General features: G+C 47.5%; 62 protein-coding genes (2 of these 62 cut by a window edge). 38 read left to right on the plus strand and 24 right to left on the minus strand.

All coding sequences use genetic code 11. The features are described 5' to 3' along the window. The 4 genes in view from EYB58_RS15860 to EYB58_RS15875 are tightly spaced (at most 40 nt apart) and all read left to right on the plus strand, a layout consistent with a single transcriptional unit that may run on beyond the window. A protein-coding gene (locus tag EYB58_RS15860) for a branched-chain amino acid ABC transporter permease (protein WP_111954802.1) crosses the window boundary here: on the plus strand, positions 1 to 59 show its 3' end. It extends 877 nt beyond the left edge of the window; 59 of the gene's 936 nt are visible here — the last part of the coding sequence; its start codon lies off the left edge, out of view; its stop codon occupies positions 57 to 59. A gap of 40 nt (positions 60 to 99) precedes the next feature. Further along, positions 100 to 1,362: a branched-chain amino acid ABC transporter permease gene (locus EYB58_RS15865; protein WP_111954800.1), complete on the plus strand. Its 1,263-nt coding sequence runs from the start codon at positions 100 to 102 to the stop codon at positions 1,360 to 1,362. A 10-nt stretch (positions 1,363 to 1,372) separates the two neighbouring features. Beyond that, complete coding sequence (locus EYB58_RS15870; RefSeq protein ID WP_111954798.1) at positions 1,373 to 2,146, plus strand: ABC transporter ATP-binding protein; 774 nt, start codon at positions 1,373 to 1,375, stop codon at positions 2,144 to 2,146. Then, entirely contained in the window at positions 2,146 to 2,859 is a 714-nt protein-coding gene (locus EYB58_RS15875; RefSeq protein ID WP_111954796.1) for an ABC transporter ATP-binding protein, read from the plus strand. Before EYB58_RS15870 ends, EYB58_RS15875 begins: the two co-directional genes overlap by 1 nt. Positions 2,860 to 2,866: 7 nt before the next feature. Here EYB58_RS15875 and EYB58_RS15880 read toward each other — a convergent pair whose 3' ends face one another. Together EYB58_RS15880 and EYB58_RS23275 are read right to left on the minus strand one after the other, a co-directional pair. Next, positions 2,867 to 4,996: a Tex family protein gene (locus EYB58_RS15880; RefSeq protein ID WP_111954794.1), complete on the minus strand. Its 2,130-nt coding sequence runs from the start codon at positions 4,994 to 4,996 to the stop codon at positions 2,867 to 2,869. A gap of 81 nt (positions 4,997 to 5,077) precedes the next feature. After that, positions 5,078 to 5,248 carry a hypothetical protein gene (locus tag EYB58_RS23275; protein ID WP_163354323.1) on the minus strand — a complete coding sequence of 57 codons (171 nt, stop codon included), beginning with the start codon at positions 5,246 to 5,248 and terminating at the stop codon, positions 5,078 to 5,080. A 169-nt stretch (positions 5,249 to 5,417) separates the two neighbouring features. Here EYB58_RS23275 and EYB58_RS15885 point away from each other — a divergent pair, with 169 nt between their 5' ends. The 6 genes from EYB58_RS15885 (at position 5,418) to EYB58_RS15910 (ending at position 12,907) form a co-directional block, all read left to right on the plus strand. After that, a complete protein-coding gene (locus EYB58_RS15885; protein ID WP_111954792.1) occupies positions 5,418 to 7,388 on the plus strand; it encodes a proton-conducting transporter transmembrane domain-containing protein in 1,971 nt (656 codons plus the stop codon). A 13-nt stretch (positions 7,389 to 7,401) separates the two neighbouring features. Continuing rightward, the gene (locus tag EYB58_RS15890; protein WP_111954790.1) at positions 7,402 to 8,292 is read left to right on the plus strand and encodes a respiratory chain complex I subunit 1 family protein; all 891 of its coding nucleotides are present in this window, start codon (positions 7,402 to 7,404) and stop codon (positions 8,290 to 8,292) included. 4 nt (positions 8,293 to 8,296) lie between these two features. Continuing rightward, on the plus strand, positions 8,297 to 8,944 hold the full coding sequence (locus tag EYB58_RS15895) for an NADH-quinone oxidoreductase subunit K (protein WP_111954788.1): 648 nt from the start codon (positions 8,297 to 8,299) through the stop codon (positions 8,942 to 8,944). Beyond that, positions 8,944 to 10,449 carry a proton-conducting transporter transmembrane domain-containing protein gene (locus EYB58_RS15900; protein ID WP_111954786.1) on the plus strand — a complete coding sequence of 502 codons (1,506 nt, stop codon included), beginning with the start codon at positions 8,944 to 8,946 and terminating at the stop codon, positions 10,447 to 10,449. The genes EYB58_RS15895 and EYB58_RS15900 overlap by 1 nt, the downstream gene beginning before the upstream one ends. Continuing rightward, the gene (locus EYB58_RS15905) at positions 10,449 to 11,957 is read left to right on the plus strand and encodes a hydrogenase large subunit (RefSeq protein ID WP_111954784.1); all 1,509 of its coding nucleotides are present in this window, start codon (positions 10,449 to 10,451) and stop codon (positions 11,955 to 11,957) included. Before EYB58_RS15900 ends, EYB58_RS15905 begins: the two co-directional genes overlap by 1 nt. A gap of 176 nt (positions 11,958 to 12,133) precedes the next feature. Beyond that, positions 12,134 to 12,907: an NADH-quinone oxidoreductase subunit B family protein gene (locus tag EYB58_RS15910; RefSeq protein ID WP_111954782.1), complete on the plus strand. Its 774-nt coding sequence runs from the start codon at positions 12,134 to 12,136 to the stop codon at positions 12,905 to 12,907. A gap of 125 nt (positions 12,908 to 13,032) precedes the next feature. Here EYB58_RS15910 and EYB58_RS15915 read toward each other — a convergent pair whose 3' ends face one another. The 3 genes from EYB58_RS15915 to EYB58_RS15925 form a co-directional block, all read right to left on the minus strand. Then, positions 13,033 to 14,712, minus strand: coding sequence for an ABC1 kinase family protein (locus EYB58_RS15915; protein WP_111954920.1), 1,680 nt, complete (start codon positions 14,710 to 14,712; stop codon positions 13,033 to 13,035). Between the two features lie 23 nt (positions 14,713 to 14,735). Beyond that, positions 14,736 to 15,038 (minus strand): phasin family protein, encoded by a 303-nt coding sequence (locus EYB58_RS15920; RefSeq protein ID WP_111954780.1) that lies wholly within the window; start codon positions 15,036 to 15,038, stop codon positions 14,736 to 14,738. A gap of 112 nt (positions 15,039 to 15,150) precedes the next feature. Then, complete coding sequence (locus EYB58_RS15925) at positions 15,151 to 16,998, minus strand: acyl-CoA dehydrogenase family protein (RefSeq protein ID WP_111954778.1); 1,848 nt, start codon at positions 16,996 to 16,998, stop codon at positions 15,151 to 15,153. A gap of 400 nt (positions 16,999 to 17,398) precedes the next feature. Between EYB58_RS15925 and EYB58_RS15930 the strand changes: the two genes are divergently transcribed. Together EYB58_RS15930 and EYB58_RS15935 are read left to right on the plus strand one after the other, a co-directional pair. After that, positions 17,399 to 18,238, plus strand: a complete 840-nt coding sequence (locus tag EYB58_RS15930; RefSeq protein WP_111954776.1) for an MBL fold metallo-hydrolase — start codon at positions 17,399 to 17,401, stop codon at positions 18,236 to 18,238. Positions 18,239 to 18,277: 39 nt separating this feature from the next. Further along, a complete protein-coding gene (locus tag EYB58_RS15935) occupies positions 18,278 to 19,876 on the plus strand; it encodes an AmpG family muropeptide MFS transporter (protein ID WP_111954774.1) in 1,599 nt (532 codons plus the stop codon). Positions 19,877 to 19,917: 41 nt separating this feature from the next. On the opposite strand, the gene EYB58_RS24805 is transcribed toward EYB58_RS15935, so the two are convergent. From EYB58_RS24805 to EYB58_RS15965, 6 genes are all read right to left on the minus strand, one after another. Further along, positions 19,918 to 20,439, minus strand: coding sequence for an IS1595 family transposase (locus EYB58_RS24805; protein WP_207309066.1), 522 nt, complete (start codon positions 20,437 to 20,439; stop codon positions 19,918 to 19,920). 65 nt (positions 20,440 to 20,504) lie between these two features. Further along, positions 20,505 to 20,858 carry an IS1/IS1595 family N-terminal zinc-binding domain-containing protein gene (locus EYB58_RS23550; protein WP_207309067.1) on the minus strand — a complete coding sequence of 118 codons (354 nt, stop codon included), beginning with the start codon at positions 20,856 to 20,858 and terminating at the stop codon, positions 20,505 to 20,507. 315 nt (positions 20,859 to 21,173) lie between these two features. After that, positions 21,174 to 23,450: a 5-methyltetrahydropteroyltriglutamate--homocysteine S-methyltransferase gene (gene metE / locus EYB58_RS15945; RefSeq protein ID WP_111954772.1), complete on the minus strand. Its 2,277-nt coding sequence runs from the start codon at positions 23,448 to 23,450 to the stop codon at positions 21,174 to 21,176. A gap of 204 nt (positions 23,451 to 23,654) precedes the next feature. Further along, positions 23,655 to 24,530 (minus strand): LysR family transcriptional regulator, encoded by an 876-nt coding sequence (locus tag EYB58_RS15950; protein ID WP_111954770.1) that lies wholly within the window; start codon positions 24,528 to 24,530, stop codon positions 23,655 to 23,657. A 1,628-nt stretch (positions 24,531 to 26,158) separates the two neighbouring features. Beyond that, the gene (locus EYB58_RS15960; RefSeq protein WP_111960835.1) at positions 26,159 to 27,775 is read right to left on the minus strand and encodes an integrase catalytic domain-containing protein; all 1,617 of its coding nucleotides are present in this window, start codon (positions 27,773 to 27,775) and stop codon (positions 26,159 to 26,161) included. Positions 27,776 to 28,558: 783 nt separating this feature from the next. After that, on the minus strand, positions 28,559 to 29,113 hold the full coding sequence (locus EYB58_RS15965; protein ID WP_111960853.1) for a hypothetical protein: 555 nt from the start codon (positions 29,111 to 29,113) through the stop codon (positions 28,559 to 28,561). A gap of 707 nt (positions 29,114 to 29,820) precedes the next feature. Between EYB58_RS15965 and ltrA the strand changes: the two genes are divergently transcribed. Next, positions 29,821 to 31,107: a group II intron reverse transcriptase/maturase gene (gene ltrA / locus EYB58_RS15970; RefSeq protein ID WP_242637401.1), complete on the plus strand. Its 1,287-nt coding sequence runs from the start codon at positions 29,821 to 29,823 to the stop codon at positions 31,105 to 31,107. Between the two features lie 178 nt (positions 31,108 to 31,285). On the opposite strand, the gene EYB58_RS15975 is transcribed toward ltrA, so the two are convergent. Both EYB58_RS15975 and EYB58_RS15980 read right to left on the minus strand, forming a co-directional pair. Further along, entirely contained in the window at positions 31,286 to 32,584 is a 1,299-nt protein-coding gene (locus tag EYB58_RS15975) for a type II toxin-antitoxin system HipA family toxin (RefSeq protein ID WP_111960634.1), read from the minus strand. Further along, positions 32,584 to 32,904 carry a helix-turn-helix domain-containing protein gene (locus EYB58_RS15980; protein WP_015906226.1) on the minus strand — a complete coding sequence of 107 codons (321 nt, stop codon included), beginning with the start codon at positions 32,902 to 32,904 and terminating at the stop codon, positions 32,584 to 32,586. Before EYB58_RS15980 ends, EYB58_RS15975 begins: the two co-directional genes overlap by 1 nt. A 339-nt stretch (positions 32,905 to 33,243) precedes the next feature. On the opposite strand from EYB58_RS15980, the gene EYB58_RS15985 reads away from it, so the two are divergent. Further along, positions 33,244 to 34,248, plus strand: a complete 1,005-nt coding sequence (locus tag EYB58_RS15985) for an integrase core domain-containing protein (protein ID WP_163354676.1) — start codon at positions 33,244 to 33,246, stop codon at positions 34,246 to 34,248. A 358-nt stretch (positions 34,249 to 34,606) separates the two neighbouring features. On the opposite strand, the gene EYB58_RS15990 is transcribed toward EYB58_RS15985, so the two are convergent. From EYB58_RS15990 to EYB58_RS16000, 3 genes are all read right to left on the minus strand, one after another. Further along, the gene (locus EYB58_RS15990; protein ID WP_131072089.1) at positions 34,607 to 35,623 is read right to left on the minus strand and encodes a hypothetical protein; all 1,017 of its coding nucleotides are present in this window, start codon (positions 35,621 to 35,623) and stop codon (positions 34,607 to 34,609) included. Between the two features lie 22 nt (positions 35,624 to 35,645). Further along, positions 35,646 to 36,563 carry a hypothetical protein gene (locus EYB58_RS15995; RefSeq protein WP_111960628.1) on the minus strand — a complete coding sequence of 306 codons (918 nt, stop codon included), beginning with the start codon at positions 36,561 to 36,563 and terminating at the stop codon, positions 35,646 to 35,648. A gap of 746 nt (positions 36,564 to 37,309) precedes the next feature. Beyond that, the gene (locus tag EYB58_RS16000) at positions 37,310 to 38,137 is read right to left on the minus strand and encodes a hypothetical protein (RefSeq protein WP_111960626.1); all 828 of its coding nucleotides are present in this window, start codon (positions 38,135 to 38,137) and stop codon (positions 37,310 to 37,312) included. 171 nt (positions 38,138 to 38,308) lie between these two features. On the opposite strand from EYB58_RS16000, the gene EYB58_RS16005 reads away from it, so the two are divergent. After that, positions 38,309 to 38,554 carry a hypothetical protein gene (locus tag EYB58_RS16005; RefSeq protein WP_131072090.1) on the plus strand — a complete coding sequence of 82 codons (246 nt, stop codon included), beginning with the start codon at positions 38,309 to 38,311 and terminating at the stop codon, positions 38,552 to 38,554. Here EYB58_RS16005 and EYB58_RS24810 read toward each other — a convergent pair. Continuing rightward, positions 38,502 to 38,705, minus strand: coding sequence for a KTSC domain-containing protein (locus EYB58_RS24810; protein ID WP_111960624.1), 204 nt, complete (start codon positions 38,703 to 38,705; stop codon positions 38,502 to 38,504). The two genes, EYB58_RS16005 and EYB58_RS24810, sit on opposite strands and share 53 nt — an antisense overlap. 56 nt (positions 38,706 to 38,761) lie before the next feature. On the opposite strand from EYB58_RS24810, the gene EYB58_RS16015 reads away from it, so the two are divergent. Both EYB58_RS16015 and EYB58_RS16020 read left to right on the plus strand, forming a co-directional pair. Beyond that, complete coding sequence (locus EYB58_RS16015; protein ID WP_111960622.1) at positions 38,762 to 39,466, plus strand: BRO-N domain-containing protein; 705 nt, start codon at positions 38,762 to 38,764, stop codon at positions 39,464 to 39,466. Positions 39,467 to 39,603: 137 nt separating this feature from the next. Next, positions 39,604 to 39,957, plus strand: a complete 354-nt coding sequence (locus EYB58_RS16020; protein ID WP_131072091.1) for a hypothetical protein — start codon at positions 39,604 to 39,606, stop codon at positions 39,955 to 39,957. Here EYB58_RS16020 and EYB58_RS16025 read toward each other — a convergent pair. Then, a complete protein-coding gene (locus EYB58_RS16025) occupies positions 39,907 to 40,164 on the minus strand; it encodes a hypothetical protein (protein WP_111960620.1) in 258 nt (85 codons plus the stop codon). The two genes, EYB58_RS16020 and EYB58_RS16025, sit on opposite strands and share 51 nt — an antisense overlap. Positions 40,165 to 40,294: 130 nt before the next feature. Between EYB58_RS16025 and EYB58_RS16030 the strand changes: the two genes are divergently transcribed. Then, positions 40,295 to 40,675, plus strand: a complete 381-nt coding sequence (locus EYB58_RS16030; protein ID WP_131072092.1) for a hypothetical protein — start codon at positions 40,295 to 40,297, stop codon at positions 40,673 to 40,675. On the opposite strand, the gene EYB58_RS16035 is transcribed toward EYB58_RS16030, so the two are convergent. Together EYB58_RS16035 and EYB58_RS16040 are read right to left on the minus strand one after the other, a co-directional pair. Beyond that, positions 40,659 to 41,285 carry a hypothetical protein gene (locus EYB58_RS16035; protein WP_111960536.1) on the minus strand — a complete coding sequence of 209 codons (627 nt, stop codon included), beginning with the start codon at positions 41,283 to 41,285 and terminating at the stop codon, positions 40,659 to 40,661. The two genes, EYB58_RS16030 and EYB58_RS16035, sit on opposite strands and share 17 nt — an antisense overlap. 15 nt (positions 41,286 to 41,300) lie before the next feature. Beyond that, positions 41,301 to 41,723, minus strand: coding sequence for a helix-turn-helix domain-containing protein (locus tag EYB58_RS16040; RefSeq protein ID WP_111960534.1), 423 nt, complete (start codon positions 41,721 to 41,723; stop codon positions 41,301 to 41,303). Between the two features lie 166 nt (positions 41,724 to 41,889). On the opposite strand from EYB58_RS16040, the gene EYB58_RS16045 reads away from it, so the two are divergent. Further along, the gene (locus EYB58_RS16045; protein WP_111960532.1) at positions 41,890 to 42,174 is read left to right on the plus strand and encodes a helix-turn-helix domain-containing protein; all 285 of its coding nucleotides are present in this window, start codon (positions 41,890 to 41,892) and stop codon (positions 42,172 to 42,174) included. A gap of 128 nt (positions 42,175 to 42,302) precedes the next feature. Continuing rightward, the gene (locus EYB58_RS16050; RefSeq protein ID WP_111960530.1) at positions 42,303 to 42,839 is read left to right on the plus strand and encodes a hypothetical protein; all 537 of its coding nucleotides are present in this window, start codon (positions 42,303 to 42,305) and stop codon (positions 42,837 to 42,839) included. Positions 42,840 to 42,880: 41 nt separating this feature from the next. Here the strand turns inward: EYB58_RS16050 and EYB58_RS16055 are convergent, their stop codons facing one another. The 3 genes from EYB58_RS16055 to EYB58_RS16065 form a co-directional block, all read right to left on the minus strand. Beyond that, positions 42,881 to 43,375, minus strand: a complete 495-nt coding sequence (locus tag EYB58_RS16055; protein WP_131072093.1) for a hypothetical protein — start codon at positions 43,373 to 43,375, stop codon at positions 42,881 to 42,883. A gap of 102 nt (positions 43,376 to 43,477) precedes the next feature. Beyond that, the gene (locus EYB58_RS16060; protein ID WP_111960526.1) at positions 43,478 to 43,963 is read right to left on the minus strand and encodes a hypothetical protein; all 486 of its coding nucleotides are present in this window, start codon (positions 43,961 to 43,963) and stop codon (positions 43,478 to 43,480) included. An 81-nt stretch (positions 43,964 to 44,044) separates the two neighbouring features. Beyond that, on the minus strand, positions 44,045 to 44,455 hold the full coding sequence (locus tag EYB58_RS16065; RefSeq protein WP_131072094.1) for a hypothetical protein: 411 nt from the start codon (positions 44,453 to 44,455) through the stop codon (positions 44,045 to 44,047). 168 nt (positions 44,456 to 44,623) lie between these two features. Here EYB58_RS16065 and EYB58_RS16070 point away from each other — a divergent pair, with 168 nt between their 5' ends. The 12 genes from EYB58_RS16070 to EYB58_RS16120 all read left to right on the plus strand — a co-directional run bounded on the left by EYB58_RS16070 (position 44,624) and on the right by EYB58_RS16120 (position 51,679). Next, positions 44,624 to 44,854 carry a hypothetical protein gene (locus EYB58_RS16070; RefSeq protein ID WP_131072095.1) on the plus strand — a complete coding sequence of 77 codons (231 nt, stop codon included), beginning with the start codon at positions 44,624 to 44,626 and terminating at the stop codon, positions 44,852 to 44,854. Beyond that, entirely contained in the window at positions 44,855 to 45,154 is a 300-nt protein-coding gene (locus EYB58_RS16075) for a helix-turn-helix domain-containing protein (RefSeq protein ID WP_207309068.1), read from the plus strand. Positions 45,155 to 45,156: 2 nt separating this feature from the next. Beyond that, positions 45,157 to 46,080, plus strand: coding sequence for a hypothetical protein (locus EYB58_RS16080; RefSeq protein WP_111960520.1), 924 nt, complete (start codon positions 45,157 to 45,159; stop codon positions 46,078 to 46,080). Positions 46,081 to 46,150: 70 nt separating this feature from the next. Then, on the plus strand, positions 46,151 to 47,839 hold the full coding sequence (locus EYB58_RS16085) for a hypothetical protein (protein WP_111960518.1): 1,689 nt from the start codon (positions 46,151 to 46,153) through the stop codon (positions 47,837 to 47,839). Next, on the plus strand, positions 47,811 to 48,977 hold the full coding sequence (locus tag EYB58_RS16090; RefSeq protein ID WP_111960516.1) for an AAA family ATPase: 1,167 nt from the start codon (positions 47,811 to 47,813) through the stop codon (positions 48,975 to 48,977). Before EYB58_RS16085 ends, EYB58_RS16090 begins: the two co-directional genes overlap by 29 nt. A gap of 53 nt (positions 48,978 to 49,030) precedes the next feature. Next, the gene (locus tag EYB58_RS16095) at positions 49,031 to 49,525 is read left to right on the plus strand and encodes a hypothetical protein (protein ID WP_111960514.1); all 495 of its coding nucleotides are present in this window, start codon (positions 49,031 to 49,033) and stop codon (positions 49,523 to 49,525) included. Between the two features lie 18 nt (positions 49,526 to 49,543). Beyond that, positions 49,544 to 49,753: a hypothetical protein gene (locus EYB58_RS16100; RefSeq protein ID WP_111960512.1), complete on the plus strand. Its 210-nt coding sequence runs from the start codon at positions 49,544 to 49,546 to the stop codon at positions 49,751 to 49,753. Then, the gene (locus EYB58_RS16105) at positions 49,750 to 50,445 is read left to right on the plus strand and encodes a DUF3164 family protein (protein WP_111960510.1); all 696 of its coding nucleotides are present in this window, start codon (positions 49,750 to 49,752) and stop codon (positions 50,443 to 50,445) included. Before EYB58_RS16100 ends, EYB58_RS16105 begins: the two co-directional genes overlap by 4 nt. Continuing rightward, complete coding sequence (locus tag EYB58_RS16110) at positions 50,442 to 50,675, plus strand: hypothetical protein (RefSeq protein WP_111960508.1); 234 nt, start codon at positions 50,442 to 50,444, stop codon at positions 50,673 to 50,675. Before EYB58_RS16105 ends, EYB58_RS16110 begins: the two co-directional genes overlap by 4 nt. Next, positions 50,662 to 50,829 carry a hypothetical protein gene (locus tag EYB58_RS23280; protein WP_163354658.1) on the plus strand — a complete coding sequence of 56 codons (168 nt, stop codon included), beginning with the start codon at positions 50,662 to 50,664 and terminating at the stop codon, positions 50,827 to 50,829. The genes EYB58_RS16110 and EYB58_RS23280 overlap by 14 nt, the downstream gene beginning before the upstream one ends. Next, entirely contained in the window at positions 50,822 to 51,391 is a 570-nt protein-coding gene (locus EYB58_RS16115; protein ID WP_111960506.1) for a regulatory protein GemA, read from the plus strand. The genes EYB58_RS23280 and EYB58_RS16115 overlap by 8 nt, the downstream gene beginning before the upstream one ends. 21 nt (positions 51,392 to 51,412) lie before the next feature. Further along, positions 51,413 to 51,679: a Mor transcription activator family protein gene (locus EYB58_RS16120; RefSeq protein WP_111960504.1), complete on the plus strand. Its 267-nt coding sequence runs from the start codon at positions 51,413 to 51,415 to the stop codon at positions 51,677 to 51,679. Here the strand turns inward: EYB58_RS16120 and EYB58_RS16125 are convergent. After that, positions 51,651 to 52,988, minus strand: a complete 1,338-nt coding sequence (locus EYB58_RS16125; protein WP_111960851.1) for an IS701 family transposase — start codon at positions 52,986 to 52,988, stop codon at positions 51,651 to 51,653. The two genes, EYB58_RS16120 and EYB58_RS16125, sit on opposite strands and share 29 nt — an antisense overlap. A gap of 313 nt (positions 52,989 to 53,301) precedes the next feature. Between EYB58_RS16125 and EYB58_RS16130 the strand changes: the two genes are divergently transcribed. The 6 genes from EYB58_RS16130 to EYB58_RS16150 form a co-directional block, all read left to right on the plus strand. Beyond that, the gene (locus EYB58_RS16130; protein ID WP_111959803.1) at positions 53,302 to 53,493 is read left to right on the plus strand and encodes a hypothetical protein; all 192 of its coding nucleotides are present in this window, start codon (positions 53,302 to 53,304) and stop codon (positions 53,491 to 53,493) included. Next, the gene (locus EYB58_RS23285) at positions 53,493 to 53,666 is read left to right on the plus strand and encodes a hypothetical protein (RefSeq protein WP_163354579.1); all 174 of its coding nucleotides are present in this window, start codon (positions 53,493 to 53,495) and stop codon (positions 53,664 to 53,666) included. The genes EYB58_RS16130 and EYB58_RS23285 overlap by 1 nt, the downstream gene beginning before the upstream one ends. Positions 53,667 to 53,713: 47 nt before the next feature. Next, positions 53,714 to 53,908, plus strand: a complete 195-nt coding sequence (locus tag EYB58_RS16135) for a hypothetical protein (RefSeq protein WP_131072096.1) — start codon at positions 53,714 to 53,716, stop codon at positions 53,906 to 53,908. A 42-nt stretch (positions 53,909 to 53,950) separates the two neighbouring features. Further along, positions 53,951 to 54,718, plus strand: coding sequence for an antA/AntB antirepressor family protein (locus EYB58_RS16140; RefSeq protein WP_207309069.1), 768 nt, complete (start codon positions 53,951 to 53,953; stop codon positions 54,716 to 54,718). Further along, entirely contained in the window at positions 54,711 to 54,908 is a 198-nt protein-coding gene (locus tag EYB58_RS16145) for a hypothetical protein (RefSeq protein WP_131072097.1), read from the plus strand. The genes EYB58_RS16140 and EYB58_RS16145 overlap by 8 nt, the downstream gene beginning before the upstream one ends. A gap of 245 nt (positions 54,909 to 55,153) precedes the next feature. Further along, positions 55,154 to 55,527: the 5' portion of a hypothetical protein gene (locus EYB58_RS16150; RefSeq protein ID WP_111959873.1), read on the plus strand. 97 nt of this gene lie beyond the right edge of the window; 374 of the gene's 471 nt are visible here — the first part of the coding sequence; its start codon is at positions 55,154 to 55,156; the stop codon falls past the right edge of the window.

Raw genomic sequence — 55,527 nt, forward strand, 5'->3', positions numbered from 1 at the left:
TGACCTTCAGGCCAAGGGGATTTTTCGGCATGGAGCACAGCACCAAACTTCGGCTGTGATTATTTATCTCTTTACCCGTTTTCAGAAAGAAACGTTGCCATGAAGATTGTACAATCAATAAAAAAATTCCTATCGAACATACCCATGGCAGGCTGGCTTTTAGGGATGCTGGTCGCTGTGTTGATTGAGTATTTCTGGGGATACGACTATATTTCCTACTACCTGGGCCTGCCCAAGATTCCGGTGCTGTTCGGCGCCATTATCATGCTCAAAGATCCGACTATGATCCCCGGCGCCCTGGCCTATGACCTGGTTGTTTATGTCCTGCCGGTCTGCATTGTGGGAAAAGCGTCTGCTTTTTTTACCAACCCGCTGGCAGCTGCCATGGAGAAGCTGCCATTATGGATCTCCGTGCTGATCCATTTATGTTGTTTTTACGGTATTTTGTCTCTTTGGGCAGGAATAAACGACTATCGCGTGCTTGTGGTGAAACTGACGCTGATATCCATTATTTTGACCATCAGCATCAACGTCATCAACGGCTACCAGGGTGAATTTTCCTGTTCCCATCCAGGGTTTATGGCCGTGGGGGCCTATGTCTCGTCCGTGATTACCCTGTTTTTATTTGCCAATGACAAAATTTTTGGCGCTGCCGTGCTGCCGCCTTCCCTGGGGCCGTGGCTTTTCCCCTTTGCTTTGATCATGGGCGGGATCGCCGCTTCCGTTGCATCGCTTTTAGTGGCCATACCCTCATTCAGGACCCGGGGGGATTACCTGGCCATCATCTCTCTGGCCTTCATGTTCATCGTCAAAAGTGCGGTGGAAAATATCAATGTCATCGGCGGTGCCCGGGGCATGGGCGGCCAGCCCGATCTTGCCCCGCTTTATGTGATCTTTATCTGGACCATGCTGTGCATCTGGGTGATTCATAATTTTGTCACCTCTATCATGGGAAAGGCCCTTAATGCCGTGCGCGATGACGAGGCCGCTTCCGAGTCCATGACCGTGAAAACCCGGAAAACCAAGATGACAGCCTTCATGTTCGGCGCATTCTGGGCAGGTATAGCCGGTGGACTTTTTGCCCATGTGCTGACCTATATAAACCCGGGCATGTTCAGCATCAACCGGCTGGCAGAAATTCTTGCCATGGTCTATTTTGGCGGCCTGAACTCCATTGTGGGCTCCATTGTGGGCGCCGTCTCCATCAATATTTTGGGCGAAGCCCTGCGGCCCCTGGAGCTGTTCAAGTGGATCATTATTCCGCTGATACTGATTTTTGTTATGATTTTCAGGCCATACGGCTTGATCTCTTTTAGGGAAATCAACGCCGGAAAACTTCTTGCGGCCAGAAAGAACAAATAAGGAAAATACCATGACGCCTTTACTCCATGTAGATAAAATGACCCACTATTTCGGTGGGTTGCGGGCGGTTCACAATTATAACCTTTCGGTTGGACCAAATCAGATTGTCGGATTGATCGGCCCCAACGGGGCTGGCAAAACAACCGTTTTCAACCTGATTACAGGGGTCTATACCCCCACCGAAGGCCGTATTACCCTTGAAAATGAAAATATTGTGGGGTTGGAAACCAATGAAATTGCAGCCAAGGGACTTGGTAGAACATTTCAGAACCTGGCCCTGTGGCGGCACATGAATGTACTCGACCATATTAAAATGGCCCATTATTCCCAGTTGTCCTATAGCCTTTTCGATTCGTTTTTTAATACCGGCAGATGCCGAAGACAGGAAGCCAAAGTCGAAGAGAATGCTTACCGGCTTCTGGAACTTTTTGATATTAAGCAACACGCCGATCAGTTGGTGACAAGCCTTCCCTACGGAGCCCAGCGGCGGGTGGAGATGGCCCGGGCCATGGCCACCAATCCCAAGGTTCTTTTCCTGGATGAACCCACCGCAGGCATGACCCCTGACGAGCTGATCCAGATGATCAAAATTATCAGGCAGGTACACCAGGATTTCGGGGTGGCTATTTTTCTGATTGAACATCGCATGAAATTTGTGATGGAGCTTTGTCAGCATATCCAGACCCTGGTGTTTGGCGAAGTGATTGCCCAAGGCCCCCCCGAAGAGATCCAGAACAACCCTAAAGTGATTGAAGCCTATCTGGGCAAGGAGGATTTGACCTGATGCAGCTGAATGTTAAAAATCTTAAGGTGTCCTACGGCAATATCAAGGCGCTTCACGGGCTGGACTTCAGCATTGATGCCGGTGAAATCGTCACAATTATCGGGGCCAACGGGGCGGGCAAAAGCACCACCCTTCGCGCCATCTCCCGGATGGTTCCCAGTGAGTCGGGCTCCGTCATTGAATTTGAGGGAAAAGATGTCCTGTCCTATACCACAGACAAGGTGGTCACCCGGCTTGGCATCTCCCATGTGCCCGAAGGCCGAAGAATTTTCGGCAACCTTACAGTAACGGAAAACTTGACGCTGGCCTGTTTTGCCAGAAAAGATACCGAGCAGATTGAAACGGATAAAAAGTGGGTGTTTGATCTTTTCCCCCGCCTTGAAGAGCGAAAGAATCAGATTTCCGGCACCCTGTCCGGCGGAGAGCAGCAGATGCTTGCCGTGGGCAGGGGGTACCTGAGCGGCAGAAAAATCATGATTCTGGATGAGCCCTCCATGGGGCTTGCGCCTTTGCTTATGCTTGAGATGTTTGATGCATTAAAAGAGATCAACAGGCATGGCACCACCATCCTTTTGGTTGAACAGAACGCCCGATTAGCCCTCAAGTTTGCCCAGAGAGGTTATGTAATTGAACATGGCAAACTTGTGCTTGAAGGCCCGGCTGATAAGCTGCTTGACGATCCGGAGGTGAAAAAAGCGTACCTGGGGGCGTAAGTTTTAATCAGCCTGTTTTCATGGATAACGAGATCCGTTTTCTGGGGATATCTACCTCAAGAACGCGCACCTGTACCTGCTGACGTACTTTGACAACCTCATTGGGATCCTTGACAAATCGGTCCGCAAGCTGGCTGATGTGAACAAGACCGTCCTGGTGTACCCCGATATCCACAAAAGCGCCAAATGCGGTGACATTAGTCACAATGCCGGGAACAACCATGTCAGGCACCAGGTCTTTCATTTCATGGATATCTTTGTCAAAGGAAAAGGCCTGGAAGGGCTGTCTCGGGTCCCGTCCCGGGGCTGCCAGCTCGGCAACGATGTCCTTGAGCGTGGGAAGGCCTGTGGTCGCCGTTACATAGGGCGTAAGGTCTATACTTTGCACCGGCGCTTTTGCCGTCATCATCTCTTCCACTCGACAGCCGATATCGTTGGCCATCTGTTTGACCACGGGATAGGATTCGGGATGAATACCGCTGCGGTCCAGGGGATTTTTTCCGTTTTGGATTCTTAAAAATCCTGCGGCCTGTTCAAATGCTTTTTTGCCCAGGCGGGGCACCTTGAGAAAATCGGTTCGGGATGCAAATGCGCCATTTTCATCCCGATATTTGACCATGTTGGCGGCAATGCCGGCGTTCAGGCCGGATACCCGGGACAAAAGCTGCTTTGATGCGGTGTTGGCCTCCACGCCCACCTGGTTGACGCAGGAAACCACCACATCGTCCAGGGCGGCTTGAAGCATGGTCTGGTCCACATCGTGCTGGTATTGTCCCACTCCGATGGATTTAGGTTCCACCTTGACAAGCTCTGCCAAGGGGTCCATGAGGCGTCTGCCGATTGATACCGCGCCCCTGACCGTGATGTCGTGGTCCGGGAATTCTTCCCTGGCTGTTTGGGAGGCTGAGTAAATGGATGCCCCGCTTTCGTCTACCATGATCACATCCACATCTTCGGGCAGTGTCAGTTCCTTGATAAAGCTTTCGGTCTCCCTGCCTGCCGTGCCGTTGCCCACGGCGATGGCGCGGATTTCGTATCGAGAGACAAGTTTGGGGATGAGCTGTGCAGCGGATGATTTTCCGTTTGGGGTATGGGGATGGATGACATCATGGTGAACCAGCTTTCCCGTGGCATCCAGGCAAGCGATTTTGCATCCGGTGCGGAACCCCGGATCAACCGCCAGCACAGGCCTGCCACCAAGGGGAGGGGAGAGGAGCACCTGGCGTAAATTGTCTGAGAAAACCGCCACTGCCTTTTCATCGGCCTTTTGTTTGAGAATTCGCAAGGCCTCATTTTCAATGGATTTGGACAACAGGCGTTTGTATGCGTCTTCGGCGGCGGCAAGGATCTGCTCCCGGCTTTGGGGGTTAACCGTTCTATTACCCGGGTAAATTCTCTGGATGATATCCAACGCTTTTTTTTCATCGGGCAGGACATGAACACGCAAAACTTTTTCGGCGGCTCCCCTGAGCATGGCAAGTATGCGGTGGGACGGCGCTTTAAATGCCGGCTCCTCCCAGTCAAAATAGTCCTTGAACTTGGCTCCGTCGTTTACTTTGCCCTTGATTACCGTTGTATTGATCATGGCTGTTTTGATGAACAGATCCCTGACCCCTGATCGGATGGATGCATCGTCGTTAATAATTTCGGCAATGATATCCCTGGCTCCGGCCAACGCATCTTCGAGGCTTGCCACATCGGGGCCGATGAATCCGGTTGCCTCCTTTTGAAGGTCGATACCGGTTTTAGGGTCCAGAATCATCAGGGCCAGGGGCTCCAGACCCTTTTCCCGGGCAATTGTGGCGCGGGTCCGCCTTTTGGGGCGATACTTTTCATACACATCCTCCAGTCGGGTCATGGAGTCTGCATTTTCAATGAGTTGGCTCAGCTCTTTGGTATAAAGCTGCCTTTCTTCTAAAGATTTGATAATAGCCTGTTTCCTGGCTGCCAGCTCTTTTAAAGCCTTTGCCCTGTCCCGGATATCGGATATCGCCACCTCGTCCAGGCTGCCTGTGCGCTCTTTTCGGTATCTTGCGATAAAAGGCACTGTGGAACCCTGGTCCAGTAGATCCAGAACTGCTGTCACCTGGTTTTCTTTCAGGCCGGTGTTCCGGCTGATCATCATTTTAATATTCATGCCGTTTTATTACAGCGGGCCAGGGCAAAAAGTCAATGGTTTCGACACCTGGTGAGTGCCCGGGTATTACTTTTCTTACGTTTAAGACCTTAAGGAAGGCTCCCTGATATTTTCAAAGAATGCAAGAAGTGCTTTGTCGGTTATCTGGCTGGATGTTGAGCTGGCAAGGGTCGGTTTGTCGGCAGCAGAATATTTTTTTAGCCGGATGGCGCCGGTGGGCAAGGTCCGTGAGGCGCTTCTTCTTTTTTGCAACAGCCCCCCCCTGTTCAATTCCCTATTGGCTCAGTTTTAAATGACCATTTTGGACTCAATTTAACATGACCATCAACACCTTGACGACCATTGGTTCCAGGCGTATATTTGCCCGCGCGTAGATGTTTGAATAGAATTTGATCGTATTCAAAAAAGGCCGGAACAGACAATGTTTTTTTTTACCGCTGCCATGATAATTTTATTGACAGGATCGCTTCTTTTGCCGTTCAGCGGCAGGGGCCACCTGGCTAATATCGCAGGCCCCCTGTTTGCCCTCACCGGTGCCGTTCTGGCACTCGCCGCAGGCGTTGATGCCATCTGCACCGGTGGCTTTGATTTCATATCTCCCTGGAACTACCAACTGGGCGGGTTTCATCTAAAACTGGACCCCCTGTCCGGCTACTTTACCATGGTCATTGCCATGGTTTGCGGACTGTCCGCCCTTTATGGCAGAGATTACCTCAAGCCCTATGCCAATGAAAAACACCTGGGCGTTTCCTGGTCCATGTTTTTGCTGCTGTTTGCCAGCATGTTGCTGGTCATCACCGCATGGAACGGGGTACTCTTTCTGGTGGCATGGGAAATCATGTCCCTCTCTTCTTTTTTCCTGGTAATTTTTGAATCCCATCGCCCCGGGGTATTGGCTGCCGGATGGACCTATCTTGTGGCCACGCATCTGGGAACCGCCTTTCTAATGGTGATGTTCCTACTGCTGGGACAAAACCACTCCTATGATTTCAATGTCATTCAAGCCTCCGGCCCCATGGCTACCTTTTTATTTGTCTTGGCCGTCGTCGGATTTGGCACCAAAGCAGGTTTTCTACCCTTTCATGTCTGGCTGCCAGAAGCCCATCCGGCGGCCCCGTCCCATGTATCTGCGGTGATGAGCGCCGCCATGATTAAAACCGGGATCTACGGTATTCTTCGCATTTCCATACTCATGGGACCCTTCCAGGCTTCCTGGGGATGGATATTGATTATAGTGGGAGCGCTCACCGGCATTTTCGGTGTGCTGTCAGCCTTGTCCCAACAGGATTTAAAACGTCTTCTGGCTTACTCCAGTGTGGAAAACATCGGTATCATCGCCATTGGACTGGGCTTAGGATTCCTGGGATTTGCCACACAACATCCGGTCATTGGTCTTCTGGGAATCGCCGGGGGCATGCTCCATGTCCTGAATCATGCCCTGTTCAAAAGCCTGCTGTTTTTCGGAGCCGGCGCTGTCAGACATGCCACCCACACCCTGGAAATGGAAAAGATGGGGGGGCTCATGAAAGGGATGCCCATAACAGGCACCACCTTTGTCATTGGCGCTGCCGCCATTTGTGCCCTGCCCCCCTTAAACGGGTTTATCAGTGAATTTTTGATTTATTTCGGCTCGTTTTCTTCCCTTTACGGCAGCAAAGGCACCTTCAGTGTGCTGGCCGCAGTGACCGTGATCATTGCCCTGGCCCTCATCGGCGGACTGGCCCTGGCCTGTTTCACCAAAGCGGCCGGGATTGTCTTTTCAGGGGAGCCCCGGACCCGGGAAGCGGCAAAGGCAAAGGAATCCGGTGTGTTCATGCCAATATCCATGGGAATACTGGTGGCCCTTTGCGTATATATCGGCCTTTTCAGTCCCCAGGTCATTGGTTTTCTGGGGCCGGTGTTTGATACCACCGTTGCCGGTCACCCCCTGGGTGATGCAAGTCTTGCCCCGGCAGTTGTGTCCCTTACCATGGTCAGCCGGGTGGGGGCGGGACTTATTGCGCTGATAGTTTTTCTGGGCCTTGTGAAACGCAGATGGATGCAGCATAAAATTGTGGAGAAAAGCACCACCTGGGGCTGCGGGTATGCCACACCCACGGCAAAAATTCAGTACACGGCCTCGTCCTTTGCCGATCCCATTGTATCGATGTTTGATACAACCCTTTATCCAGTGAAAAATCTCAAAACGGACCCAGGCCTTTTTCCCACAGCCTTTTCTTATGAATCCCGGTCAAAGGATATTTTCATGCACCATGTCTACCGTCCGCTGTTTTCCGTTATTAAATCGGCGGCACTGGGACTGCACTGGCTACAGCGGGGATACAACCAACTTTATGTCCTCTACATTGTTTTAACACTTCTGGCATTATTGTTCTGGATACTCTGGATTTAAGAAAGAGGATGTGATGAGATTCACCATTTTTTTCCATGTGATTGCAGCGTTTATTTTATCTCCCATGATTCCGGGCATTATTAATAAAGTTAAAGCCTTTTTTGCCGGAAGAAAAGGCAAACCCGTTCTGCAGATGTATTATGATTTGGCAAAACTTGTGCAAAAGGGGGCCGTTTACAGCCGAACCACCACATGGATTTTTCAGATATCCCCCCTGGTCACTGCCGCTGTGGGCATCATCGGGGTCATGCTGGTACCCTTGGGAAACACACCGGGACTGCTGGCTTTTTCCGGGGATTATATCCTTCTGGTGTATCTGTTTGGTGTGTCCAGATTTTTTACGGTACTTGCGGCTCTGGACACAGGATCGCCCTTTGAGGGCATGGGGGCCAGCCGGGAAGTCCAATTTGCATTGCTGGCGGAACCCGCCCTGCTCCTGGGGCTGTGCGCATTGAGCGCCCTGAGCGGAGAAACCTCCATGAACACCATGGTCATCTCGCTCCAGGCGGGTACCCGACCGGTGCTGGCCTGTGCCATCTTTATTGTCCTTCTGGCTGAAAATGCAAGAATCCCCTTTGATGATCCCACCACCCATCTGGAACTGACCATGGTCCATGAAGTGATGATTTTAGACCACAGCGGACCGGACCTTGCCCTCATCGAATATGGATCAGCCCTGAAATTATGGGCATATGGCTCACTGACGGCCAGCCTGATTGTCCCCCAGGGGATTTTGAGTCCCTGGGCTTCCCTGGGTGCCGGATTTGTGGCCCTGCTATTCGTCACCGTGACGGTGGGAGTCATCGAATCCATCATGGCCCGTCTGAGACTGATCCGGATTCCCCAGCTTTTGGTGGGTGCCACCATTCTGTCACTCATCAGCTTGATTCTCATCATAAGGTAAAAAAATGAACAGCATTTTTAACTTCCTGGTTATTCTTCTGATTTTGCTTAATTTCCGGCTCATCAGCTCAAGCCGCCTGATGCCCTGCATTCACGTACTGGTGATACAGGCGCTGATACTTTCCGGTGTGGCCTGGATGACCCATCAGGGTCACATGTCTTTACATCTTTATTTCATGCTGGTCGTGAATGTATTTCTAAAAGCCGCCGTGCTGCCCTGGATGCTCACCCGGGTGGTTCAAAAAAACATCATTTCAAGGGAGCTGGACCCCTTGGTGGGGTACTCCCCCTCCCTGATTATCGGAGTGGTGCTGCTGGGTATCAGCGTGATGATTTCCCGGCCCCTTTCCCTTTCCCACACCCTGATTGAAGATCTTTTCCTGCCGGTATCCCTGTTCACCCTGTTTTCCGGACTGTTCATGATCATTGCCCGCAAAAAGGCCATTACCCAGGTGTTGGGATATATGGTCATGGAAAACGGGATTTATACTTTTGGGGTGGCCATGGCCATTCATGAACCCCTTATTGTGGAATTAAGTGTGCTGCTGGATGTATTTGTGGCCGTGCTCATCATGGGGGTGGCCATCTTTCATATCAGCCGGGAATTCAATCACATTGACACGGACCGCCTGAGTGTCCTGAGGGATCTGTAATGATCTGGGCACTTCTAATCCTTCCGGCAAGTCTTGGCCTTTTTTGTCTTTTATCCCGCAGCAGCAACCTGTGCCGGTATCTTCTGGTGATCAGCGCCTTGTGTCATTCGACCATGGTACTTATCCTGGCCTGCCACCGGGAACAGACAATTTCATCACAGTGGATCGGACTCGACGATGCCGGTCTCCTTTTCCTTGCTATTACCAGTCTGTTGTTTTTAGGGGCCGCTGTTTATACCTTTGGATACCTTAAAGCAGAAGGAGACAGCCCCATAAAGGACATAGAGGAGCATTTTTTCTTTAAAAACAGCCACAACGCTGTGTTTGTGGGCTGCATGCTCTTTTTTCTTGCCACCATGACCCTTGTGACGGTGAGCCGTCATCTGGGCCTGATGTGGGTGGCCATCGAAGCCACCACTCTGTCCAGTGCGCCGCTGATCTATTACCACCGCCATCACAGAAGCCTTGAAGCCGTATGGAAATATATCCTGATCTGTTCCGTGGGTATTGCCCTTGCCATGCTGGGAAACTTCTTTATTGTGGTGGCCGGAACCCACATTGAAGGGGCTGGGCCCCTCTTGGCCCTGGACGATTTAATCGGCCATGCCTCAAGTCTTAATCCCACCTGGATGAAGGCCGCCTTTGTTTTGTGCCTTGTGGGATATGGTACAAAAATGGGCCTGGCCCCCATGCACAACTGGCTGCCCGATGCCCACAGCGAAGCCCCCTCTTCCATATCCGCCCTGTTATCCGGAGCCCTTTTAAACTGCGCGTTCCTGGTGCTTTTGAGAATTCATACGGTGATGATCACCGCCGGACTGGGGGACACCAGTCGCATGCTTTTTGTCCTGCTGGGCCTTATTTCCCTTGGCTTTGCCGCCGTGTTCATCATCGGCCAAAAAGACTTCAAGCGCATGCTGGCCTACTCCAGTGTGGAGCACATGGGCATCATTGCCCTGGGGCTTGGCATCGGGGGCATGGGCATCACCGGCAGCTTGTTCCATGCCGTCAATCATTCTCTGATCAAGGGCATGCTGTTCATGACTGCGGGCAATATCATGGCGGCCTATCAGACAAAAACTATTGCAGACGTCAAAGGCCTTATGTACACCCGTCCCTTCACCGCCATGCTGTGGCTTGCCGGTGCCATGGCCATTGTGGGCATGCCCCCCTTTGGCATATTTTTAAGTGAACTGACCATTCTTGGTGCCATGTTGGACACTGGACGTTTTTTCGTGGCCGGGGCCTATCTGCTGGCATTGGGGATTATTTTTGCGGCCCTCACCGCCAAGGTGCTGCCCATGATATTTTCCCCGCCCACCGACCCGTTGCAGACTACGCCTGATGAAAATAATGCAAAAAAATTATCGCTTAAAAAGGAACCGGTGTGGTCCATTGCTCCCCTGGCCTTTTTTGGTTTCCTTTCTTTTGTGCTGGGCATCTACATGCCGCCGTGGCTTTCCGGACTTCTGGACGGGGTCTCCCGGTCCCTTGGAGGACAATAATGATTTCTGAAGAAAAAAACGGGGAACGCCTGTCAGGGGACGTCGTCAAGTTGCAGGATCTTCCGCTTCTGGGTATTGAAGACTTTCGCTCCCGGGTCCTGGATGGGGTGAAGCAAGGGGGGCGAATCAGCTCTTTTTCCGGCATTTCATCCGATGATGCAGGTACAAAAATACTGGTGGTCCTGGCCCATGATGAAACCGGCACCCTGGAAACCTTCACCACCCGGGTGACAAAGGCCTATGAGAACCTGACCACAGCCTGTCCCCAGGCCCATCTGTTTGAACGTGAACTCCATGAACAATGGGGAATCATGCCCACGGGCCACCCCTGGCTTAAACCGGTGCGCTTCCCCCTGGACAAAAAAAAATCTATTAAAAACCAACCCGTGATGGGGTTGACAGACTTTTTTACCATGCAGGGAAACCAGGTCCATGAAGTGGCCGTAGGACCGGTGCATGCTGGCATCATAGAGCCCGGACATTTCAGATTTCAATGCCATGGCGAAACGGTTTATCACCTGGAAATCAGCCTGGGATATCAGCACCGGGGGGTTGAACAGGCCCTTAAGAGGGGGCCGGATTTACGCACGATTCATTATTTTGAAACCCTTGCCGGAGACACCACAATCGGTCATACCACGGCCGGCTGCACTGTTATTGAAGCCCTGGCCGGTATTGATGTCCCCCAAAGGGGCCAGATGATCCGGGGAATTGCAGCAGAGCTGGAACGTATGGCCAACCACATCGGGGACTTGGGTGCCATTGCAGGGGATGCGGGCTTTCTACCCACTATGAGTTATTGCGGCCGCATCCGGGGGGACGTCCTGAACCTCACGGCCCTGATCTGCGGCAACCGGTTTGGCAGGGGGCTTGTCATTCCCGGGGGAACCTTCTGGGATATAACCATGGATCTGATACCGGTAATACAAACACGCCTGAATGACATAGAAAAGGATGCCACAGGTGCCATGGATCTGATGTTCAACACCCCGTCGGTGCTGGCCCGGCTTGAACAAACCGGAAAAATTGAGGAAGAGATGGCCCGCACCATCGGATTTGTGGGGCCTGCGGCCCGGGCATCGGGTCTGTCCCGGGATGTGCGCGCCTGCCACCCCTATGGCATCTACCACACACTGCCAATTAACGTCATGGTGGAAACCTTTGGGGACTGTTTTGCAAGGGCCCATGTCCGGTGGCGGGAAATCCAGGAAAGTCTGGCATTGATCCGCACCTGGCTTGAATCCCTTCCTCCGGGACCCGTTTCCCACCCCTGGGAGGGAGGGCTTTGCCCTGGAACAACCACCACCGTTCTGACAGAAGGTTGGCGGGGTGAAATATGTCATACGGCGGCTACGGACAGCCAGGGGAAATTCTTATTTTACAAGATTGTAGATCCGTCATTCCATAACTGGTTGGGAGTTGCCATGGCCCTGCGGAACCAGCAGATTAGTGATTTTCCCTTGTGCAACAAGAGTTTTAACCTTTCCTACTGCGGTCATGACCTGTAAATCAATGGCCCCGTTTGGGGACTTGTTTTTAATTTTGGCCACATAGGACGCTTCATGGGGGTGTCAAATCTGCCCGCACACGGTGACTGAAAACGGGATCACGCCATTGGCCCACCAATTATGATGGCTGGCCGATGTTATGAGCAAGCCCAAAAAGGATAAAGGAACCCACACACATGTTAGAGATACTCAAAACCCGACTCCAGCAAAAATACCGTACCATATCCTGGCCCCAGGGCCCGGCCCCGGCTCTTCCGGAACGATTTGCCGGTGTGCCGGTGATCCGGGGAAACTGCGCAAAGGACTGTACTGCATGCACAGCGGTATGTCCCACAGGCGCCATCGTAATGCCGGATCGGAAAGATCAGTCCCTGGTGCCACCTGTTCTTGATCTTGGAAAATGTCTATTCTGCCGAAAATGTGAAACCGTCTGCCCCAGGGGAGTCATCTTTTTTTCCAACGCATACCACATGGCTGCGGTGAACAGGACAGATCTCCTGATTCACGAAAACATGCCCCAGCCCCGTGATATCCCAGTGCCCGGACATCATCGGATGTTCAAACGCTCTTTCAAGCTGCGCCAGGTGTGTGCCGGTGGATGCAATGCCTGTGAGGCAGATACCAATGTGCTTACCACCATCGGCTGGGACCTGTCCCGGTTCGGCATTGACTTTGTGGCCTCCCCCCGGCATGCCGACGGCCTTCTGATAACCGGTCCGGTGACCCGGAACATGAAATTGGCCCTGGAAAAAACTTATGCGGCCGTACCCCATCCCAAAGTGGTCATTGTCACCGGGGCCTGTGCCATTTCTGGCGGCCCTTATATGGATCACGACGAGCAGTACAACGGGGTTGATGACATCCTGCCCGTGGATCTTTATATTCCGGGCTGCCCACCCCATCCCATGACCATACTGGATGCTTTGCTTTTTTTTACCGGTAACCTCTGATAGGGTATCCTTGATTTATCCCAAAAATTTTCGATCTGTACGAGTGGCACTAAATGGGGTTTGGGCAGTAACGGAACAGAAAACCGGGTTAAGCAATAAAACTCATATTTTTGCGTCCCTTGCTCTCACAGTCGCCCCCTGCGAATAATGGCCACCAACAGCCAGACACCCAAAACAGCAGCAGCAAGGAATCCGGCAATGCCGATGACCGAGACCCCGAGAATCATAGGAGGGATCCGGGAGTTGAGTACAATGGCCGAGCCCAGGATCAGGGAAGCAATAATAATGGCAAAGGAGATTCGATTGGATGTCTGATCCTGGACCCTCATCAACCGTTCCAGGCCTTCTATTTTGATGGAAACCTTTATTTTGCCCTGTTTTATCTGTGTGATAATCTGGCTTGTATCCGATGGCAGGGTCTGCAAAAGGGCAAAGATATCCATGGCTATGCTGGTGAACTCCCTGGAAAGGCGCGGTATTGAATACTTGCGCAAGCCAGCCGCCCTGATATAGGGCCGGGCATGGCCAAGCATGTCAAACTGTGGATCCAACGTGCGTGCCACCCCCTCAATACTGATAAACGCCTTTATCATTAAAAACAGGTCCGGCGGGATTCTCAACCCGTGCCGGGCACAAAGCTCAAGAAACTGGTGGATCATACGGCTGGCATTGATTTCTTCAAGCTTTCTGGACAAGTATATGGCACAAAATTGTGAAATATCCTTTTCCAGGGCTGCCATATTGACCGATTCTTCAGGCTCGGTCAGACGGCATAGCAAACGGGCTGTCTTCTGGGTATTTTTTGAGGCAAGCCCCTGGAGTAAATCAATGAATAACTCCCGGGTGGTCGAATTCACAAATCCGGTCATTCCGAAATCAATCATGCAGATGTGTTGGTTTTCCAGGATAAAAATATTGCCCGGATGGGGATCAGCATGGAAGAAGCCAAACTCAAATACCTGGCGCATGACAAAATCAGCACCTGTGCGGGTAATCTTTTTTCGGTCAAGGCCTGCCCGGTCAATGGCCTCAACATCATCGGCCTTGATCCCCCGGATAAATTCCATACACAGCACCCGTTGTGTGGAATGAGTCCAGTATACTTCGGGGATATGGATGGCCGGCTCTTTGGCAAACTGCTCTGCCATCTGTTCCATATTGGCCGCCTCCACCATGTAATCCAGTTCCTTTTCCAGGGACTGGGCAAATTCTTCAACGATTTTCACGGGTCGGAATATGTCCATATCTTCCAGGTTTTTTTCCATGACCTGGGCCAGATAGTGGATGATTTCCAGATCGACCTCAATTATTTTGCGGATACCGGGGCGCTGAACTTTCACAGCCACCGGTTCGTCCGGCGACAGTTCTGCCCGGTGAACCTGTCCGATGGAAGCCGAAGCAAAAGGGGATTCCTCAAAGGAATGGAACACCTCACTGATGGGTTTGCCGAACTCTGCAAGGATAATTTGTCCAACCTGTTCAAACGAAAAGGAGGGCACCTTGTCCTGGAGTTTGGCAAGCTCCCGGGTCAGATCCAGGGGGATCAGGTCGGGGCGAGAGGATAATACCTGGCCCATTTTAATGAAGGTGGGCCCAAGTTCCTCCAACACCATCCTGATCCGTTGATTCCTGGACAGTTTTTGATGGGGTTTTGAAAATGGAATTTTATTGAGATAATGATCAATATTCATGGCCTCAATACTATTCTCAAATCCGTATTTGAAAATGATGCCGATGATTTGTTGGTAACGGACCAGATGCCGGTACCGTTTGGTGACCTTGGAAACGGTCTTAAAACTGAGCATGGTCAGGGCCAAAGGCCTGGATTTCAGGCATCCTTTTCAAGTTTTTTAGACAACTCATCAATCCGGGCATTCAGTGTATCAACATCTTTACGGGTGGGCAGATCCAGGCGTTTGAGCACCGATTCCACAACCTCTTCCACTTTTTTATCAAGGCTGGATTTTGCGTCATCGTACCGCTTTTTACACTCTTCTAAAAAGTCCTTTGCTTCTTTTTGGTTCATCTCAGACTGTTCGGCAAACTCCTTGGCAAAGGTCTCAATTTCTTTTTTGGAACGTAGCGCCATACCCACCCCGGTGAGCAGACTATTTTTTAGGGTTTCAAGCATGTTCTTTTCCTCCATTTTATTTTTTAAAACAAATAAACAGGTCCCGGAAAAAAAGTTCCGGGACCTTCATGGACCTTTTGGATGATCCCGCTACTATATACAGAAAACGAAATTATTTTGAGCCAAAGGATACATCCAGTATATCTTCCACACACGTATCCCCTTCAAGAATGGCATCCATCTTACCATAAGATCCGGGTAAAAGTGTATTAATAAAAAATCTGGCCGAGGCTATCTGTCCTGCATAAAAAGCGGCATCTTTATTTTTGCCCGCCTTGGCAGCCACAGCTTCGGGATCAAGGGAACCCGCTTTTTTAGCCAGTTTAGGCGCGGCAATGCAGGCACGCCACAGATGCATCCAGGCAAAGGAAATATCGCCTGTGATTTCCAGGAAAGGATGGGCAAAGGCATAGGCGTTGAGCGCCTTTTCAGACCTTGACCTTGCACCGAGCTCACCGGCAAGGATTTCAAACCGGGACAAGGCAAATTCCATCTTTTCGGCAAGCACCGTGACGCCTTCAATCCCTTTAGCCTCATCTATAGTTTTTTTAATTTGATCCAGGAAATAGGCAAAACTTTGGCCTTTGTTCATAGAGAGCTTGCGGCCCAGAAGATCCATGGCCTGAATGCCGTTGGTGCCTTCATAAATCATAAAAATTCTGGAATCACGCATGAGCTGCTCTGCGGGAAATTCCTTGCAGTATCCATACCCACCGTAAACCTGGACACCGTGGGAGCAGACTTCCAGGGCCTTATCCGTGATATAGCCTTTTACAATGGGGGTTAGCACCTCAATTAAAGCCGCGGTATCGGCCTTTAATGTCTCATCATCGGTGGTGTGAACAATGTCCTCGCATTTGGCATAGTAATAGTGCAGGGAGCGCATACCTTCGGTGTATACTTTCATGTTTAACAACTGGCGTTTAACATCCGGGTGGTTGATGATGGTTACGTTTTTGGCCGTGGCATCCTTGCCCGCTGTAAGATGCCGGCCCTGTACCCGGGTCCTGGCGTAATCCAGGGCGTTCATATAAGCAGCGGACGCCACGGCAAAGCCTTGCATACCCACAAACGCCCTGGATTCGTTCATCATTTTAAACATTTCGGGCATGCCCTTGTTTTCTTCGCCGAGAAGGGTGCCGATACAAGCTCCTTTGTCTCCCAAAGCCAGGGTGCAGGTGGCATTACCGTGAATGCCCATCTTTTCTTCGAGGCCCGTGCATACCACATTGTTGAATTCACCTAGGGAGCCGTCTTCATTGACCAGGTATTTGGGTACCAGGAACAATGAGATTCCCCGGGTACCGGCAGGTGCACCCTCAATACGGGCAAGGACCGGATGGATGATGTTATCGCAAAGATCGTGTTCGCCTGCAGAGATGAAAATCTTTGTGCCCTGGATTGTATAGGTGCCGTCATCATTTCGGGTAGCTGTGGTGGTCAAGGCCCCCACGTCGGAACCGGCTTCGGGTTCCGTCAGAAGCATGGTGCCGCCCCACTGGCCTGCAAACATTTTTTTCATGTACAGTTTTTTCTGGGTCTCATCACCAAAGGCTTCCACCAGCTTGGCTGCGCCGTGGGTCATGCCGTAATACAGCATAAAGGCCGAGTTGGCGCCCACCATATATTCCAGGGCTGCACACCCCACGGTTCTGGGCATGCCCTGGCCGCCCACATCCGGATCATCGCACATGGCCAGCCATTCACCTTCGCAAAACAGCTTCCACGCCCGCTTAAAGGATGCAGGCGTGGTCACTTTACCGTTCTCAAGGGTGCAGCCGATTTCATCCCCGTCCTTGAATGTGGGCAGGATTTCCTTAATGGCAAGGGTCCTTGCCTCCGAGACGATCAGGTCAATGGTCTTTTTATTAAATTCTTCAAATAACTCATGGTCAACCGTTCCAATTTGTTCATGCAATACAAAATCGACGTCGCGTCTGTCTGAGATTGCCTGTGCCATATTATCATTTCCTTTTTCAAACTATGTTTTATAAGAAAGTCTGTGTAATCTACACGGATCTTTCAACTTTTATTGTCGGCTGAACCTGGACGTTGATAAGGCCAGGTAAGCCCGGGACAGTTATATGGGTATGTGTTGCGCACAACAACATGCCAGCTTACGAAAAGCATGGTATATGTAGTATAAAAAATTTGATATTTCCAAATCTTTTTATAAAATAATTTACCTAAAATTCAAAAATTATTTTCTTATGCCGGCATTTATTAATACAACAAGGTTTTAATATGGTTGTTTTTTTGCTAAATTTGCTAAAATAATATTGGGTTTTGGCCCGATTTCATATGAGTCTAAAATATTAATTCTATAAACTAAATGTCTAATCAATGGATACAAAAGACGCATGCGAATAAAATGTTGGGGATCCAGGGGATCAATCTGTGTATCAGGGCAACAATATGTTAGATACGGCGGCGATACCACCTGTTTTGAAATCCAGGCGAATTCCGGTGAAATTGTGATCATTGACGCGGGTACCGGTATCCGCAGGCTTGGTAAGCGTCTGGTCCAAAAAAAAATTAAGACATGCTATCTGATTTTGACCCATACTCACTGGGATCACATTATTGGTCTGCCCTTTTTTCATCCTTTGCTTTATGCGGACACAACGGTTCACATCCAGAACCGTACCTTTGCCGGACTGACCACACGAAAGGTTATTGAACAGGTAATGTGTATGCCTTTTTTCCCCGTAGAATTAACTGCTTACAACGCCGACATCCGGTTTGATTCATCCTTGAACAATCGTTTTTCCATCGGCAGCCTGGATATTGAAACCATTCCCACCTCCCATTCCCAAAACAGCATGGGGTACAGGTTTACGGAAAATGGGAAAACATTTGTGTTTCTTACGGACAATGAACTGGGATATACCCATTCCCAGGGCAGAAGCGTCGAAGAATACATTGACTTCTCAAAGGATGCAGATGTACTGTTCCATGACACCGAATACACGGATGATGAATACTTGAAGAGGACCGGTTGGGGTCACTCCCGCCTGTCCGATGTTCTGGCGTTAAGCCGGAGAGCATCTGTGGGGCAGCTCGGCTTGATCCATATCAACCAGGACAGGACCGATGACCAGGTGGATGCCATGGTTGACCAGTGCCGTCGTTTTTTCAATGATAATCACCTTTCCACCTCCTGTTATGCCGTTTCGACGGATTTTGAAATCTTTTTATAGTACTCATGTAAAATTTGACGACACTTTTGGTTCTTAATTATGTTACGGAATATATTGTTTTTTTTACGTTTTCTGGATTCAAGCCTTCAACGTTTTTTCCCAAAAACATGGGAGACTGCCAAGAGTTTTGCCCACCCACGGGTGGTCACCATGCTTTTTTTCGGGTTCAGTGCAGGGCTGCCAATTCTGCTGATTTTTTCCTCCCTCTCCCTTTGGCTTCGTGAGGCAGGGGTAGAGCGCTCGGCTGTCACCTTTTTTTCTTGGGCTGCCCTGGGGTATTCCTTTAAATTTATCTGGGCGCCTTTGGTGGATCAGATGCCCATTCCTATGATGACACGGGTGCTTGGCCGGCGAAGGGCCTGGATACTTCTGGCCCAGATCTGCATTGCCGGATCAATTTTTGCCATGTCCATGATTGATCCGGCAAAAGGGCAAAATTATATGGTTCTTATGGCCCTGGCAGCTGTGGGCTTAGGCTTTTCTTCGGCTACCCAGGACATTGCCATTGATGCCTACCGCATTGAATCGGCCGGCGAAAGGCTCCAGGCCCTGATGGCTTCTATGTATATTGCCGGATATCGGATCGGGATGCTGGCCGCAGGTGCAGGTGCTTTGTTCCTGGCCCAAATTAAAGGCTCCTCACCGGGCGCGTATGATTACACGGCCTGGCGCACGGCCTACCAGATGATGGCTGGACTGATGATCATTGGTATGATCACGGTATTTGTGATTAAAGAACCTGAAGTAACGGCCAAAGACGTAAATCGAGGTCGAATCACGGATCATGCCCGGTTTTTTATTCTTTTTTTAGTCTCCGCCGTGGCTTTTGTGGGATGGTTCTATTTTTCATCCGAAATTGCAGCAACATTAAAAGAACAGGTGGTCTTTATCGTAAAAAGCCCATCAGCCGCCGGATTTATAATTGCGACAGCGCGGCTTTGCGCGGGTATCGGCGTTGCGCTTATAGCTGCAAGGGTAATGGTGGCCTTAAAGGTGGCGGACATGGAGATGATTCGATCCGCCTATATTGAGCCTGTGTCGGATTTTTTTTCCCGATACGGTGCAAGTTTAGCCTGGCTGCTTCTTGCGCTTATCGGGCTGTACCGAATTTCGGATATTGTTTTAGGTGTTATTTCCAATGTCTTTTACCAGGATATGGGATTTTCAAAAATTCATATCGCAAGTATCGTAAAAACATTTGGGCTGTTCATGACTATTGCCGGCGGTTTTTTAGGGGGCACCCTGTCCATCCAGTTTGGGGTGATGCGCATTCTTTTTGCCGGGGCATTACTGTCGGCGCTTACAAACCTTTTGTTTGTTCTAATGGCCTGGACCGGTCCGGCCCTGCCCATGCTTTATCTTGTCATTTCTGCGGATAACCTGGCAGGTGGTTTAGCAGGCGCTGCATTTGTGGCCTTTCTATCCAGCCTGACCAATGTTAGGTTTACCGCCATTCAATATGCCGTATTTTCGTCATTAATGACCCTTGTGCCAAAGGTATTTTCTGGATATTCCGGGACCATGGTAGACCAACTGGGATACCCTGTATTTTTTACCGTAACCGCCGTGATGGGTATCCCGGTTCTAATCTTAATTTTGATCTGCGGGACTCGACTGCAAGTTAAGGACCGCAGATGAAATTCAGCAATTTTAAATGGCTCATGTTGCGTTTCAAGGTCTTATTTGACCAAAAGTTCGACAAGCGAATGGAGCAAGGCCTTTCCTCGCTTGCCAGCGTTATGAACGAACTCAAAAAAACCAAGATAAAAAGGGAGCCTCTCCTGTGAAATTCCTCGGTGTGGACGCAACCAACCTCGTAGCAGAGACCAGAAGCCTTCCATCGTATTTACATGGACTTCATGGAACCCGTCTCCATCCTCGTCTCTGGCGTATTCTCCTCCCCCGTGATTCACGCTCTTATGCTCGTACCCCCATTCGGTTAGTCGAGCATAGATCCCGTATTCATCAGTATAAATCAAAGTCCCTGGCGAAACGACCGACTTTATCAAGGGCTCTATCGTTACCTGGCGAACATTGGTAAGCATCTGAATTACCACCAGGCCGCATCCCTGAATCATTCCGAAAACGGGTGGTTTCTCTTTTTCCAATGTACCCCGACCACGGGCACCCCTTAAACGATTCCGACGACCTTCCCGTCCTTTTTGGGCTACTGCTTCTGGATTTCCTTTATGCCCTGACACAATGTAGACCTCATCGCACTCAACTTCGCCTTCGAGGGTTACTGGTGGTTTTTTTTACCACGCTTTCACGAAGTTGAGTGGTCATCTTTTGCACATCTGTGCGGTCCAGGTCCAGTTCTTGGGCAATCTGCCTGTTGGACAAGTTCAGTCCCATAAAATAGAGGCAACAATATCCATACTTTGAGTGGTTGATGATGTCCGGCAAAAATGGTGCCCGTCAGATCATCGAAGCGTTTGCCACAATCTTTACATTCATAGCGCTGTTTGGCAGGTTCTTTTTCATTGAATCCTCTTTTGATTACTCGCTTGGAATCACAAAACGGACATTGGCATCCTTGGCACCCTTCCGGCCAGCGCAATTCCCGAACAGTTTCATAACATTGTCTATCATCAATCAGCGTCTTTATGTTTACCTGCATCAGTTGGGGTCCTATGGTGAATTGAGTCAAAAAATTTATCCTCTACCATTATACGACCCTGAAACGCAACATGAGCCTATTTTTTATGTAACACAGCATCATCTCCCCCGGAATTTTGGAATTCTTGAGGCTATGTCCCCTTTATTTGTTGAGACTAATGCCAGACAACGACGAAACAACTGTAAGGAAGGCTTCAAAAGCTGCTTTAATAGGCATTGATACTCTAAAGAGGAACCCTTTAACCATCCACTTTAATTGACTTTCAATAGTTAAAGGGAACATAGCCATTCTTGATGATAAGAAGGCCTGCTTTTGTCAGGCCGTTGCAGCAGCGCGCAGCACTTTGGCTGCCTCCACCAAATTTTTCAAAGATTCCTTTGTCTCCGGCCAGGACCGGGTTTTTAGGCCGCAGTCCGGGTTGATCCACAGCCGTTCCCGGGGAATCCGTTTGGCTGCTTCCTTCATGTTGGTCACAATGAAATCTACGGATGGTACGTTGGGAGAGTGGATATCATACACCCCCGGACCGATTTCGTTGGGATAGGCGGTTTCGTCAAAGGCGTTCAATATCTCCATGTTCGAACGTGATGCCTCAATGGTGATGACATCGGCATCCATGCGTGTGATGGCATCAATGATATCGTTGAATTCCGAATAGCACATATGGGTATGAAGCTGGGTCTCGTCTTTGACCCCATTGGCGGCAATCCGGAATGCCTCCACTGCCCAGTTCAGATATTCCTCCCACTGATTTTTACGCAGAGGCAGTCCTTCCCTTAAGGCTGCTTCATCTATCTGGATAATGGAAACACCGGCCTTTTCAAGATCCAGTACCTCGTCACGGATCGCAAGAGCGATCTGGCGGCAGGTGTCGGCCCGGCTTTGGTCGTCCCGGACAAAGGACCAGTTTAAAATGGTTACAGGGCCTGTGAGCATCCCTTTGACCGGTTTTTCTGACAAGGACTGGGCATAGACGATCCACATCACGGTCATAGGTTGGGGCCTGGACACGTCACCAAAAAGAATGGGCGGCTTAACGCAACGGGAGCCGTAGGACTGCACCCAGCCATAGCGGCTGAAGGCAAAGCCGTCCAACCGCTCGCCAAAATACTCCACCATATCGTTACGTTCGGCTTCGCCATGGACCAGCACATCCAGGCCGGTCTCTTCCTGAAATTCAATGGTGCTTTTCATCTGGTCCCGAATGCCGGTAGTGTAGTCATTCAGTCCGATCTGTCCTCGTTTGAATTTAAGGCGCAATGAACGGATCTCTTTGGTTTGGGGAAAGGAACCAATGGTGGTGGTGGGGTAAAGGGGCAGATTGAGTTTCTCTTTATGACGTTTGGCACGTTCCGGGTAGGGCAGATTGCGTTCTCCCCAACTGTCATCCACCTGGGCCAGACGGGCTTGGACCCCCGGATTGTGAATCCGTGGGGATTTTTTGCGGTTTTCCAATGCCTTTGCGTTCTCTTCCAGGGCCGCAGCCACTATTGTTCTACCCTGGTTTAATGCCTTGGCCAGAAGATCCAATTCAACCAGTTTCTGCCGGGCAAAGGCCATCCAGCTTAAAAGTTCGGTATCCAGTCCGGTCTCTATTTCCAGATCCACAGGCACATGGAGCATGGAACAGGAGGGGGCCAGCCACAGCCGGTCGCCAAGCTGGTCGTGGATGGGTGTCAGTTGATCCAAAAGGGTGTTTAAATCCGTTTTCCAGATATTTCTTCCGTCAATCACCCCCAAGGACAAGACCATATGTTCGGGCAAGCGAGAAACCAAATCCGGTACCTGGTCTTTTCCCCGCACCGCGTCAACATGAAGGGCCTGAACCGGCAGTGACAGGGCCAGATCCAGGTTATCGTCAAGGGGACCAAAATAGGTGGCCAGCATGATCTTGACAGATTCGTTCGCCAACGCCTGGTAGGTTTGTTTCAGCATGTGTTTCCAGTCATTATCCAAATCCGTGACCAGCAACGGTTCATCTATCTGCACCCACTCGACATCCCGGGCGGCCAGCCGATTCAACAGGCCAACATACTCCGGCAGCAATTTTTTCAGCAGGGTTTTCTTATCAAAATTTTCTGCCTTGCCTAAAAAAAGATAGGTCACGGGGCCTAACACAACCGGTTTGGGGTTTACACCTGCCTTTTGCGCCTCTTGTACCTGGTCCAATAGAGATCCATCATCCAGGCAAAATTCGGTGGATGGATCAAATTCCGGGACAATGTAGTGATAGTTGGTGTCAAACCACTTGGTCATTTCTCCGGCTGAAATCTGGTTGTCTTCCCCATCGCCTGCGGACTGTCCCCGGGCTGTGCGGAAATACCGGTCCAATGTTGATCCGCCGGTCTTCTGTGCCCGGGCAGGGATATTGCCCAGCATCCAGCTGGTGTCCAAAACATGGTCATAAAATGAAAAATCGCCCACGGGCACATAATCAAGCTCTTTTTGGCACTCCCAATTGTTTTTTCGAAGGTGGGCACCGGTTTCAAGCAGTTCGTTTTGGGACGTTTCGCCCCGCCAGTAAGATTCCAATGCGTGTTTGAGTTCCCGGTTGTCACCGATGCGGGGGAACCCCAGATTGTGGGTTTTCATGCTGTCAATTTTCCTTTTTTCAATGATTGAAAATAATTTTAATGTCCTCTAACTGTTTAAATCCACGGTATAGATCATAACCTTTTGAAATATTGGTCAGATATTATTAGTGGTGTTATAGTTGGCAAGAATATAAAGGAAGTGAACGCATGATGAAAAATGATATATTTTTAGGTAATCATAAAAATATATCATGGGTTTTTGCTATCCGGCAAGGGCGATAAATCCTTGGATATAATCGGTTGTGCTGTCTTGGTCCCGGATTCCCGCACTGATCTCTTTCCAGATGCCGCCTGGACCGATGGGAACTGCTTTTAATCCAAATCTTTCTTGACTGTCTTCCACAAGCCAGCGCGGCAGTGCTGTGATCCCCCGGCCCGAAGCCACCATTTGGAGGATGATATCCGTAGTTTCAATGGTTTTATGGTGTTGGGGACGACATTGGGCCGGAATAAGACACCGGGTGAAAATATCCAGACGTTCCAAGGGGACGGGGTAGGTGATCAGCACCTGATCCAGCAAATCTTCGGCAAGAATGTGATCGCGCTGGGCCAGGGAATGGCTTTGGGGGACAGCTAACACATGTTCATACTCAAAGAGGGGCGTAAAGGACAGGTTTTTTGTTTTTACAGGATCCGGGGTGATGAGCAGGTCAATTTCAAAATCCAGCAGCGCCTGTATCCCGTCAAATTGAAATTCCTGTTTAACATCAAGTTCCACATCCGTCCACTGGGTAAGATATTCGGCAACAATAGTTGAAAACCAGCGGTAGCATGGGTGGCACTCCATTCCGATACAGAGCATCCCCCTTTTGCCCTGTGCATATTGCTCAAGCATCTTCTCGGCCTGGGCAAATTGGGGCAGTATTTTACGGGAAACCTCCAGTAAATATCGGCCTGACCGGGTCAGGCGCAACCCTCGGCCGTCTTTTTGCCAGAGCCGGGTGCTTATACTGGATTCAAGTTTTTTCATGGTGTGGGTCAGGGCCGGCTGGGTCAGGCAAAGGGCTTGGGCTGCGGCTGTCAAGGTTCCCTTTCGGTCAATTTCGTTCAATATGGATAGATGAATCCGATCAATCATAAATATTCCATGGGTAAAATCGTTTAAATAAGAATTATAAAACTAACTTAACTTAAGTTTCGCTTGTTTGAATTTGGGTTTCAGTAGTTTTGGATGCAATTATCCGATTTTTTACTTTGGCCAATTTTGACCAGGTTATGAAGTATCAAACAAGTATTGGTGAGTGTAGCATTTTTCCGGCACATCCAGAATCGATAAAATATCTTTTTGTGTCTCGGTCAGCTTGGAGACAAAATATTGCCGGCTTCCATCATGTGAAATGGGGTCAACCCTAACGTTGCATTAAATAAGCACCATTAAATAGGAAGAAGGCTGCTATCATTATGGGAAACCATTTTTTCAGAATAATTCAGGACCTCACCAAAAGTGAAGTCCTGGAAATTGCTCAAAAAACCTGGAAAAGCTTGATTGGGAAGGGTCATAGTGATGAACGTCAATTATAATTCCCGCCGTATTGCCTCATGAATAAATCATACCATACCTGATTTGTTGCCTCACGAATAATGTTACCGACAAGAGGGTATTATTTCTGGGTTATTATTCAATTTTTAACATACTGACTTCTGTATTAAAATCAAACTTTTTTATTACGTTGCCTTTTTGTATTTTCAGGTTGATATGAAGTGGACCCAATGTCAAGACCGATTTTGACTTTTTTTAAGTTACATTTTTCTATAATCCTTTGTCAAATTTGATGATAACGACCTTCTTTCTTGCCAGATTACCCTTGCTATTTTGATTTCTATCCCGCTATCTCGTGTTTCAGCAGCTTTTTTCCTTCAAATCCCACGCCCCTAAAAAGGGATAAGCGGAGCGAGTCAATGTTTTTTTCGGAGGGTCCGAAAATCTTTTTTTCCTTCCAGGGCTTTTTTCGGTGAAGTATGATTTTGGTTAAACCATGGCATTTGTAAGCGGCCAAGGGAAAAAGATTTTTGGAAACCGAAAAAAACATTGACTCGTGTAGTGCTCCCTTAAAAAAGGGGCTGGTATTTGAAGGTAAAAAGCATATTAAACCAAGCCTTTCTGTTTTGACCTGGGCCTAATCCGGAGCGCAGCGGAGTCCAGTTGCTTTCAGATTCTAAATCTGAAACCCCCGGTAGGGTCCCCCTGAAGGGGTCGCACCATAGTGCGAAACAAATATTCCGTAGGGCTGCCAAGGGTATCAGTCTTTCTTCATTTTTCTGGTTGATACTTAAAACCGGCTTCAATCAATATAGATTCCAAAACTATCCCAACCTCACCTCTTCTTTTGAGCTCATCAAGCATCTACTGCTGAATTCGAGCGTTCACGCGAACTCGCTTTAGATGTGCCGGCAACTTCGGTTTTAGTTTTCCTCTATATCCGCCACGCATATCCTCTCCTTTTTAATATAAATGCTTCAAGAGTGTCGCCAATTCAGCGCTTTAGATAACTGTAATACGCTTTACAAAAAAAATAGGTGATTTTTGCATAAAAAATGACAGTTTATCATCCCTTTGATATTAAAGGGGATTTTCCACTAAGCCGGCCCTGTCATGTGTTACGATGATGCTTTCTGATGGTACAGGATGAATATCATCATCTTTTTTTTTCATTATTTTAGCACCATAGCACTGACATTGTTTATATAGTTCCAAACGTACCGTTATTATACAGTAAGCTTTCCCTTTTCCATTTTTTGGGTATCCACTGTTATAGCTTTGAGGTCCCCGATTCTGGTATCTTCAGCCAAAGGATTACGTTTTAAAAGATTATCATCATATGTAATAATGGCTTTTTCCCTCCAGGCTTTGACCCGCCGCTGTAAAGTCCTCAGCTGCCCCTTTGTGTATTGTCCTGGATATTTTTCCTGAAGTTTTGAAAGCATTGATTTGGCGGTCTTTTCAGGATCATTCTCCAACCATGAACAGACCTCATCCCAAGCATCTTCAAAAGGATCCTTCCTGGTTCGCCACCAGTGCTTGGCACGCGGTTTTTCCGTTTTCCTATACTGCCTCCTTTTTATAATGCCAGGTTCTAAAATCAAATTGTCATTGTTTTTTTCAGTAGGCTCTTCCGTAGTTAATGGTAATTTAAAACCGTATAGAGGCTGCCTATCTTCATTTTTACCGGAGGAAGGTTGTTTCGCCAAAGTTACATGTTTCCACAGCGCATCCTGTAAAAACTGAATTTGCTTTAACAGAAGAACCGGATCCAAAGAATAGTTTACCAATTCCAGCTTTTCATTTGTTTCCTTTTGGATCTGGACGGCTTGTTTCAACCTTTGAAATGGGGTTTGTGCAGCATCATATGTTTTCTTTATTTTGCTGTTATCTCGCCATTTTTTTTTCAGCTTCATTGAAGGTTGGAAGAAATTCACATAAAGGCGTACTGCCCGATATAACTCAGAGAGTTGCATATAAGCATGGTGACCTTCAAAACGATCGTACCCGACTATCTGCCTTACAACTATTCCGTTTTTCTGCTCAACATAACACTGATCGTTTTTCTTATATGCTCTTCCCCTGGTAAAAGTTATCTTTTCTTTTTCGCAATAACGGATCAATTCAGTATTGATGAACTCAGTTCCGTTATCAGTATCAATCCCTAATATTGGAAAAGGTATCAATTCCTGGGCTTTATCCAAAGCATGAATAACAGCAGAACCACTGCGGTATGGTAGAGCAATACACTCGACCCAACCTGTGGCGATATCTGTCAAAACCAATGTATAAAGAAATTCTCCTTCCATGCTCCAGCCACAATGTGCTACCAGGTCAGCCTCAAAAAAACCAGGCTCATCTTCCTCCCAATCAGTAAATGTTCTTATCGGAATCTGATGTTTAAGAAGTTTTCCGGGTTTGGTTGTACTCATATTCAGGCCATTGTTTCTTATTGGTTTTAAAATTCGGTCAATCGTTGCGGGGCTTATTGAAATAAGTTGAGAACGGGTTTCGTCGTTAAGTTCAAGGTGTCCGTAACGTTCCAAAGTCGGCACCAGATCCTTCAAAAACGGGGCAAGCCTTTTTGAGGCGATATAGTTTGAAGCCGCCCAGGCAATTTTCAATGCTTCTTGAACGTCACTGTTATAAATTCTTGGCCGTGGCTTTTTAATTCTTCTCACAACCGGTAACTCTTTTAAAGACAGTAACCGGATTGCATATTTACGCGAGTATCCAGTTGCTAAAATGAATTCGTTCAAAATAACTGATTTGTGCTTCTTATTTTCTTCCCTATATCGGGGAGCAACATTTGCCAACAATTCTCTTTTTGCTTGAAAACTCATTAGTGACCTCACAATCTACCCTCCACATATTTTTATAATCTGTTTTGGGTAACATTATTCGTGAGGCAATAGATACAGTGCGGTTACATTTTGTGCGATTCAATGCGAGGGGAAAAAATAATTGTCGTTGATCAGTTTCAGTAGTTTTGGATGCAATTATCCGATTTTTTACTTTGGCCAATTTTGACCAGGTTATGAAGTATCAAACAAGTATTGGTGAGTGTAGCATTTTTCCGGCACATCCAGAATCGATAAAATATCTTTTTGTGTCTCGGTCAGCTTGGAGACAAAATATTGCCGGCTTCCATCATGTGAAATGGGGTCAACCCTAACGTTGCATTAAATAAGCACCATTAAATAGGAAGAAGGCTGCTATCATTATGGGAAACCATTTTTTCAGAATAATTCAGGACCTCACCAAAAGTGAAGTCCTGGAAATTGCTCAAAAAACCTGGAAAAGCTTGATTGGGAAGGGTCATAGGCTTATTTACTAACTTTTTTATGCAACGTTAGGGTCAAGTCGACTTTTGACTTTTATTGATCAATTCGGTCAATTTATCCAGTTGACGAACAAGATCACGGTCTTTTCTCAATTGTATTCTCATGCAGAAAATCGGGGTCTGTCCCCTATTTTCTTTAATGCCAAGAAATAGTCCCAGTATGTATCTTCCATCTCATTCTCCAACGGTTGAACTGAATTTGCCTGGGATTTGAGCCCTCCAAACACAGTGTTTCTAAGTTTTTTAATGAGGCAGTAACCCCAGATCAGCTCCAGCGAATAGGTTATATTTTTTTGTATTCAAGTTCCCGAGTACCTTCGGGTGTTGTGTTTGTTTTTACGAAACCAGCCCGTAATAAAATTTTACACATACTTTCAGAAGCAAAATAGCATCGTGCGTATAAAGTTGTTTGTTTTTGGCAAAGTGTTTTAAAAAAATTAATAAGGTTTGTTCCGTGCCCAAATCCTTGGCTTTCTTTTTTAATACTTGCCATTAACAATTCAATTTCATCGAACCCGCTGCCTTCATATTTTTCCATTATTAGGAAAAAACCGATATTTCCATCTTTGTTATTCCCATACATCCAGAGTTGTCCCCATTTTGTTTCGACCTCTTTTGCACTTAGGCTTGTTGCGGGATATCCATTAACTAATCCCAATAACATGTTACGATATTTGTTTTGTTCATCAGGAATTAAGATAGCTTCTATAAAATGCCTTTTTTTTGCTCCTTCAACAATTTGTTCAATAACAAAATCAATATCCTTTTCCTCTGCCTTGTGTATTCCACAACGCTTAATCCTTATTTTGTTTTTCCACTTATTTAGACAGTTGATCATAATTTTAAAATATAATCGCGGTACTGGACGAAGTCAGCACCGCGATTCACGGCGGCGGAGCCGCCGTGAACACGAAAATCACCGGTTTATCCGGTGCATTTTTTTGTGTACGCCCGGCACGGGCGTGAACTTATGGGGTGCAAGTCCCCTATACGTGAATCCTGTTGATGCATACAGCATTAACAGAAGTATTAGCCGAAAACAAGGGCGGAACCGCGAGGGACCGTCTGAAGGAAGTTGGAGTGCAAAACTATGAGCCGACGAACAGAAACAGCATATAAGGCCTGGTCTCCGGGTAAGCCAGCACAACATGTCGAAGCCCAGGATTCAGGAGACAGGGTAAATGCTGCGGTTGTGTAGTGACAGTTCACGTTCTTATCCGGGGAGATCTGTCCTGCATGCGGTGGATCCCTTTGCAATAATCCCCGGCACGGACCTTACCGGGATACCAAGGTCCAGGCACCTCCGGCTGTTGTCGACGGAGGTGAGATACGAATAATAGGCAACACATGCAAAGAGGAATCTTTACTGCGCCTTGCCGGGTAACCGGTAGAGTGACGGGACAGAAGTCAGCAGACGTCATAGTAGCCAACGCCGGGAGTAATGTCCCGGACAGGGTGAAGGACCGAACATTAAGAGAAAAGGAGGTGTTCATGAGCTTTGTGCGTACAATGAATCCGAATGGAGGAGTAGTGTACAGGCGCGTCATGAAAGAACCATTTTCAAATGATCAACTACTGGAACGTATTCTTTCGACAGAAAATATCCATCAGGCCTGGAAACAGGTGCGTGCTAACAAAGGTGCTTGCGGAATCGACGGTGTAACTGTCGAACAATTCCCGGGAACCTTCCGTGAGTTATGGCCGCAGATACGTTTAGACTTATTTGAAGGGACATATGTTCCTTCTCCTGTTCTCAGGGTGGAAATACCGAAACCGGACGGCAGTAAACGTCCTCTTGGTATTCCCATAGTGCTGGATCGAATTATCCAGCAAGCGATAGCACAGGTCTTAGGGTTAATATTTGACCCGCTGTTTTCGGAGTCAAGTTGCGGCTTCAGGCCTGGACGGTCAGCCCATAATGGGGTCCGGCAGGTAAAACAATACATAGGACAGGGCTGTACTGTAGCCGTTGATACCGATTTGTCGAAATTTTTCGATAAAGTGAATCACGATGTCCTTATGGTTAGAGTATCCCGCCGGATAAAAGATAAGCGTGTTCTCAAGCTTATCGGTAAATATCTCAGGGCTGGCGTTATGGTCAAAGACCGTCTCCAGGCGACACCAACCGGTGTTCCCCAGGGCGGTCCACTTTCACCGTTGCTCGCTAATATCCTTCTTGATGATCTTGACAAGGAACTGGAAAGGCGCGGTCACCATTTTGTCCGGTATGCAGATGATTTCATCATTATGGTGAAGAGTCTGAGTGCCGGGAATAGGGTGATGGCAAGTATCCGAAGGTTTCTTGAACAGAAGCTTCGGCTCAAAGTCAATGAGAAGAAAAGCAAAGTAGCACCAGTGGAAGAGTGCGGCTTTCTTGGTTTTGTGTTTATAAACGGCAAAATCAGGTGGAGTGATAAATCCTTTCTGGAATTTAAGCGGCGGTTACGCCTGTTTACCGGAAGAAGTTGGTTTGTCTCCATGGAGTACCGATACAAGAAGTTAGCGGAATATATCCGGGGCTGGATGAATTATTACGGGATATCGGAATACTACCGACCTATTCCGGGAATAGATGAATGGCTCCGCCGACGGATGCGGATGTGCTACTGGAAACAATGGCGGTATACCCGTACCAAAATCCGAAATCTTCTCAAATTGGGTACTTACAAAAGAGAGGCCATTTCGACATCACTTAGCCGAAGAGGGCCATGGCATATGTCCAGAACCAGAGCAACACAAGCCGGTATGACCAATAAATGGCTGTCTGAACAAGGATTAATATCTGTCAAAGATCAGTGGGTGAAAATTCATTACCCGGCTACGGCCCGGTAAACTTGGTGAACCGCCCTATGCGGACCCGCTTGTGGGGTGGTGTGGGGGCTGGGGGGGAGAAAAACCCCCGGCTACCCGATTGGGAATCGGCATTGATCCAAGATACTGAAATTTCGTTATATACAGGCAGAATATTATAATTTTATGGTCGTCCCATTAATCACACTCGCCAATGAAATTATGTGCTTTCATCTGCCACTCGGAAAGCGCTTTTCATTACGCTTAATTCACGAGATGGTATACTTAGTCTTTTTGCCATGTTCGGCCAAGATCTTACAACAGTGGTTATTTCCTGAATGATCTCATTTGCACGATCCTTGCCTACACGGAAATAAGGGGCAATGCTTAACACAAGATCAAGGTCCTGGCTGTTATCTTCTTTTGAGATATTAAGAGCTAATCCGCCACCGGTTGCAACAGGGTTGATATCATAAGCAGGTGAGAGTGCCCATCCTCTATCCGTCAGCATAAAGCCATGATTTCGCAAATGATCATCAGTATTGGATACGCATACATAAAAGACGATCCGCCGCCAAAGCTGTCCCAAATCCTCATTGGCTTGTGCACCATTGCGGACAAGAAAATCTGCAAGATCCAAATAGCTGACACCTGTATCCCCTCCATCACCATCTTTTTTGCCAAGAAGCGTCATGGCTGAGGCAAAGTGTAGGCGCTCACCTTTTTCTGTCCGATCAAATCGCTTTGTGAGGAAGGTATCATATTCTCCTGAGAAATGTCGGATATCGGAATGTGCCATTACAATACCTGCTTTTTTCGCCAATTGACAAACAAGGTATTCCCATTTACCAACGTTGATTTCATCGCGGAGAGAAGGGAATTTGGCAATCCATGGATGACTATTCTCGTCTAATACACTCGCTTTGGGGCGTGCCCCACCAAGTGACCCTCCAGGGGCAATAAGCATTTTCAGCCACTTCATATAGTCCTTGTCGTTTTCAGCATCATCCTGCTCTAACTGCAAGCTGGCATATTCCAAATCCCGTAATTTTGTCCATGGCGGTGCAGCCATATCTTCTTGATTGTCTAAAAAAGGCTCATCATCTCCCAGGCGAAAGCGTAGAGCCCCCATGCGATGACCATCATAGACGCCAAGTAAATAATCTGACTCAAGAAGTGGACGCACATTTCTTTCTTCTGCTCTCGCTTGTTGAGCCTCTCTGCGTTGCATTAAAACACGGCCCCAGCGATCTGGAGAAGAATCCAGAAACAAACCAAAATTATCATGCCCGTCGCGAGCATATTGCGGGCCTGAGAATAGCATTAAACCAGGGTCAAGAACTTGTGCATGCGAAGACTTGAGCCAAGCAGGATAGTATTCAAAAGAAAAAATCTCTTTTCCTCTTGAAGGGGCGGCATAAAGTGTTCCCATCAGAATAGGATTTTCCAACCCCTGCCAATGAGCGCAAACTTGAATGGATTTTCTTGCTGAGCCTTTTGTATGTCGTTTTACAGCCATTACTTCTTCCTCTTAGCGACACGCTCAGTTGTATGAGTCAATTCAGCATCTTGTAAGCGCCGCCCCAAAGGATCGTCTCCGGCAAGTCGTAATAAATCCTTTTCAAGGCCGAGACAAAAAAGAACATTAGCATAAATAGCCATTGTGACACTGCTTTCACCATTCTCAACTTTTCTTAAGGTTACACGACTAATACCTGCACGCTCTGCCAGCATGGTCGCAGTAATTTTGCGGCGTAAGCGCGCAAGTTTGATGTTTTCTCCGACCGTCGATAGAAGATCTTCCAGTGTAGGTGAGATTATCACTCTTTTTTTTGCCATCTTTTCCAAACCTCAATGGTTAATATAATATTCAAAAATTGATCTATTGTATATTATATTAACCATTGAGACAAGATGCATTCTTGCGCTCGGTACTCGTTGTTTGGAGTAAAAGGGACGTTGTTGTCCTGTGGTTTGCCAATATAGGATCATACCACAATACCAGCGCATTGCAGGTTTTTCAAATTTTATTGTCAATCGCAAATGAACCTGATATTCAGTTATGTTTCTTGCTGAAGATTAAATAAGGAGCACATAATGTATCGGGCGTTTATCCGGCTGTTGACTTTTCAGTTCACAATAATTCAGATCCTGTTCAAATCAAAAGATAACCTTATTTTGGAAACCATAGAACTGCGGCAGCAATTAATGATTTACCAAACAAAGAAAGAAGACTCAAAAAATATCACAGATCTAACCCGTTCGTTGTTAGTCGCATTAAAAAGGACCTGGCCCAAATGGATGGATGCACTGATAATCGTTAAACCCGAAACTGTTATTGACTGGCAAAGGCGGCGTTTCAGAAAATATTGGACCAAAAAGTCAGCTAAACATAAAAAACTTGGTAGGCCATCAATAAAACTGGAAATCCGTCAGCATATAAAAAAAATGGCAATTGAAAACTTTACCTGGGGTGCTCCCAGAATGTATTCTGAGTTTTTGAAACTTGGCTATACTAAAAATCAGATTTCTCAAAGAACCATATCTCGATATCTTAAAAAGATTAGACCCGATGACCTGGATAAGACCAAGGGGAAAAGACAACAATGGAAAGTGTTTTTAAAAAATCATCGCGAGCACATAATGGGTATGGATTTCTTTACCGTCCCAACCATTAGCTTCAAGACTCTTTATGTGTTTTTCATTATTGATCATGCGAGGAGAAAAATCGTTCATTTCAATGTTACTGAGCATCCTACAGCAGAGTGGGTAGTTCAGCAGTTGAAAAATGCATTTCCTTTTGACAGCGCTCCAAAGTATTTGATCTTTGACCGGGATTTAATCTTTTCTGTCCGGGTAAAACAGTTCATAAAGGATATGGGTATAAAACCAAAAGTCATAAGTTACAAATGTCCTTGGCAAAATGGTGTGTCTGAACGCTTTGTCCTTTCGGTTAGAAATGATATGTTAAATCAAATGATCATCTTTAACGAAGAACATTTGAGGGACTTTATGAACCAATATTTTGAATATTACAACAATGAAAGATGCCATTTGGCAGTAGGGCGGGATTCTCCAAACGGACGAGAAATCCAAAACAAACCATTTAAATCTGCAAAAATAATTTCTTCTCCCAGAATCGGTGGATTACATCATATGTATAGATGGAATAAAGCTGCTTAATCTGATTTTCCGAGAACGAAAATTTGACAATTAAAATTTTTTGTATATTTGCGTCCTGTATTTTAAATTTTGTCGTATCGTCAAGGCTTAATTAAATCCTGTTATTAAAATTTAATCAGATTCAAAAAATTAGAGCTGGCTTAAACAGAAGCTTAAGATCAAATTACCATGCATTTTCTCCCTGATTCATTTTTGGCGAACCACATATTATCGGGTAATTTGCCAGCCCGCCCCCGTGTGTCCAATGTGAACGACCTAAATCACCGGCGTGCCCGGTGGATTTGACTTGTTTGACACCCATTAAAAGGTAGCTTAACTTTTGATTACAGTTTTTTGGGGTCATTTGTTGTGCCAAACTTCATTGTATATATTTTTTTACCCAACGGTAACGTTCAGGGTCATTTTCGTAAAGGAATATGGCCAAATCTTTACGTTTAGATTTATCTAATCTCATAAAGATACTTCGGAGGTCATCATCTACTGATTTTTCAGTAGCACCCCGTTCGATAGCCTTTTTATACCATGACTGGCCTTCATCATAATTGCCTATTTCAATATTAACAGCACCTAATAGAGTACACGGCCGAAAATCTTTTGGTGTAAGAAGATGAGCTTGACTACCAAGAGAAAGCGCCTCGTCTAAATTTCGTAAGTCTCTTTTTACTCCACCAAATGTAGTGTTGAATGCTGACTTTATTTTTTTTGATTTAAATTTATCAGTATTAATCTTGATTAAGATTAAGTTTGCTTTTTTTGATTGATTACATTTTCGAAAATGGCTACTTGCGTTTATTATATCCCAGGGATTTTTTGTTCTTATAAATTTTGATGAATAATATTCCGCTTCATTAGAATGATATTTTTCCCTTAATCTTTGTGTATAATAACCTGCATGAAATCCTTTGCGTGTTACCATAAGCCATGCAATTTCATCTTGATTTAGTCTTGAACCATGATCTAATTTTTCGATCATATGCTTAAGTTTATTAATGTCACCATGATTAATGAAAGAAATAGAAAGGTCATACTTTTTTAAAATTTTGTTAATTATTTTTCGTTTTTTATTTTTTTCAGCATTAATGGCTGCTTGTTTGATCTGTTTCTTCTTGATTTGGTCAGCTTCTAATTTACGTTTGCTCTGTTCCGCAATAGCCGCTTCAGAAAACTCTTTAAGGGATATTTGCTTACAAGCGTATTTTAAAAGACTTCTCAGTTGTTTTTTTTCCAGGCAATCTTTGGTGACTTCAGGTACAAAATCTGGAGCAACTTCCATGCGATTAATAAAATTTGCAAGAAAGGATCCTGGTATTGAAGATTCTGGTATATCGTCGATATAATATTTAACGGCTAATTGTTTTAATTTATTTTGGTTCATTTTTTTATGTTTAACGCCGCATTCAGCGGCTTGTCCGCTGCAATGCTTTGTTAGCCTTTTTGTGCTTTCGGTTTATAAAGTAGAGCCGAATATTGCTCAATATAGTTAGTAATTTCCCAACAACAACATAAAAGAACCAGCTGTAATGTTTTGCTTCAACCACTTTTTCAAAGTCGTGCCCGTAATTTTTCTTTCTTAACTCATCTGCATCAACAACTTCCACATCAACACACTTAATATTTCCATTAATTGCTTGATCTGTTAAAAATTCTTCAAGTTTTTCACGCGAAGAAAGTGACTCTTCAGTAAGTCTAAACTTTTCGAACCGAGGATAGTTATAATCACTGGGGTATACGGGTACTGTTTTTTTATAACCATCTTCGGTCAGCAGCCTCGCCAGATACTTAACCTCTGAACCATAATATCCTGTACTTTCCTTAGGGCGCATAGGTAAGACAGAAGCTGTCATGTGGTTATCAAAAAAGTCAAAAATTGGGTCCCATCTTTTTATCCATTCTTTCACCACATATTTTCCGTGAGAAGTAGATAAAACTAGATGTTTTTTGACTTTGCTTGACCCAAGAAGCTCATTAAGTTTAATACGATTCATATTCACACAGTAGAAATCTACAGGGTCATAATGACTCGAATACGACTCATAAGGCTTTAAAATTTTAGGGTCGTGCTCAAAATCGTCAAGTTCAATATAATAGTTAGCACCGACCCTCAAAAACACCTTAAATATGATTACTGATCTGTCTTTGAAATTCTCTAGGGTGACGCTGTTAACATATTTATCTTCGGCGTAAGCGCTTGAGCTAATAGAAAACTGCCCCTTTATATGCGTTCCCGACTTTCGCCAGTAATTCCTAACCACAAAATACAACGCAATTAGCGGAACAGCTAAGCCAATAAACGGAAGAAAATCTTTAAAATTCAATCCATGCTCCCATGAGGCTAACTAAAAGCGTTTTATCATATAGTCCCGCCCACAGAAAAGGCACGACAATTAGATCCACCAAAATCTTTTGGTAATGCTGAACCGGTTGTTTCAACGAGCGGGATTATTGATAAAACGTTGTTGAACAGAGCCGGTGGTCAGGGCCGGTAACGAGTGTTTTCACTATGGGGTTTATATCGATTGCTGGCAGACTGTGCAAGGATAATTTGGTGTGATTTTGATGGTAAATGCTCAACGATTCGGTTTTGAACTGCTGCATATATTCTGCTCTACGGATATAGGCGGTACTTGTTTGTATTGTGCCGGGTTTTCGACGCACCTCATGGGTATGGCCTGAAGCCATTGCCTTTGCCACAAGTTGTTTTAGATCAAAGATTAGGGTCAAGAAGTATCCCAGGCAGCCACCTTTTTATTTGGGACAATATAGCCAATATATACCGGCAGCAACTCGTAAAGTCTTGTCAGGCGGCCTTTTGAAGGGAGTTGAGATAACTAAGGGGTAAAAGTTGAGATAACTGGGATTGCCCGGGAATATACGGGGTTAAATGGGATCGATTTTGACTTCATTTTCAAAGATTTTTTGAAAATGGTTTTTTACAAGATTTTGTGTGGTGGTATTAGAAATCACCACGACCTTTCACAGGATAATTTGACTCGTGAACACCACACCAAAATACTGTGGATTGACGTCGAAGTTTATAGCTCCCTTATAATAAGGTAAAAGGTCAATCAATTTCAAACCCGATCAGGTGGTATTTTGAGATAGTGGTTTCGCCCAGGGCATTCACTTCCACTTCCTTGTGGGTTCTGGCGGTTACGCGCTGAGATTTGAAATTTTCCAAACATTCATCAAGTATGTCTGGGGTGGCTACAAATGGTTTGGCGATAGATTCGTTATCATAGAAAACATCAATTGAGCCCAGCAGAGATCTTTTATTAAACCTGGTGATATTGCATTCAATGGTTGTTATTTCTGTCTCGATTTCGACTTTTGACGGGAGTGGGTAGGTATTGCAATTGCCGTCATCAAACAAAATATGCTCTTTCGGACTCGATATAGTGATCATATTCGCATAGTTCTCTTTGATAAGCTGAGCCAATGAATAGAAGCCTTTGTGAATAACGGATGCTGCAGTCAGCACGTCGGATGTCGTGGTAACCTGGTCACCCTGAACAATATTTATTATTGCACCAGGGGAATTGTTTATTTCAATGTTCATGGGCTTCTCCGTGCTCTTGAAGTGCTTTGAGGCTATCCCGATTAGATCATATCCAGATTTATAAAGCAACCAGGTGTAATTAAAAATCTGTGGTGCCAGGGGAGCGAAGGCTGTAGCTATTTCCGTAACAAGGCAAATATTTATAGAGCCTGGGGAGACTGCGGTCAACTTGACCCTTGGAGATAAAAGGGTTGTGGATAATTCATACTTTTGGGCTGATATTTTGAGGCATTGAGTGTATGTGGATTCATACTTAGCAAGCATGGTGATTAGGCTTTTGATATCAGATGATTTCTCAAAATGGTTGCCTTCTGCATGGATCTTAATTTCCATTGATCTTAGCTCCCCTATTTTGCGTTAACGGGTTAGAAATATTTATGTTTCCCTGTGCCATCTCGGTATAATTTTAAAGGCGCAGCCTGTTATGGGTTTTTATTGACTTATATGCTATTCTCATGTGGCAGTCATCGCTTGATGAGTTGAATTTTTAAATAGGAGATAAGCATGGTATCGCATCAGCAAATTAATCTTAAAAAAATAAAAAGTTCATTGATCTCAATTGGCATGGCGCTGCATGCAAGCCACGGCCTTCTTGCCACGGACGACCCTTCTGCAAAAGAGGAGGATGCCCAGTGGGAGTCCTGGCGTATTGATCATTCCAAAGAAGTGTCAGCTTTGGAGTTTATAGAGTCTCTTTTCAGTGACACCGATACTTGTCCTTTATGTGGGAATCGTAAAAACGACCTTTAGATAATGCTGAAAGAAAGCTTTCAAACACGTTTTGAGGCACACGGCAGTAATCATAGGTTGCTCCCTGGTTGAACCGTATTTTCATTTTTTGTGAAGAGGGATCATAGCCTATAGCTGATATGGCACTCGAATTTACCCGGGTCATTTCCATGGTGGAACTCCTTTTTTAATAATTTTAAAAAGATTGATTTTTAAAGGGCTGATAATATGATGGATATAGTTCCTTTTCGGTTTCAAGGCATCACGCTCCAGGAGGCCTGCTGGATGGACGGCAAGCCGTTTTTTACCCGCCGGGCTGTCGGAGAGTGGCTGGAGTATTCACAGCCGGACTCAGCGATAAAGCACATTGTAACCCGCAACCCTCATATCGAGGATGACCGGTGGTCAACACTTGTCAAATTGACAAGTGTTGAAGGCGATCGAGATGTGCTCAGGGAACTTCGCGTTTACGACCCCATAGGTTTTCAGCTCATCGTTTTTGAGTCCAGGCAGCCCAGGGCTATCAAGTACAAGATTGCTGTGGCCAATCTTGCCTGGGCTTTTATGAACGGATCGATCAAACCGTCCGAATGGTCCAGTAAGGGAGATCTGATATCTTCCAGTCGTCAGATCCACTCCCTCAAGCCTTGTATAAAGCGTGGTGAGCTGGTGCGGGACCTGGCTCAGCGGGAAGGGATCAGCAAGCAAACGGCTTACCGTATGATTGGACGGGTTACCGGTAAGCGGATGCGGCAAAGTATCCGTTGTGACAGAGGTAAAACCAGATATCCAAAAGAGCAGGCACAGGTCTTTCATTACATCAAAAGGCATCCCAAAGCGGGCGGAACCGAGATCCGCAACGCTTTGGGCCTGACGGTTTCCGCCACCCTGATCAATGCCTGGCTACGGAATAAACATAAAATAAATCCTTAATGCATGGCTTATTATCATTTTACGGCTGAAGTTGTGAAAACGGTTATGACAACCAAATGTGCCGATAACTTGTCAATATTACAAAATATGTGTTAATGAATATGAATAATTTTAACCAAACCTTCCTGGAGGAAAAAATGGACAACTCAACGGCAGAAGAAATTATAGTTCGGCTCAAGGGACTAAGGGCAGATATGGACTACGTTGGGGAACAGCTGGTGTATACCCAAGCCATCCTTGGCTCATTCCATCCGGACCCAGTGCTCAGAGACCACTGTCAGAATTGTTTAAAGATTGCCGTTGAAGCGTGCTACTCAGAGGCAAGCATTAAACGGATTCGAGATCAATACCCCGTGATTGATCGTACCGATTTTTTAAGGAATTTGCTTGCCGAGGCAATACAAAAACTTGATACAGTAGCTATAAAGGAACAGGATCCGTCATTCAAGGAGTTGGTTGACGATTGCGGCGCCATCCCCAGTGAGGCCTAAAAAACCGCCGAGTCCTTTGTTGATATACCCAATTTTTATAAGGTACTCGGCGTTGTTTTTAACCTCATACCTGTCATAGCCGAGCGATTTTGCTATATGCTCGATCCGTGACAGGTGTTTTGTTTTTTCAGATTTTCTTTTTTCGGACACCTCAATTAATATTTCGTTGCACATATCTTCATCAAAAGGTCCATTCGGATCAAACATAAAACCCTCCTTAAGTAATTTACGCTCCCATCTCCAGATAAAAGAATAAAAATTAGCAATTAATCAATAAGTGTTTCGGTTTCATACTTCCTCCATTTTTGCATCTCATTATAAATAAGGTATCGGGTTTGTGTGGTTATGCTGCCTCACGGGCAGCGGTTGCGGGGCGGGCTCAGCCGTAGGGGCGGGGGTGAAAGATGTGCTGGGTGATTTCTACGGCTGCGCCCTGGGCTTTCCATTTGCGGGATGTTGTGGGGGCTATGTGCGCATGGCGGTGGTGGGTCTGGCCGTGGGAGGTGAACTGGTATGTCAGTTCCAGGGGGTGCCGGCAGGAAGCCACCGCCCGGATGTGATACAGCAGGCTCAGGGAGACCGGCCCGATGGCGTAGATACCGTGCCTGTGTTCCGGGTGGGTGGAGTTGATGACCTGCTTGAGCTTGCCGGCACTGTCCACCCAGATAAAGATACCCTTACCTTCCCATTGTTTTGTTATGCTATTCCAATTTCATAATGATGCTATGGAGTTTTTTTAAATTTTGTTCTCCAAGCTGTGTAAGTGAAGAGACTCTTTTGTCTAAATTAGTATAAACGATATTGTAGACATCCCCTTTGGATAAATTTAAATTTTTTGACTTTGCCCAAATAGCACTATATAGCTCGTTCCTCCATTTCGGATTGTTGGTGCGACGGATTTTATGTCGTTTGATGGCTGATTGTTGCTTAATCCAAGAAAGAGCTTCATCTCCTAAGTGAACAGGAATCTCCCTGTAAGAAGCCACACTATATCTTTCTTTTAACTTAGACCACCACTTCTTACATGCTTTATTGCGAGGCATTCCTCCCGCTTCTTCCTTTAATGCAAGATTGTCAATAACGTCTTTTAATTGTTTTGCTTGTTTGGCGGTAATGTGTTGGGGGCCAGGTGTAAATTGAGTGCGGTTTACTTTAGGGGGTGACTTAATATTAAGATCTCCAGCAATATTAATATCTCTACCAGAAACAATATTGTTTTTCCCTGCAACAGAAGCATTAATAATGGGCCTCTCATTTTTGATGTTTGGCCCTGGCTTTTTAACGTTTTCAAAAATACGAAAAATCTTTCCTTTCACTTCATCATCCATTTCTATCCTCCTAAATTACACAGCCAATCTTAAAACCCGTTCCACAACGGATGGGTCAATATTCTTTTTTGTGTCGATAAAATATTGATATAGAATTGAAATTACTTCGCTTTTTGTTTTTGGGGGCACCGTCAAATCTATCTGCTCTAAATTTTCTTCAACCCCGGCTATTACTTCCTCTAGAAGTTTGAGATCAACGGCATTGGGCAGACTTAGCTCTGCTTCTATAGGCTCGGTTCCAATGCCAGAGATAAGCCAATCAAGGTTGATCCACGCTTTATTCGATTTTAAATTTTGATAGAAAGTAGTCCCAGGTGTTTGGCCCCCCTTTAAGTAATTAAAGAGCTGTGCCCTGCTGACTCCACTCATTTTGGCAAACTCCACCCTAGTTAAACCAGATTTTTTAATTATAGTTTTTAACCTGTCTGTGAATTCCATAATAAAATCAAAATGTTCTCCTTAGTCTAAGAAATTAGACTAAAAAAGCTATTTTTTTAGACTAATTTCTTGACGAGTCCAATATTTTAGACTATTGTATGTCTACGCCTAATAAAAGCGCATTAAAAAATTAGTTACAACAAACCTTTAAAAAAAAGGAGCCCTTATGAGCAACTCCAAAACCATGACCCCCGAAGAGATCAAGTTCGCCCTGGATAAAGCGGGTCTGTCCATGTCCGGTCTGGCCAGGGATCTGCGCGTCAGCCCAGGCGTGGTCTGCCAGGTAGTAAACAACAAATCCATCAGCCATAGAATCCGGTGCCACGTTGCCCGGGCCATAGGTCGTCCGGTGGATGAGATCTGGAATATCAAAAAAGATCCCACCCGCACCGGGCGGCCGCTTGGCAGAGGTCTGTATGATCACGAACAATGCCAGGCTGCGGTGGTGTGACCATGCCCGTTATCCGCCTTCTGCCAGGAAAATTGTGTGGACAGGCGTGTTTTAAGCCATATCGGGCAAGGTTGCAAGGACCATTTAGCATCCTGGTTTTACCTTATATCTATCCGGAGGTGAAATCAATGTCTAAAAGAACATCTAAAAATGAGCAGCAAATGGAGTTTGACTGGGATTTTCCCAGCAAACTGGAAAAAGTTGTCCGGGAACGGAGACAAATCCAAAAAAATGTTGCGGCCGGTCCTGCCAAAAAAGTCCAGACCGAGAACGAGTTTGATTTGTGCATCCTGCTGTCTGCAGGGGTAAAAAAAGCCATCACCGAATCGGGCCTTAGCCGGGATCATGTGGTGGACGGGATCAACGTGTACTTTGGTCGAAATCATGACGATGCCGACAAAAATGAGGGCATCTGCCGAAAACCCATCACTATCCATATGCTCAACAATTATTTGAGCAAGCCTGCTGAGTATCCTGTCCCTGCGTATTACCTGTTTGCGCTGCATCATGTGACCCATAGCCTGGAACCGGCCCGGGTGCTGGTGGAGGCGGAAGGGGCCAAGATCGCCACCGGTGCTGATATCCGGCAGATGGCGCTGGGTAAGCTGGAGGAGCATATCGTGGAGATAAACCGGCTGAAAAAGGAGATCAAATGTCAGAGATAGAGACACAAATCATGAAAACCCCATTGGATATCGGCAACAAATCAGTATCCCCTGAATATGGAGCTGGTTTGGGTCGGAGCTCCGACCACGACCGCCCCGCCGGAGTCCTTGTCGGCGTGATCGGTAAATTGGGTTCCGCACTCCGGACAGGCATAGCGTGTACCGCCACCATCCCGCCCGGTGCGATTGAGTATCGAGGCCTTATCCTTGCCAAAGCAGTGTTGACAAAGGTAATGCTGAGTGCCGGCGGCATCAGTATCAGGCTTGGGTCTATACGCAATAAATCCAGGAGCAACTTCAGTTCGCGCGTATTGTTTTGCTATGATTTCCCACTTTTCCTTCTTCACAATCTTTGCTTCCAATTCATTTTTGACCTTAATCAAATGCGAATTTTCTTTTTGGAGAAGGAAAATCTTATCCTGAAGTCCAATAACAATGTTTCTGATCTCAATGAGCCCTGTCTTGACGGCCTCTTCGGTGGCTACATCAAGGGTGTTTTTGACAAGCGAAGATAATTTCTGCAGGGATGAAAACATGGTGTCCGCCTTATCGTTTTTGACAAAACAGGTTAATGGCACGGGGTGACAGTGCATAAATTTAAAGGAGAAAAACACATGATGGCAACGATTACGGAGCGGTTAATACCCCTTAAACATCGAGTCGCTCGTATACGGACCGGCTACAGATACCGTAAATGGCTCTTTGTTCGCATGGTCCACAATGTCGGCTTTACATTTCGGGCAGTGGTAACGTGTGCCGGGCAGTTCCCGCCCGGCGCATTGGAGTATCGATTCGCGCTTGTCCTTGAAGCAGTTTGCGCAAAGGTAATGAAGCGGGTTGCTGCTCTCTTCTTTAGGCTTAAACGCGTACACGAAAACACCGGGAGCCAATTCGGCAAGCATGTAGTTTGGTTCTACCTTGTTTTCCCAGTCTTTGGTCTGCTGGTATTTTTCCTTGATCTCTCGATACGAATCATAAAGCTCAAAGGCCAGCGTATACGCCTCGAAACTCGCCTTCTGGAGAGAGGTGATCTCAGTTACGAGTTCATCAAACGCTTTAGCCTTCGCGTATTTCTCGACTAACTCAACGGAGGTTTTTATGGATTTTAATGATTTAAAAAGCATGGAATCAACTCCTTGGTAGATAAATTTAAGGGAAAACACATGGGATCTGAAATATTGAAGTCAATAAAATCAAATCGCAGTTCATTCAATAAACGCAATCATCGCCCAGAGGCTTTGGCCAGCAGTGATATAATTCTTATATCCGAATGTGGTAACACAGTCGTCGCTCTCCTGGTGAAGATTTTTCTTATCTATCTGGTCCTTGTACCCCTTATAAGCCTTATCGAATATGCTCCGCCTGCGCCGGGTGATGAGAAGATCTCTGTACCTGTCAATGACTTGAACCAGGTCCCGGATGGCATCGGCGTTGGTGACACCCACCGAGCGTTGCCCGCTGCCGATCGTCAGAATCTCAACATGCAGAAGCCCGACGAGGTCAGCTCCGACGTCCAGTCGCAACCTGAATTTGTCGCTCAGGATGTGGGAAAAGAAACCTGCGATAAAACCGATAACGCCGAAGCAGGTGCGGATGAGGATTTCATTTTCTGGCATGAGGCCTCCATTTATTTTTTGATATTCGGTGTGTCCTTTCTTTTCGGGCATTCACGATGGCAATCCCGTAACGATGCAGATTGACGGTACATGAATTTAAGGGAAAAGACAATGACGTCGTCATGGATGAAAGCGGATTTACAACCTGAACTTACACATGAGGTGACTATGAAAAACTCAATTATGGACAGATTAATAGACGAGCTGGACATGTTTATAGACCCTGTGGATTACCCCATTGAACTTGAATACGGCGGTCGCGGCAGGGATCTTCGGGTGCAGGAAAAGGCCCGGGAGCTGGTGGTGATACTGGAAGAGCTGTCCGCACCCGAAGCCCGGGCCGCGCTGGAACTGGCCGGGGATCTTCTGGACAACCCTATTTATACCGGGAGGTTTTGATTGAAAGATCGGTCATCATATCGCCGCATTGAGGCGGCAAAGAAAACCATGGCGATTATCCGCTTTCTTTCTGAACAACGGCAGCCGGTGCCTGGCGTGGAAGTGGCCAGGGCGGTGAGTATTCCTTCTGGTACGGCCATGTGTCACCTGGTCACCCTGGAAGATGACCGCATGGTGCGGCGTGTGGGCGAGCACTGGGAGCTGGGGGATGGCATGGCAATTTTGTGGGCACGGCGTAAATCGCAGATAGAGAGCGGCATTGACCGCATGAAAACAAATTTATCAGATATAGGAGCGTAAAAATGACAGACAAAAAAAGGAAACCCATGGATCCGGACACAGAAGCGGCCCTGGCCATTGTGGACATGGAGCAGAAACAGGATCGGTACAGGGAGACGGAACAGCAGACCAGGGAACGGTTGATTGCCAAGTGTCATGAGGTAATTGGGCGGGTGCAGGGGCTTAACATGATCTCCGAATTCGCCAACGTTAGCAATTTTGTATGGCTGAAGCAGGTGAAGGACTCCAAGATATACAAAGATCTTCCTGAAATTGGGACATGGGATAAGTTTTGTAATTACATAGGTTTATCAAGGCAAAAGGTCGATTTAGACCTTCAAAATCTGACAACTTTTGGAGAGGCTTTTTTGCTAACGGTTGGCAATTTGAATGTCGGCTACCGAGACCTAAAGAAACTCCGCCAACTAACCCATGAGGGATCAGTGGCCGTGGATGCCAACTCCGTAACCATAGGCGAAGAAAAGATCCCCCTAACCCCGGAACGATCAGAAGATCTCCAGCTGGCCATAGAATCCCTTCTGGAAGCCAAAAACCGGGAGATAGAGGACAAAGAAGCCCAGGTAAAGGCCAAAGAACGCATCCTTAAAGACAAGAGCAAGACCATAGACAAGCAGGCCCATGAAATATCCCTCATGGAAGGCAAAGCCAAAAAGAACGGCTACACCCCGATAGAAGAGTCCCAGATGCGGGCCATGGACAATTCCCGCACCATCATTGACGGGTTGCTCATGGAATTTGACCCGGAGAGAAACCCCCTTCCCCCGGATGCAACCCCCCGGATGCGGGCCAAACTTATGCACACCCTGGATTATTTTCGCCGGGTGATCCTGGCCACCTACGACACGGCGGCGGATGAATACGGCGAACCAGAGATTGATGACGACTGGATTCCCCCCCCACCTGCGAGAGCCTTTGCCCAGGTTTGACAGTGAAGGAAACCCTATCCTGGAATCCCGGGACAAGAACACGGACATCATCGACGTAGGAGATTAAACCATGGGGTGGGTACAGGAAATGTCAGACAGACTTGCCATTGCGGTGAACGGAGAAAGGGACCGGATTATATCCGAATACCAGTCCCTGACCGGGAAGAGCCGGACCACGCTGTACCGCATAGCCAAAAAGAACGGATTTGAAACCGGGCGCAGGCAACGGTGTGATGCCGGTACCACCTGCCTGTCCGATTACCAGCTGCAGTTTGTTAGCACACTGATGCAGTCAACGGCCAGGAAGGTCAAAGGAGTGATTATGCCAACGTCGGAAGCGCTGTCCATTGCAGAGGATAACCAAGTGATCCCGACGGGTCAGATATCCGTGGAGCGGGTATCAGCCCTGCTTCGGGAGCGGGAGATGAACAAGGCGGCTCTGGATGCACCCACGCCGTGCATCCGCATGCGCAGCCTTCACCCCAACCATGTGCACGTGTTCGACGCATCCATATGTATACAGTATTACCTGAAATCCGGCAAAGGTCTGGGCTTCATGGACGAGCGGGATTTCCGGGAAAAAAAGCCCAAAAACTTTGCCAAGATTAAAGAGCGCATCTTCCGCATGGTGCTGGCGGATCATTTCACCCATCATCTGTACGTGAAATATTACGTGACATCCGGTGAAAACGCCCTGATGACCTTTGATTTTCTTACCTCTGCCTGGCGGGGCGGGCACCATGAAAAAAACCCCTTCCGGGGGGTGCCTTTTTTCCTGCTGATGGATGCGGGCAGCGCCAACGTTGCCAAGGGTATCATGGCCCTGCTGAAAAGCCTGGAGATCGAAATGCCCAAAAACATGCCCCATAACCCCCGTCGCCAGGGATCGGCCGAGAATGCCCAGAACCTGATTGAAACCCATTTTGAATCCCGCCTGCACCTGGAACCTGCCACCACCGTGGACGAGCTAAACGCCTGGTGCACGGACTGGCTTGCCCATTTCAATGCCACCCGGCGGCATCGTCGCTACGGCATGAGCCGGACAGCCTGCTGGCTGAAATACATCCGCCAGGAACATATCCGGGATCTGCCAGATGATGAATACCTCCGGGACATGTTTGCAGAACCGGAAGTGACCCGCACGGTGGGGGCGGATAACACCATCTCCTTCCGGGGTGAACAATACCGGCTGAGCCACATTGACGGTATCCGGCCGGGATTAAAGGTGGATGTGATCATGCGGCCCTATCATCGTCCCCAGGTGGGCGTGGTCTGCAACGGGGAAGAGTACCTGGTGCAGCCGGTCACCCTGCTGGACGGCGGATTTTCTGAAGATGCGGTGGTCATCGGGGAAGGGTTTAAATCCCAGCCCGACACACCGGCCATGCGGACCCGGAAGGCCAACGATAACCTGGCCTTTGGGGAAGAACAGAAAAAGGGAGATCTGCCCTTTGGTGGCACCCTGCATGTACACGGGCACCATGGAGACAAGGTGCAGGCGGTACCCATGCCCCGGAGAGGCACGCCCATCACCGTGGACAGGGATGTGGAAGACCGGAAGATCCCCATCATGGAGCTGTTCCGGCGCCTCCGGGATGCCGGGGTTACGATGACACCGGCGCTGAACTCGGATTTAAGGGCTGGACTAGGGCTGTCCGTATCCGTGGCCCAGGCGGATGAGATTATAACGGCCCTTTGTGAAGACCGGCACTGGCAGATGGGAGGGATGGATGAGCGTCTTGAAGCAGTTGCTAATTGAGCTTGACATTCCCCAGCGGGAATTTGCGGTCATGATGGGCACCTCCAAAAATACACTGTCCCGGATTTTACAGGGCAGGATGCCGGTGTACCAGAAATCCCGGGAAAAAACCATAGGGCCCATCATGGCATGGGTGAGCAAAAACAAGACGGCCATGGCATGGTTAAAGGCCCGCAACTACGGTGTTTCTGATATTTGGCTTCCCTTTGAAGGGCAGGGGAAAAAGAAAGTGGCGTGGTCTGCCCCGATTGGCCTGGGAGACCCCAACGAAATCGAACCCAGAGAGGATATTGAGATGATAACCAGGAATGCATTGAGATACTTCAAGATGTTTAATGACCCGTTTTTCAACGATGTGAACTCCAGCAAGGATATTTTCATGAGCGGTGAGCACCGGTTCCTGCGCGAAATGATGCTGGATGCTGCCCAATACGGGGGGTTTGTGGCCATCGTGGGCGGGGTGGGCTCCGGGAAAAGCGTGATGCGCAAGGTGGCGGTGGAACAGCTGATGCAGGAGGGTGTCAAGATTGTGTTTCCCCTCATCATAGACAAGTCCCGGGTATCGCCTGCCTCTCTCATCGACGCCATTGTGATGGACATATCCGACGAGCCCCCCAAGCGCAGCCTGGAACAGAAGACCCGACAGGCCATGCGCCTGTTAAAAGCCCGGGCGGAAAGCGGCATGAAACAGGTGCTGATGATCGAAGAGTCCCAGATGATCGACAAGCGGGCCTTTAAGGCGCTGAAGCAGATACACGAACTGGAGAACGGCTTTTCCAGGCTCATCGGCATCATCCTCATCGGTCAGCCGGAACTTTTAAAGAAGCTGGATGAGGTCAGCAACCCGGATATCCGGGAGGTGACCCGGCGGATCACCACGGCGGAGATCCAGGGCCTGGGGGAAGATGTGGCGGCCTACCTGAGGCATAAATTTACCCGGACCGGCAAGAACGTGGACGATATCCTGGCCGAAGATGTTTATCCGGCCATCAACCAGAAGCTGTCCCGCACCCGGGGACGAAAAACCATTGATAAGAGTTATCCGCTGTCCGTGAACAACCTGGTGGCCCGGGCCATCAACCTGGCGGCGGACATGGGGGAGGAAAAGGTCTCTGCTGACCTGGTGATGACTTGCTAAGCGGTGACTTGCCAATAACACTTGTTTGGACACTTTTTGAAGGAGCGTACGTCATGGGTAATTGTGTGAATCTGACATTAAGTAAGCATTTCAAAGACCGATGGATGGAGCGGGTGGGTAACTGGCCTACCCTGGATGCCGTGGCCCATTATATTAAAAATTCCGTGCCGGTGCAGACCGGTCAGGATCTGGTCCGTAAGAATGGGGAACCTTTCAGGATGCTGGCCATTTACTGGCATCCGGATCTGGATGTACTGATCAAGGTAGATATCCATAACCGGACGGCGGTGACGGTGCTGTCCCGGGAGAACTGGACGGCCAGGTTCCCGCAACATGCAAAACCGGTTGAAGCCCCTGTCAGCGAGCCTGCTGAAACGCCTGTAAACACTGTGGTCTGTGCTCCGGTTGAAGCGCCTGCAACCAGGCATGTTGAACCCGTTGCCAGTTCCGAGAAGGCCAAGTCATCCTTTATGAAAAATCGCATCGCAAACATACGGGCCACCTTCGGCCGTAAACAGCTTGGGACAAAACTGCTGAAACAACTTTAACGTCACCAGGGAGATAAAATGAGAAACAATTTGATCCGCAACGCCCGTAAAATAAACACCAGAAATCACTGTCTGTCTCTTTCGAATGCCATGATCTGCATGGATTGTGAGCATATCTTTTCAGCCTATAACCCGGCCTGCACATGCCCCAAGTGTGCGTCAAACACGGTGGTGTTTTTGGCCAAATGGGTACCGACCACCATGGACAGGTGTAAGAGAGCCATATGAACGAATCACGAACTAAAAAACAGGGAGAAAACATCATGGAAAAAGAACAAACCATTGAAACGGAACAGATCACCTTTAACGGCAAGGCATACATGGAAGATGGCCAGGGCAGGCTGGTTCTGGTCGAAACCATAGATCCCGCTACACTCCTCAAGGATGACCTGGTCAAACGCCTGGTGGATCAGGCGCGGGGTCTCCAGGAGATCCTGAAAACCCATAAGGATGAAATGCTGTCCGAGGTGGCCAGTTTTGTGGCCTTGTCTGCTGAGGAATATGACGTAAAATATGGCGGGAAAAAGGGCAATGTGACCCTGACATCTTATAATGGGAAAATGAAAATCTATAAGCAGGTTGGGGATGTCATCGCCTTTGACGAGGGGCTGCTCATTGCGAAAGAACTCATCGACAAGTGCCTGAACGAATGGACAGAGGGCAGCAATGCCCACATCAAAGCGGTTGTTGAAAACATCTTTAACCTGGACAAAATGGGGCCGGTGGACACCCAGCGGATTCTGGGCCTCAGAAAGCTGAAGATCCAGAACAAGGACTGGCAGAAAGCCATGGATATCATCCACAAAAGTGCCCGGGTTGTTGGAAGCACGGAATATATCAGGGCCTATTACAAGCCCGAGGTGGACGGTAAAACCTCAAAAGACTGGGAGTGCATCACCTTGGATATGGCAGCTGTATGAGGGTGGTCTGCCCCAGCCGCCTGCCCTTGAAAAGCCACAACTACATGGCGGCCATTGCCTGGGATCTTGCTGATACCGCCGACCGTCAGGGAGAACGTGCCCGGGACATTTCGCACCGGGCCATAAAACGTGAACCATCGGATCTGAGCCGACCCGTTGCGCCCATGGATGTGGCGGAGATGCGCCGGATCAGGGATGAAAATATGAGGAAAAAACATGGAAAAGATTGAATCAATACTCGAAGCGGCAGACGAGCTGCTCGATAACGCCGCATGGTATTCTGAGGATGCGTATGCATCGAATGAGATGGTGGTGTCTACCCGGTGCATCACCGCCCTGAGGGAGGCCGTGGAGGCCTTTGACATGGAGGCCTATAATGAATAAAACTGCTAAAAAGAACCAGCCCAGCAGCGTAAAGCAGCGTCAATTGCTGGCCATTGCCCGCCAGCAATTGAACATGGACAAGGACGATTATAAGGCCATCATGACAGCCCATTACGGCGTGGACAGTTCCACCCGGCTCACCTTCGGCCAGGCAGAGGAGTTCATTGATTATTTTGCCTCCCGGGGGTTTGTCATCGTCTCAAAAAAACGCCGGTATCTCAAGCGCAAAAACCCGGCCAAAACCCGGGAATACCCCAAGGTCATTGACATGGCATCTCCGGCGGAACTGGAAAAGATAGATGCCCTGGCAGGCCTTATCACCTGGCGGTGTGAGGACGGGATGACCCGGTGGATGCAAAAGTTTTTAAAGATCGACCGGGTAAAGACAGGCCGGGATGCCTTCCGGGCGATCGAGGGGCTTAAAAAGATGTTTGAAAACGGCATGGTGAAGCTGCACGGTGAAGACTGGTGGCTCAAGAGTTTTGATAGCCTGGAAATCAATGCCTATATCGCGGAACATATGCCAGCTAAGTACAAAGACCGTGTCTCCATGCCGTTTTAACCCCATACAAGGAGCCCCTGTTTGACGAATTCACGTGCAAAAATCAGCATGGAGGACCTGTCCGAGGATTTGCGGCAGGTGGCGGAGGTCATCGGGCTGGATCTGGTGGCCCGACTGGTGGCCCGGGTGGGGGGGGAGCGGGTGTATATTCCCTCCCCAGGGCGGCTGGGGGCAAAAGCCAGAAACAGGGCCATACGCAATGAATTCACAGGGGAAAATCATAAAGCTAAAGTTTCCTGTAAATTTATCGAGTTTTTTGCTATGCAACCATGCGTAGCAGGATTTTGACGAAAGATTTTTGTGGGGTTTGCGCTGGCACAGGGCAAACACTATAAAAATCAGAACTCAATGCCGCCTCCGCAATTATCCGCCGCACATCAGAAAATGCAAATCCGGCTCGTCCCCGAATTTTATATCTTCGATCGGGTGCATTTTCCAACCGGTCAGCATAGATCCATGTCAGCGTTGTGGACATCATGCAGAAGTTAAGGTGATTCAGTACGGCTTCCGAATTCCGAACTTGTGATTTTGAACTGCCAATCTCCTGCTTAATTTCTTTAAATCCTGATTCAATTTTCCAGCGCGCGCCATAATATTCTATAATTTGCTCAACCGAAAGCCTCATATCTGTGGTCATGAGGGCAACGTACCGTGTTTTTCGATAAACCCAGACAACCCGCACCCTACACTTCATCGTCTTCAGCATAACGGTTTGTGAATACGCCAGCACTTCCCTTTTTTTGCCGTAGAGAAAAACCCTATAACTCTGGGAGTTCTCCTTCAACCTCCCTGCACAATCATCCACAGAACCCAAACGTAGGCCATACTTTCGTGGACGGCCAGCCTTAGGTGTTCCTGTAGCGACAGGTGCAAAATCATACAGAATAATATTTGTTCGCATACGAGAAAGCAGGTGGAAAGAGCCTTCATTTCTACGATCCAACCTGGACCAGAGGCCATTGTTGCCAAACCAGCTATCTGTCACAATCAACACCGGTTGCTTATAGTAATTTCGAATATCCGTTATCATTGTGGCCGCCTGTGCCATTTTGTCTTCAAAATGAAGAACCTCTCCTTTCCGTGTGGCAGTCGCAGATTCTGCCTCAATGTCCTTTTTCATCATATAAAATCGAAAATCAAGAGGCAGGCAGGCCCATCTGGATTTTATTTTTTTCAATAATCCTACTGCCAGAATACACTGTGACCATGGATACGAACTTTGGTTAGACTTTGAGGCATGGTTGTGAAAATATGCGCAACCAAAAATTTTTTTTCCACTCTTTGGGTTTATGGAATCATCCAGTACTAGCAGAATTCGTTCTTTTACAGCTGGTGACGGAATCATTCCCCACATCGTATGCCATAGTCCTTTCCATGGTAATGTTGGGCTTGCCATGAAGGCATAAAAGCGCTGACTTTTCAGCTTTAAACCAAATAGAGTTTGCAGGGCACGTAACAGGTTAGAGGTGATTGATGATGTAAATGGAACCAACACAGCCAATAGCGTGTATACAAACCAGACCTTCCGTTTCTGTCCCTGAACAGTATTAGAAAATACAGCTTGCAGAGGTAATAGCAAATCACGTAATATAAACATGGTAGGTCGCTCCTTTTTTGGTATAATTTCAATTAATTAGCCAATTAAAATATACCATAGGAGCGCCTACCTTCCAAGATCTATTTATCGCTTATTTTAAATAAATTCAGTATGTTATTTCAACAAACCGTTTAAGTTTGGCATGAAAAATGAAACTCAATTTCCATGCCAACTGCATCTTGAGGCTTTCTCAAACCGATTCTAATTTTCAGGAAACTTCAGTCATAAAGAACTGGCCGTCAAATATGGATTGACGGTGCAATGGATTCGGAAAATCGTGTCCGGGTCTGAATCTAAATAAAAGGAGCGCAACATGAAAGACGAAATTAAAAAACAGGCCCAGGATATATGCGGGTCATCCGTGGCTGATGGGGTGGTGTCCATGTATCACGTAAAAGATATCCCCCTGGCAAAGGCCTGCTGGGAGTATGAAAGACACCACATGAACCGGACAAGTATGCTCAAGGTGATCAAACGGCGCATCAAACAGCTGGGAGGTAATTGATGGGTAAAGAATACCAGCGTCACGAATTCTGCCGGGTCGTCGGATGCCCCGGTTTGTCTGATGATAAATGCACTGCCCCGGGGGCTTTTTGCCTGTTCACTGCCCGGCAGTTTCATGAATGGCTGCAGGATAATGGGTACAGAATCATCAAACCATCTAAAACAAAAAAGTGAAAAAATGAGTTGACAGCCCGAATCAGGGGTGGCAAGGTGAGGATGTCATGGCAAAATCCATGACCCGGGTTGAGAGCCGGTCTTCCCAAAGGCGCATGAGCGGCGCCAATAGATTGCCGCTTTTTTTGCGTAAGCACATCCCACATACTCTGGGCCTGTGCGCGGAACCCTTCGGGGTTGTCGTTTCCTTTGGGGCGATCTCTCAACCGCGTACCGGCCCTTTTTTGTTTTTGAGAGAGTAAAATCGGGCTTTCATTTATTTTTTTACCCAAAGGAGATTTAAAATGAAAGACGCAAAACACAACACCACGGCAATCCATTCCCATTCCATCAACACCGAATCCGACGAATTCCAGAACCCCATGGGCGGCACCATCCAGATTTTTGTAAACGAGGAGGGGGAACGTTCCGTTGATGCCCGGGAGCTTTATCAATTTCTTGAGGTCGGGAAGGACTTCTCTACATGGATCAAGGGCCGTATCGACAAGTACGGATTTGCCCTGAATGCGGACTATATTATCACCTATGACAGCCCGAAACCCGCATCAAATGGAGTTTACCCCCGTTTTGGGGAAAACCCCCAAGGCTCCGAGGTTGAACCCGATCTGGGTGGACGTCCCAGCGTCAATTACCACCTCACCCTGGACATGGCCAAGGAACTGGCTATGGTGGAAAGAAACGACAAGGGTCGGGAAGCCCGTCAATATTTCATTGAATGCGAAAAGATAGCCCGTCAAACAACCCGCCCATTCGATGTCACCGAATATGTGAATCGGGTCTACCAGCTCGGATTAGAGACAGGTAAAGACCAGGTTAAAAAAGAGATCACCACAAGCCTGAAAGGCCTGTCAGACCAGCGGTTCCTCCTCCTCCGGAGGGCCAGCGGCTACAAGGCCATGGGACTGACCAACCGCGAGGTCGGCAAGCTCATGGATACCCATAAAGACACCATCCGAAAAGCCGTCAAACAGAGCCGGGACATCGGCGTGTTCGGTGCCCCCGAGTCCGACGGCCAGATGACCCTGTTCTCCGGCGAGGTATCCCATGGATAGCATGGATATGGTGGATCGGGTGGAGGATGTCGCCGTGCGCATCGACTGCCTGGCAGACCTGATCTGCGCCGCCAGGGCCAGCGACTTCTCCATGTCCGATTCCGGGCTCACCGGATTTCTGCTGATCCTCAACCAGCTCAGTGACGACCTGAGAAAGGTGACAGGCACGCCGTCAAGGTGTCATGATTGAGCCGGTAGCCTTTAGCCTTTAACCTTTATCCACCCCGATCAGGCCATGCCTGACCGGGGTTTTTTATGTCCCTTCCCCCGACCCTTTTGCTGACATCGGCAAAAGGGTCTCTTTTTTGGGATTTTTTGCCATTAAGGCCAAAATAGGAAACTACTTTGGTGGATTGTTTCCTGCCTTGCGTTGTATGTAAGCATATCGGGCCTGATAACGGGCCGGATACACTTTACAGGCACCAGGGAGGCGCCATGCCATTTTATTATCCCCAATTCAAAGACCTGATTTCACAGACATTAAAATCCATGGAACTCTATTCCGAGTCAGCGGTGAACCTGCTTTTGGGAACCGCTGCCCAGGAATCCGGGTTCGGCACCTATATCCGACAGATAAGAGGGCCTGCCCGGGGGGTTTTTCAATGCGAACCGGCCACGGAACTGGATATCTGGGACAATTATCTGCGCTATAAGCTGGAACTTGCCGACCGGATTTTGCGTGTCACCGGGGTGAAACACCCGTCCGCCACCCATCTGGAGACCCATCTGGACTATCAGATCGCCCTTTGCCGGGTGCATTATCTCCGGGTGAAAGCATCCCTGCCCGCCGCCGACGATATCCCCGGCCT

The organism is Desulfobacter hydrogenophilus (assembly GCF_004319545.1).
Taxonomy (GTDB): Bacteria; Desulfobacterota; Desulfobacteria; order Desulfobacterales; family Desulfobacteraceae; genus Desulfobacter; species Desulfobacter hydrogenophilus.

Bases quoted from the DNA above. Each gene is read 5' to 3' on its own strand.
- EYB58_RS15950 (WP_111954770.1), bottom strand. From the start codon at position 24,530: ATGATTGATCGGATTCATCTATCCATATTGAACGAAATTGACCGAAAG.
- EYB58_RS16055 (WP_131072093.1), bottom strand. From the start codon at position 43,375: ATGTTTTCATCCCTGCAGAAATTATCTTCGCTTGTCAAAAACACCCTT.
- EYB58_RS16035 (WP_111960536.1), bottom strand. From the start codon at position 41,285: ATGGATGATGAAGTGAAAGGAAAGATTTTTCGTATTTTTGAAAACGTT.
- EYB58_RS16115 (WP_111960506.1), top strand. From the start codon at position 50,822: ATGAATAAAACTGCTAAAAAGAACCAGCCCAGCAGCGTAAAGCAGCGT.
- EYB58_RS15915 (WP_111954920.1), bottom strand. From the start codon at position 14,712: ATGCTCAGTTTTAAGACCGTTTCCAAGGTCACCAAACGGTACCGGCAT.
- EYB58_RS16070 (WP_131072095.1), top strand. From the start codon at position 44,624: ATGAAAAACTCAATTATGGACAGATTAATAGACGAGCTGGACATGTTT.
- EYB58_RS15980 (WP_015906226.1), bottom strand. From the start codon at position 32,904: ATGGCAAAAAAAAGAGTGATAATCTCACCTACACTGGAAGATCTTCTA.
- EYB58_RS23285 (WP_163354579.1), top strand. From the start codon at position 53,493: ATGGGTAAAGAATACCAGCGTCACGAATTCTGCCGGGTCGTCGGATGC.
- EYB58_RS16140 (WP_207309069.1), top strand. From the start codon at position 53,951: ATGAAAGACGCAAAACACAACACCACGGCAATCCATTCCCATTCCATC.
- EYB58_RS16060 (WP_111960526.1), bottom strand. From the start codon at position 43,963: ATGCTTTTTAAATCATTAAAATCCATAAAAACCTCCGTTGAGTTAGTC.
- EYB58_RS15925 (WP_111954778.1), bottom strand. From the start codon at position 16,998: ATGGCACAGGCAATCTCAGACAGACGCGACGTCGATTTTGTATTGCAT.
- EYB58_RS16080 (WP_111960520.1), top strand. From the start codon at position 45,157: ATGACAGACAAAAAAAGGAAACCCATGGATCCGGACACAGAAGCGGCC.
- EYB58_RS16050 (WP_111960530.1), top strand. From the start codon at position 42,303: ATGTCTAAAAGAACATCTAAAAATGAGCAGCAAATGGAGTTTGACTGG.
- EYB58_RS16125 (WP_111960851.1), bottom strand. From the start codon at position 52,988: ATGTTTATATTACGTGATTTGCTATTACCTCTGCAAGCTGTATTTTCT.
- EYB58_RS16135 (WP_131072096.1), top strand. From the start codon at position 53,714: ATGGCAAAATCCATGACCCGGGTTGAGAGCCGGTCTTCCCAAAGGCGC.
- EYB58_RS16105 (WP_111960510.1), top strand. From the start codon at position 49,750: ATGAACGAATCACGAACTAAAAAACAGGGAGAAAACATCATGGAAAAA.
- EYB58_RS23550 (WP_207309067.1), bottom strand. From the start codon at position 20,858: ATGCAGGTAAACATAAAGACGCTGATTGATGATAGACAATGTTATGAA.
- EYB58_RS24810 (WP_111960624.1), bottom strand. From the start codon at position 38,705: ATGGAAATGACCCGGGTAAATTCGAGTGCCATATCAGCTATAGGCTAT.
- EYB58_RS15870 (WP_111954798.1), top strand. From the start codon at position 1,373: ATGACGCCTTTACTCCATGTAGATAAAATGACCCACTATTTCGGTGGG.
- EYB58_RS15885 (WP_111954792.1), top strand. From the start codon at position 5,418: ATGTTTTTTTTTACCGCTGCCATGATAATTTTATTGACAGGATCGCTT.
- EYB58_RS16130 (WP_111959803.1), top strand. From the start codon at position 53,302: ATGAAAGACGAAATTAAAAAACAGGCCCAGGATATATGCGGGTCATCC.
- EYB58_RS16085 (WP_111960518.1), top strand. From the start codon at position 46,151: ATGGGGTGGGTACAGGAAATGTCAGACAGACTTGCCATTGCGGTGAAC.
- EYB58_RS16040 (WP_111960534.1), bottom strand. From the start codon at position 41,723: ATGGAATTCACAGACAGGTTAAAAACTATAATTAAAAAATCTGGTTTA.
- EYB58_RS16145 (WP_131072097.1), top strand. From the start codon at position 54,711: ATGGATAGCATGGATATGGTGGATCGGGTGGAGGATGTCGCCGTGCGC.
- EYB58_RS15935 (WP_111954774.1), top strand. From the start codon at position 18,278: ATGTTACGGAATATATTGTTTTTTTTACGTTTTCTGGATTCAAGCCTT.
- EYB58_RS16020 (WP_131072091.1), top strand. From the start codon at position 39,604: ATGGACAACTCAACGGCAGAAGAAATTATAGTTCGGCTCAAGGGACTA.
- EYB58_RS16065 (WP_131072094.1), bottom strand. From the start codon at position 44,455: ATGCCAGAAAATGAAATCCTCATCCGCACCTGCTTCGGCGTTATCGGT.
- EYB58_RS16100 (WP_111960512.1), top strand. From the start codon at position 49,544: ATGAGAAACAATTTGATCCGCAACGCCCGTAAAATAAACACCAGAAAT.
- EYB58_RS15880 (WP_111954794.1), bottom strand. From the start codon at position 4,996: ATGAATATTAAAATGATGATCAGCCGGAACACCGGCCTGAAAGAAAAC.
- EYB58_RS15990 (WP_131072089.1), bottom strand. From the start codon at position 35,623: ATGAACCAAAATAAATTAAAACAATTAGCCGTTAAATATTATATCGAC.
- ltrA (WP_242637401.1), top strand. From the start codon at position 29,821: ATGAAAGAACCATTTTCAAATGATCAACTACTGGAACGTATTCTTTCG.
- EYB58_RS16005 (WP_131072090.1), top strand. From the start codon at position 38,309: ATGGTATCGCATCAGCAAATTAATCTTAAAAAAATAAAAAGTTCATTG.
- EYB58_RS15890 (WP_111954790.1), top strand. From the start codon at position 7,402: ATGAGATTCACCATTTTTTTCCATGTGATTGCAGCGTTTATTTTATCT.
- EYB58_RS15900 (WP_111954786.1), top strand. From the start codon at position 8,944: ATGATCTGGGCACTTCTAATCCTTCCGGCAAGTCTTGGCCTTTTTTGT.
- EYB58_RS23280 (WP_163354658.1), top strand. From the start codon at position 50,662: ATGGAAAAGATTGAATCAATACTCGAAGCGGCAGACGAGCTGCTCGAT.
- EYB58_RS15910 (WP_111954782.1), top strand. From the start codon at position 12,134: ATGTTAGAGATACTCAAAACCCGACTCCAGCAAAAATACCGTACCATA.
- EYB58_RS15920 (WP_111954780.1), bottom strand. From the start codon at position 15,038: ATGCTTGAAACCCTAAAAAATAGTCTGCTCACCGGGGTGGGTATGGCG.
- EYB58_RS15865 (WP_111954800.1), top strand. From the start codon at position 100: ATGAAGATTGTACAATCAATAAAAAAATTCCTATCGAACATACCCATG.
- EYB58_RS16090 (WP_111960516.1), top strand. From the start codon at position 47,811: ATGAGCGTCTTGAAGCAGTTGCTAATTGAGCTTGACATTCCCCAGCGG.
- EYB58_RS16015 (WP_111960622.1), top strand. From the start codon at position 38,762: ATGATGGATATAGTTCCTTTTCGGTTTCAAGGCATCACGCTCCAGGAG.
- EYB58_RS15975 (WP_111960634.1), bottom strand. From the start codon at position 32,584: ATGGCTGTAAAACGACATACAAAAGGCTCAGCAAGAAAATCCATTCAA.
- EYB58_RS16095 (WP_111960514.1), top strand. From the start codon at position 49,031: ATGGGTAATTGTGTGAATCTGACATTAAGTAAGCATTTCAAAGACCGA.
- EYB58_RS15930 (WP_111954776.1), top strand. From the start codon at position 17,399: ATGCGAATAAAATGTTGGGGATCCAGGGGATCAATCTGTGTATCAGGG.
- EYB58_RS16110 (WP_111960508.1), top strand. From the start codon at position 50,442: ATGAGGGTGGTCTGCCCCAGCCGCCTGCCCTTGAAAAGCCACAACTAC.
- EYB58_RS16000 (WP_111960626.1), bottom strand. From the start codon at position 38,137: ATGGAAATTAAGATCCATGCAGAAGGCAACCATTTTGAGAAATCATCT.
- metE (WP_111954772.1), bottom strand. From the start codon at position 23,450: ATGAAAACCCACAATCTGGGGTTCCCCCGCATCGGTGACAACCGGGAA.
- EYB58_RS16045 (WP_111960532.1), top strand. From the start codon at position 41,890: ATGAGCAACTCCAAAACCATGACCCCCGAAGAGATCAAGTTCGCCCTG.
- EYB58_RS15905 (WP_111954784.1), top strand. From the start codon at position 10,449: ATGATTTCTGAAGAAAAAAACGGGGAACGCCTGTCAGGGGACGTCGTC.
- EYB58_RS15895 (WP_111954788.1), top strand. From the start codon at position 8,297: ATGAACAGCATTTTTAACTTCCTGGTTATTCTTCTGATTTTGCTTAAT.
- EYB58_RS15960 (WP_111960835.1), bottom strand. From the start codon at position 27,775: ATGAGTTTTCAAGCAAAAAGAGAATTGTTGGCAAATGTTGCTCCCCGA.
- EYB58_RS15875 (WP_111954796.1), top strand. From the start codon at position 2,146: ATGCAGCTGAATGTTAAAAATCTTAAGGTGTCCTACGGCAATATCAAG.
- EYB58_RS15965 (WP_111960853.1), bottom strand. From the start codon at position 29,113: ATGATCAACTGTCTAAATAAGTGGAAAAACAAAATAAGGATTAAGCGT.
- EYB58_RS16025 (WP_111960620.1), bottom strand. From the start codon at position 40,164: ATGTTTGATCCGAATGGACCTTTTGATGAAGATATGTGCAACGAAATA.